57 protein-coding genes (1 of these 57 only partly in view) are annotated in these 55189 nt (G+C 64.5%); 24 read left to right on the top strand and 33 right to left on the bottom strand.

What is annotated here, in order from left to right:
- Window positions 1-82 precede the first annotated feature (82 nt).
- The gene (gene uvrA, locus AC04PH_RS10595) at window positions 83-2956 is read left to right on the top strand and encodes an excinuclease ABC subunit UvrA (RefSeq protein WP_483065710.1); all 2874 of its coding nucleotides are present in this window, start codon (window positions 83-85) and stop codon (window positions 2954-2956) included.
- A gap of 4 nt (window positions 2957-2960) precedes the next feature.
- Window positions 2961-3578: a GIN domain-containing protein gene (locus tag AC04PH_RS10590; RefSeq protein ID WP_483065709.1), complete on the top strand. Its 618-nt coding sequence runs from the start codon at window positions 2961-2963 to the stop codon at window positions 3576-3578.
- 56 nt (window positions 3579-3634) lie between these two features.
- Here AC04PH_RS10590 and AC04PH_RS10585 read toward each other — a convergent pair whose 3' ends face one another.
- From AC04PH_RS10585 to AC04PH_RS10555, 7 genes are all read right to left on the bottom strand, one after another.
- Window positions 3635-4024, bottom strand: coding sequence for a hypothetical protein (locus AC04PH_RS10585; RefSeq protein ID WP_483065708.1), 390 nt, complete (start codon window positions 4022-4024; stop codon window positions 3635-3637).
- A complete protein-coding gene (gene mmsB, locus AC04PH_RS10580; protein ID WP_483066184.1) occupies window positions 4021-4890 on the bottom strand; it encodes a 3-hydroxyisobutyrate dehydrogenase in 870 nt (289 codons plus the stop codon). The genes AC04PH_RS10585 and mmsB overlap by 4 nt, the downstream gene beginning before the upstream one ends.
- A gap of 2 nt (window positions 4891-4892) precedes the next feature.
- On the bottom strand, window positions 4893-5930 hold the full coding sequence (locus AC04PH_RS10575; RefSeq protein WP_483065707.1) for an enoyl-CoA hydratase/isomerase family protein: 1038 nt from the start codon (window positions 5928-5930) through the stop codon (window positions 4893-4895).
- Window positions 5927-7066, bottom strand: a complete 1140-nt coding sequence (locus tag AC04PH_RS10570; protein ID WP_483065706.1) for an acyl-CoA dehydrogenase family protein — start codon at window positions 7064-7066, stop codon at window positions 5927-5929. Before AC04PH_RS10570 ends, AC04PH_RS10575 begins: the two co-directional genes overlap by 4 nt.
- A gap of 113 nt (window positions 7067-7179) precedes the next feature.
- Window positions 7180-7527, bottom strand: a complete 348-nt coding sequence (locus AC04PH_RS10565; protein WP_483065705.1) for a cupredoxin domain-containing protein — start codon at window positions 7525-7527, stop codon at window positions 7180-7182.
- Between the two features lie 85 nt (window positions 7528-7612).
- A complete protein-coding gene (locus AC04PH_RS10560; RefSeq protein WP_483065704.1) occupies window positions 7613-8029 on the bottom strand; it encodes a hypothetical protein in 417 nt (138 codons plus the stop codon).
- Between the two features lie 71 nt (window positions 8030-8100).
- Window positions 8101-9600: a CoA-acylating methylmalonate-semialdehyde dehydrogenase gene (locus AC04PH_RS10555; protein WP_483065703.1), complete on the bottom strand. Its 1500-nt coding sequence runs from the start codon at window positions 9598-9600 to the stop codon at window positions 8101-8103.
- Between the two features lie 162 nt (window positions 9601-9762).
- On the opposite strand from AC04PH_RS10555, the gene AC04PH_RS10550 reads away from it, so the two are divergent.
- The gene (locus tag AC04PH_RS10550) at window positions 9763-10197 is read left to right on the top strand and encodes a CBS domain-containing protein (protein ID WP_483065702.1); all 435 of its coding nucleotides are present in this window, start codon (window positions 9763-9765) and stop codon (window positions 10195-10197) included.
- Window positions 10198-10272: 75 nt separating this feature from the next.
- The gene (coaD, locus tag AC04PH_RS10545; protein ID WP_483065701.1) at window positions 10273-10767 is read left to right on the top strand and encodes a pantetheine-phosphate adenylyltransferase; all 495 of its coding nucleotides are present in this window, start codon (window positions 10273-10275) and stop codon (window positions 10765-10767) included.
- Window positions 10768-10824: 57 nt separating this feature from the next.
- On the opposite strand, the gene AC04PH_RS10540 is transcribed toward coaD, so the two are convergent.
- The 4 genes from AC04PH_RS10540 to AC04PH_RS10525 all read right to left on the bottom strand — a co-directional run bounded on the left by AC04PH_RS10540 (window position 10825) and on the right by AC04PH_RS10525 (window position 12614).
- Entirely contained in the window at window positions 10825-10983 is a 159-nt protein-coding gene (locus AC04PH_RS10540) for a hypothetical protein (RefSeq protein ID WP_483065700.1), read from the bottom strand.
- A 43-nt stretch (window positions 10984-11026) separates the two neighbouring features.
- On the bottom strand, window positions 11027-11185 hold the full coding sequence (locus AC04PH_RS10535) for a hypothetical protein (RefSeq protein ID WP_483065699.1): 159 nt from the start codon (window positions 11183-11185) through the stop codon (window positions 11027-11029).
- Window positions 11186-11371: 186 nt separating this feature from the next.
- Window positions 11372-12373: a type I glyceraldehyde-3-phosphate dehydrogenase gene (gene gap / locus AC04PH_RS10530; RefSeq protein ID WP_483065698.1), complete on the bottom strand. Its 1002-nt coding sequence runs from the start codon at window positions 12371-12373 to the stop codon at window positions 11372-11374.
- A 97-nt stretch (window positions 12374-12470) separates the two neighbouring features.
- Window positions 12471-12614: a hypothetical protein gene (locus tag AC04PH_RS10525; protein ID WP_483065697.1), complete on the bottom strand. Its 144-nt coding sequence runs from the start codon at window positions 12612-12614 to the stop codon at window positions 12471-12473.
- 211 nt (window positions 12615-12825) lie between these two features.
- On the opposite strand from AC04PH_RS10525, the gene AC04PH_RS10520 reads away from it, so the two are divergent.
- Window positions 12826-13692, top strand: coding sequence for a HupA family protein (locus tag AC04PH_RS10520; protein ID WP_483065696.1), 867 nt, complete (start codon window positions 12826-12828; stop codon window positions 13690-13692).
- Between the two features lie 16 nt (window positions 13693-13708).
- On the opposite strand, the gene gap (AC04PH_RS10515) is transcribed toward AC04PH_RS10520, so the two are convergent.
- Window positions 13709-14710 carry a type I glyceraldehyde-3-phosphate dehydrogenase gene (gap, locus tag AC04PH_RS10515; protein ID WP_483065695.1) on the bottom strand — a complete coding sequence of 334 codons (1002 nt, stop codon included), beginning with the start codon at window positions 14708-14710 and terminating at the stop codon, window positions 13709-13711.
- A 200-nt stretch (window positions 14711-14910) separates the two neighbouring features.
- Here gap (AC04PH_RS10515) and AC04PH_RS10510 point away from each other — a divergent pair, with 200 nt between their 5' ends.
- Entirely contained in the window at window positions 14911-15273 is a 363-nt protein-coding gene (locus AC04PH_RS10510) for a DoxX family protein (protein ID WP_483065694.1), read from the top strand.
- A gap of 167 nt (window positions 15274-15440) precedes the next feature.
- On the opposite strand, the gene AC04PH_RS10505 is transcribed toward AC04PH_RS10510, so the two are convergent.
- Together AC04PH_RS10505 and tkt are read right to left on the bottom strand one after the other, a co-directional pair.
- A complete protein-coding gene (locus tag AC04PH_RS10505; RefSeq protein ID WP_483065693.1) occupies window positions 15441-16145 on the bottom strand; it encodes a DUF4329 domain-containing protein in 705 nt (234 codons plus the stop codon).
- A 26-nt stretch (window positions 16146-16171) separates the two neighbouring features.
- A complete protein-coding gene (gene tkt, locus AC04PH_RS10500) occupies window positions 16172-18190 on the bottom strand; it encodes a transketolase (protein WP_483065692.1) in 2019 nt (672 codons plus the stop codon).
- 272 nt (window positions 18191-18462) lie between these two features.
- Here tkt and AC04PH_RS10495 point away from each other — a divergent pair, with 272 nt between their 5' ends.
- Together AC04PH_RS10495 and AC04PH_RS10490 are read left to right on the top strand one after the other, a co-directional pair.
- On the top strand, window positions 18463-18930 hold the full coding sequence (locus AC04PH_RS10495; RefSeq protein ID WP_483065691.1) for a hypothetical protein: 468 nt from the start codon (window positions 18463-18465) through the stop codon (window positions 18928-18930).
- Window positions 18931-18933: 3 nt separating this feature from the next.
- Window positions 18934-19326 (top strand): cell division protein ZapA, encoded by a 393-nt coding sequence (locus AC04PH_RS10490; protein ID WP_483065690.1) that lies wholly within the window; start codon window positions 18934-18936, stop codon window positions 19324-19326.
- Between the two features lie 13 nt (window positions 19327-19339).
- On the opposite strand, the gene AC04PH_RS10485 is transcribed toward AC04PH_RS10490, so the two are convergent.
- The 4 genes from AC04PH_RS10485 to purL all read right to left on the bottom strand — a co-directional run bounded on the left by AC04PH_RS10485 (window position 19340) and on the right by purL (window position 23005).
- The gene (locus AC04PH_RS10485; RefSeq protein WP_483065689.1) at window positions 19340-20026 is read right to left on the bottom strand and encodes a hypothetical protein; all 687 of its coding nucleotides are present in this window, start codon (window positions 20024-20026) and stop codon (window positions 19340-19342) included.
- An 80-nt stretch (window positions 20027-20106) separates the two neighbouring features.
- Complete coding sequence (grxD, locus tag AC04PH_RS10480) at window positions 20107-20466, bottom strand: Grx4 family monothiol glutaredoxin (protein WP_483065688.1); 360 nt, start codon at window positions 20464-20466, stop codon at window positions 20107-20109.
- Window positions 20467-20542: 76 nt separating this feature from the next.
- Window positions 20543-20779 (bottom strand): BolA family protein, encoded by a 237-nt coding sequence (locus AC04PH_RS10475; RefSeq protein ID WP_483065687.1) that lies wholly within the window; start codon window positions 20777-20779, stop codon window positions 20543-20545.
- A 72-nt stretch (window positions 20780-20851) separates the two neighbouring features.
- Window positions 20852-23005 (bottom strand): phosphoribosylformylglycinamidine synthase subunit PurL, encoded by a 2154-nt coding sequence (purL, locus tag AC04PH_RS10470; RefSeq protein ID WP_483065686.1) that lies wholly within the window; start codon window positions 23003-23005, stop codon window positions 20852-20854.
- Window positions 23006-23177: 172 nt separating this feature from the next.
- On the opposite strand from purL, the gene AC04PH_RS10465 reads away from it, so the two are divergent.
- Window positions 23178-23831, top strand: a complete 654-nt coding sequence (locus tag AC04PH_RS10465; protein ID WP_483065685.1) for a pyridoxamine 5'-phosphate oxidase family protein — start codon at window positions 23178-23180, stop codon at window positions 23829-23831.
- Between the two features lie 222 nt (window positions 23832-24053).
- Here the strand turns inward: AC04PH_RS10465 and AC04PH_RS10460 are convergent, their stop codons facing one another.
- The gene (locus AC04PH_RS10460) at window positions 24054-24962 is read right to left on the bottom strand and encodes a LysR family transcriptional regulator (protein ID WP_483065684.1); all 909 of its coding nucleotides are present in this window, start codon (window positions 24960-24962) and stop codon (window positions 24054-24056) included.
- A 151-nt stretch (window positions 24963-25113) separates the two neighbouring features.
- Between AC04PH_RS10460 and AC04PH_RS10455 the strand changes: the two genes are divergently transcribed.
- From AC04PH_RS10455 to AC04PH_RS10400, 12 genes are all read left to right on the top strand, one after another.
- Window positions 25114-28533: an indolepyruvate ferredoxin oxidoreductase family protein gene (locus tag AC04PH_RS10455; protein WP_483066183.1), complete on the top strand. Its 3420-nt coding sequence runs from the start codon at window positions 25114-25116 to the stop codon at window positions 28531-28533.
- Between the two features lie 86 nt (window positions 28534-28619).
- Window positions 28620-29432, top strand: coding sequence for a glutamate racemase (murI, locus tag AC04PH_RS10450; RefSeq protein WP_483065683.1), 813 nt, complete (start codon window positions 28620-28622; stop codon window positions 29430-29432).
- A 110-nt stretch (window positions 29433-29542) separates the two neighbouring features.
- Window positions 29543-30112 (top strand): hypothetical protein, encoded by a 570-nt coding sequence (locus tag AC04PH_RS10445; protein ID WP_483065682.1) that lies wholly within the window; start codon window positions 29543-29545, stop codon window positions 30110-30112.
- A gap of 71 nt (window positions 30113-30183) precedes the next feature.
- Complete coding sequence (gene argC / locus AC04PH_RS10440) at window positions 30184-31212, top strand: N-acetyl-gamma-glutamyl-phosphate reductase (protein WP_483065681.1); 1029 nt, start codon at window positions 30184-30186, stop codon at window positions 31210-31212.
- Window positions 31209-31676: a cytochrome c maturation protein CcmE gene (gene ccmE, locus AC04PH_RS10435; protein WP_483065680.1), complete on the top strand. Its 468-nt coding sequence runs from the start codon at window positions 31209-31211 to the stop codon at window positions 31674-31676. Before argC ends, ccmE begins: the two co-directional genes overlap by 4 nt.
- A 46-nt stretch (window positions 31677-31722) precedes the next feature.
- The gene (locus AC04PH_RS10430) at window positions 31723-32337 is read left to right on the top strand and encodes a holin-associated N-acetylmuramidase (RefSeq protein WP_483065679.1); all 615 of its coding nucleotides are present in this window, start codon (window positions 31723-31725) and stop codon (window positions 32335-32337) included.
- A complete protein-coding gene (locus AC04PH_RS10425) occupies window positions 32325-32885 on the top strand; it encodes a holin family protein (RefSeq protein WP_483065678.1) in 561 nt (186 codons plus the stop codon). Before AC04PH_RS10430 ends, AC04PH_RS10425 begins: the two co-directional genes overlap by 13 nt.
- Window positions 32875-33093, top strand: coding sequence for a pseudouridine synthase (locus AC04PH_RS10420; protein ID WP_483065677.1), 219 nt, complete (start codon window positions 32875-32877; stop codon window positions 33091-33093). The genes AC04PH_RS10425 and AC04PH_RS10420 overlap by 11 nt, the downstream gene beginning before the upstream one ends.
- Window positions 33094-33167: 74 nt before the next feature.
- A complete protein-coding gene (locus AC04PH_RS10415) occupies window positions 33168-35141 on the top strand; it encodes a heme lyase CcmF/NrfE family subunit (protein WP_483065676.1) in 1974 nt (657 codons plus the stop codon).
- Window positions 35138-35581 carry a cytochrome c-type biogenesis protein gene (locus AC04PH_RS10410; protein WP_483065675.1) on the top strand — a complete coding sequence of 148 codons (444 nt, stop codon included), beginning with the start codon at window positions 35138-35140 and terminating at the stop codon, window positions 35579-35581. Before AC04PH_RS10415 ends, AC04PH_RS10410 begins: the two co-directional genes overlap by 4 nt.
- A gap of 72 nt (window positions 35582-35653) precedes the next feature.
- Window positions 35654-36430 (top strand): enoyl-CoA hydratase-related protein, encoded by a 777-nt coding sequence (locus tag AC04PH_RS10405; protein ID WP_483065674.1) that lies wholly within the window; start codon window positions 35654-35656, stop codon window positions 36428-36430.
- Window positions 36431-36495: 65 nt separating this feature from the next.
- Window positions 36496-36858 carry a DUF1428 domain-containing protein gene (locus AC04PH_RS10400; RefSeq protein WP_483065673.1) on the top strand — a complete coding sequence of 121 codons (363 nt, stop codon included), beginning with the start codon at window positions 36496-36498 and terminating at the stop codon, window positions 36856-36858.
- Here AC04PH_RS10400 and AC04PH_RS10395 read toward each other — a convergent pair.
- The 3 genes from AC04PH_RS10395 to gltX form a co-directional block, all read right to left on the bottom strand.
- A complete protein-coding gene (locus tag AC04PH_RS10395) occupies window positions 36849-37409 on the bottom strand; it encodes a GNAT family N-acetyltransferase (RefSeq protein WP_483065672.1) in 561 nt (186 codons plus the stop codon). The genes AC04PH_RS10400 and AC04PH_RS10395 overlap by 10 nt on opposite strands.
- The gene (locus AC04PH_RS10390; protein ID WP_483065671.1) at window positions 37387-38682 is read right to left on the bottom strand and encodes a citrate synthase; all 1296 of its coding nucleotides are present in this window, start codon (window positions 38680-38682) and stop codon (window positions 37387-37389) included. Before AC04PH_RS10390 ends, AC04PH_RS10395 begins: the two co-directional genes overlap by 23 nt.
- Window positions 38683-38781: 99 nt before the next feature.
- Window positions 38782-40197, bottom strand: coding sequence for a glutamate--tRNA ligase (gene gltX, locus AC04PH_RS10385; protein WP_483065670.1), 1416 nt, complete (start codon window positions 40195-40197; stop codon window positions 38782-38784).
- An 82-nt stretch (window positions 40198-40279) separates the two neighbouring features.
- Here gltX and AC04PH_RS10380 point away from each other — a divergent pair, with 82 nt between their 5' ends.
- Window positions 40280-42421, top strand: a complete 2142-nt coding sequence (locus AC04PH_RS10380; RefSeq protein ID WP_483065669.1) for a ComEC/Rec2 family competence protein — start codon at window positions 40280-40282, stop codon at window positions 42419-42421.
- A 7-nt stretch (window positions 42422-42428) separates the two neighbouring features.
- Here AC04PH_RS10380 and lexA read toward each other — a convergent pair whose 3' ends face one another.
- The 8 genes from lexA to AC04PH_RS10340 form a co-directional block, all read right to left on the bottom strand.
- On the bottom strand, window positions 42429-43121 hold the full coding sequence (gene lexA, locus AC04PH_RS10375; protein ID WP_483065668.1) for a transcriptional repressor LexA: 693 nt from the start codon (window positions 43119-43121) through the stop codon (window positions 42429-42431).
- A gap of 100 nt (window positions 43122-43221) precedes the next feature.
- Window positions 43222-44394 (bottom strand): molybdopterin molybdotransferase MoeA, encoded by a 1173-nt coding sequence (locus AC04PH_RS10370; RefSeq protein WP_483065667.1) that lies wholly within the window; start codon window positions 44392-44394, stop codon window positions 43222-43224.
- Window positions 44391-44867: a cyclic pyranopterin monophosphate synthase MoaC gene (gene moaC, locus AC04PH_RS10365; RefSeq protein ID WP_483065666.1), complete on the bottom strand. Its 477-nt coding sequence runs from the start codon at window positions 44865-44867 to the stop codon at window positions 44391-44393. Before moaC ends, AC04PH_RS10370 begins: the two co-directional genes overlap by 4 nt.
- Complete coding sequence (trpC, locus tag AC04PH_RS10360; RefSeq protein WP_483065665.1) at window positions 44868-45680, bottom strand: indole-3-glycerol phosphate synthase TrpC; 813 nt, start codon at window positions 45678-45680, stop codon at window positions 44868-44870.
- Entirely contained in the window at window positions 45677-46321 is a 645-nt protein-coding gene (locus AC04PH_RS10355) for a uracil-DNA glycosylase (protein ID WP_483065664.1), read from the bottom strand. Before AC04PH_RS10355 ends, trpC begins: the two co-directional genes overlap by 4 nt.
- A complete protein-coding gene (trpD, locus tag AC04PH_RS10350; protein ID WP_483065663.1) occupies window positions 46321-47337 on the bottom strand; it encodes an anthranilate phosphoribosyltransferase in 1017 nt (338 codons plus the stop codon). Before trpD ends, AC04PH_RS10355 begins: the two co-directional genes overlap by 1 nt.
- On the bottom strand, window positions 47334-47756 hold the full coding sequence (locus tag AC04PH_RS10345; protein ID WP_483065662.1) for a hypothetical protein: 423 nt from the start codon (window positions 47754-47756) through the stop codon (window positions 47334-47336). The genes trpD and AC04PH_RS10345 overlap by 4 nt, the downstream gene beginning before the upstream one ends.
- A complete protein-coding gene (locus AC04PH_RS10340; protein ID WP_483065661.1) occupies window positions 47753-48334 on the bottom strand; it encodes an aminodeoxychorismate/anthranilate synthase component II in 582 nt (193 codons plus the stop codon). The genes AC04PH_RS10345 and AC04PH_RS10340 overlap by 4 nt, the downstream gene beginning before the upstream one ends.
- A gap of 155 nt (window positions 48335-48489) precedes the next feature.
- On the opposite strand from AC04PH_RS10340, the gene AC04PH_RS10335 reads away from it, so the two are divergent.
- Both AC04PH_RS10335 and AC04PH_RS10330 read left to right on the top strand, forming a co-directional pair.
- The gene (locus tag AC04PH_RS10335; protein ID WP_483065660.1) at window positions 48490-50166 is read left to right on the top strand and encodes a divergent polysaccharide deacetylase family protein; all 1677 of its coding nucleotides are present in this window, start codon (window positions 48490-48492) and stop codon (window positions 50164-50166) included.
- Between the two features lie 99 nt (window positions 50167-50265).
- Complete coding sequence (locus AC04PH_RS10330) at window positions 50266-51129, top strand: hypothetical protein (RefSeq protein WP_483065659.1); 864 nt, start codon at window positions 50266-50268, stop codon at window positions 51127-51129.
- Between the two features lie 15 nt (window positions 51130-51144).
- Here AC04PH_RS10330 and trpE read toward each other — a convergent pair whose 3' ends face one another.
- The 3 genes from trpE to AC04PH_RS10315 all read right to left on the bottom strand — a co-directional run.
- Window positions 51145-52656, bottom strand: coding sequence for an anthranilate synthase component I (gene trpE / locus AC04PH_RS10325; RefSeq protein WP_483065658.1), 1512 nt, complete (start codon window positions 52654-52656; stop codon window positions 51145-51147).
- Window positions 52657-52667: 11 nt separating this feature from the next.
- Window positions 52668-54521, bottom strand: coding sequence for a peptidylprolyl isomerase (locus AC04PH_RS10320; protein ID WP_483065657.1), 1854 nt, complete (start codon window positions 54519-54521; stop codon window positions 52668-52670).
- A gap of 109 nt (window positions 54522-54630) precedes the next feature.
- Window positions 54631-55189: the 3' end of an aminotransferase gene (locus AC04PH_RS10315; protein WP_483065656.1), read on the bottom strand. It continues 623 nt past the right edge of the window; 559 of the gene's 1182 nt are visible here — the last part of the coding sequence; the start codon falls outside the window, past its right edge; its stop codon occupies window positions 54631-54633.

Raw genomic sequence — 55189 nt, 5'->3', positions numbered from 1 at the left:
GTTCATTAAATGTTCTATATCCGGGCTGGCGAAATCTGCCAATGTGACTATGTGGTAGGCTTGTCGATGCTTGGGGGCGAAGATGGCGGAACTGAAACACATCGAGGTGCGCGGCGCGCGCGAGCACAACCTCAAGAACATCGACGTGGATATCCCGCGTGATCAGCTTGTGGTCATCACCGGGCTGTCGGGGTCGGGCAAGTCGTCGCTGGCGTTCGACACGATTTATGCCGAGGGGCAGCGGCGCTATGTGGAAAGCCTGTCGGCCTACGCGCGGCAGTTTCTGGATATGATGGAAAAGCCGGATGTGGATCACATCTCCGGCCTGTCGCCCGCGATTTCGATCGAGCAGAAGACCACGTCGAAGAACCCCCGGTCGACGGTCGGCACGATCACCGAAATCTACGACTATTTGCGGCTGCTCTTTGCCCGCGTCGGTACGCCGTATTCGCCCGCCACCGGTATGCCCATCGAGGCGCAGCAGGTGCAGGACATGGTCGACCGCGCCATGACGCTGGAGGAGGGAACGCGCGGCTATCTGCTGGCCCCGATCATCCGCGACCGCAAGGGCGAATACCGCAAGGAATTTCTGGAACTGCGTAAACAGGGCTTCCAACGGGTGAAGGTGGACGGCGAGTTTTATGATCTCGATGAGCCGCCGACGCTGGACAAGAAATTCCGCCACGATATCGACGTGGTCGTGGACCGGATCGTGGTGCGCGAGGGGCTGGAGACGCGGCTGGCGGATTCGTTCCGCACGGCGCTCGACCTGGCGGACGGTATCGCGATACTGGAGACGGCACCGCAAGAGGGCGACCCGGAGCGGCTGACGTTTTCGGAGAACTTCGCCTGTCCGGTGTCGGGATTTACCATCCCCGAGATCGAACCGCGCCTGTTTTCCTTCAACGCGCCCTTCGGGGCCTGCCCGAAGTGCGACGGGCTGGGGGTGGAGTTGTTCTTCGACGAAGGGCTGGTTGTTCCCGATGTGACGCTGAAAATCGCCGACGGCGCGCTGGCCCCGTGGCGCAAGGGCAAAAGCCCGTATTTCCTGCAAACCATCGAGGCGATTGCCAAGCACTATGGTTTCAACAAGAATTCGCGATGGAAAGACCTCGACCCGAAGGTGCAGGAGGTGTTCCTGCGCGGGTCCGGCAAGGAAGAGATCAAATTCCGTTATGACGAGGGCGGGCGGGTCTATCAGGTGAGCCGCCCGTTCGAGGGCGTGATCCCGAATATGGAACGCCGCTACCGCGAGACTGACAGCAACTGGATTCGCGAAGAATTCGAGCAATATCAGAACAACCGTCCCTGCGGCACATGCGGGGGCTTCCGCCTGCGGGAAGAGGCGCTGGCGGTGAAGATCGGATCGAAGGGCGACAAGCTGCTGCATGTGGGCCATGTGGTGCAGATGTCGATCAAGGAAGCGTTCGACTGGTGCAAGACCGTGCCGGAGGACCTGACCAAGCAGAAGAACGAAATCGCCGCGGCGATCCTGAAGGAAATCCGCGAACGGCTGGGGTTCCTGAACAACGTGGGCCTTGATTACCTGACGCTGTCGCGCAATTCCGGCACGCTGTCGGGCGGGGAAAGCCAGCGTATTCGTTTGGCCAGCCAGATCGGCTCTGGCCTGCAGGGGGTGCTCTATGTGCTGGACGAGCCGTCCATCGGCCTGCACCAGCGCGACAACGACCGGCTGCTGACCACGTTGAAAAACCTGCGCGATCAGGGCAATACGGTGATCGTGGTGGAACACGACGAGGAAGCGATCCGCGAGGCGGATTACGTGTTCGACATAGGCCCGGGTGCGGGTGTGCATGGCGGGCAGGTCGTGGCTAAGGGCACGCCGCAGGAGATCATGGCGAACGAGGCGTCGATCACCGGGCAATACCTTGTCGGCACCCGCGAAATCGCCGTGCCGGCCAAGCGCCGCAAGGGCAAGGGCAAGAAGCTGACCGTGGTGAAGGCCACCGGCAACAACCTGCAAAACGTGACCGCCGATTTCCCGCTGGGGCAGTTTGTCTGTGTCACGGGCGTGTCGGGCGGGGGCAAATCTACGCTGACCATCGAGACGCTGTTCAAGAACGCCTCGCAAAAGCTGAACGGCTCGCGGCAGGTGCCGGGGCCGTGTGAGACGATCAAGGGGTTCGAACACCTCGACAAGGTGATCGACATCGACCAGCGGCCCATCGGGCGCACGCCGCGTTCCAACCCCGCGACCTATACCGGCGCCTTCACGCCGATCCGCGACTGGTTCGCCGGGCTGCCGGAAAGCAAGGCGCGCGGTTACAAACCGGGGCGGTTTTCCTTCAACGTCAAGGGCGGGCGCTGCGAGGCCTGTCAGGGCGACGGTGTCATCAAGATCGAGATGCACTTCCTGCCGGATGTCTATGTCACCTGCGAAACCTGCAAGGGCGCGCGGTACAATCGCGAGACGCTTGAGATCAAGTTCAAGGGCAAGAGCATCGCCGATGTGCTTGATATGACGGTGGAAGATGCGCAGACGTTCTTTACCGCCGTCCCGTCGATCCGGGCCAAGATGGACGCATTGGTGCGCGTGGGGCTGGGTTATATCAAGGTCGGCCAGCAGGCGACAACCCTGTCGGGCGGTGAGGCGCAGCGCGTGAAACTGTCCAAGGAACTGGCGCGGGCGAGTACGGGACGCACGCTCTATATCCTCGACGAGCCCACGACCGGCCTGCATTTCGAGGACGTGCGTAAACTCCTCGAAGTGCTGCACGAACTGGTGGACCAGGGCAATTCCGTCATCGTGATCGAACACAACCTTGATGTCGTCAAAACGGCCGATCATATCATCGACATCGGCCCGGAGGGGGGCGACGGCGGTGGCCGGATCGTGGCGACGGGCACGCCCGAGGAGGTGGCCAAGATCGCCGAAAGCCACACCGGCCGTTATCTCGCGCCGATGCTGGGTATGGACAAGGTCGCGGCGGAGTAGGGTGATGAAAAAACTGGTAGTGGCGGCGATCTGTGCCGCTTCGGTCGCGCAGGCCGAGGATCTGGTGATCGATCAGTCCGATTTCACGGCGGTGCATGTGAACGAGGATGTGACCGTCAATATCGAGATCGGGCCGGAATATTCCGTGACCGCCCGCGCGCTGGACGGCGCGGACCTGAGCAAGCTGGAAGTGAACCGCTATGCGGGCTGGCTGGTCTTCAACCGTGACACCCGCTGGTTCATCTTTCCCAACGGGCGCGAGGACCGGTTCGCGGTGACGATCACGACGCCGGTTCTGAACGAGGTGAAAGCCTTCGACGGGTCCGTGGTAACCGTGTCGGGCGACTGGTCCGACCCGATCCGGGCCGAAGCGGACGACGGTACGCTGGTCCTGAGCGACATGGCGCTGGGTGATGCGACGCTGGTGGTCAATGCGGGCGGAACGCTGACCGCATCGGGCACATGCGGAAACCTGACGCTGGCCGGCGACAGCGGCGAGATCGACGCAAGCGCGCTTGATTGCAGCGCCGCTGTCGTCGACACAGGCGCGGACGTGACATCGGCGCTGCCGTCGGGCACGCCGCTGATCGACGCGCATCCGAACGAGCCTGTCACGCAATAGCCAATGTCTACGCACGATGTCGGGCGTGGCCTAAAGGGCCGCGGCGTGATGAGACGTCAATCGAGCAGCAGGGCGGCCAGCACCGCCGCCGCGAAGACGAGCCAGAACAGTTTGCGAAACCGTGCCAGCCCTGCGGGATACGGCGCCTGCGTGACGGGATAGGGCAAGTGTACGCTGGGGTCGGTGCCGGGATTGGGGTTGATCTGCACGGTCCGGTCCGGCGTCGCGATCTCCAGCACCCGCGCCTTGATGCCGCCGGGCGTGCTGTAAAGCGTGGCCTGCGTGACATCTGCGTGAGGCAGAACCCAATCGCCGATTTCGGTGCGGTCGGCGTAGATGCGCATCTGCGTGCGACGCGCCATGCCCCAAGCGAGCGCCGGCCGCGGCGGGCCGCTGATCCTGTCCTGTGCCTTGACGAAAGCCGTGAACGACGGCGTGTCGGTCATGTGCGCCCGCGCTTGGCGAAGCGCGGCAGCATGGCGGAGAAATCGCGGCCCTTGCCGTCTTCGTCTTCCACGAATTGCGCATAGAGTTCTGTTGCCCGCGCGCCCATGGGAGTGTCTGCATCCACCGCCTCGGCCGCCATCTGCGACAGGCGCAGGTCTTTCAGCATAAGGTCGGCGGCGAAGCCCGGCTGGTAGTCGTTGTCGGCGGGCGATTGCGGGCCGACGCCGGGGGCGGGGCAGTAGGCGTTCATCGACCAGCTGTAGCCCGATGAGGTGCTGACCACGTCGAACATCGCTTGCCGGTCGAGACCCAGTTTATCGGCCAGCACGAAGGCCTCGCAGGTGGCTATCATCGTGGCACCCAGGATCATGTTGTTGCAGATTTTCGCGGCCTGCCCGTTGCCCGCATCGCCGCAATGCACGGCTTTCTGACCCATGATGTCGAACAGCGGTTTGACAGTGTCGAAGGCCTCCTGCGGGCCGCCCGCCATAAAGGTGAGGGTGCCGTTCGTCGCGCCCCCGATACCGCCGGATACGGGCGCATCGACCGCCGCCAGACCCGCCGCATGAGCTTGATCGGCCACCGCGCGGGCGCTGTCCACATCGACTGTGGAACAATCCAGATGCACGGCCCCGGTTTTCATCGCCGGGTGGATTTCGGAGGCCACGGCGCGCAGGATTTCGCCGTTGGGCAGCATCGTGATGACGACATCGACCCCGGCGGCGGCCTCTGCCGCGCTGTCGGCCATGGTCAACCCATCGGGTGCCACGGCGGTGTCGTAGCCGGTGACGGTGTGGCCCGCTTTCGAAAGGTTCGCGGCCATGGGCGCGCCCATGTTGCCCAGCCCAATAAATCCGATCTTCATGGTCATGTCTCCCATTGCAAAGCGTTCTTTCCCAAAGGGGCCGTCATGCGGGCGATATCCTCCGCCGTCACATCCTCCCAACCGGCGTGCTGCCAGTTGGGTTGTCTGTCGCGGTCGATGATCGCGGCGCGGATGCCTTCGATGAAATCGCCGTGTTCCATCGCGCGGTAGGTGAAACGGTATTCATGGTCGAGTGCTGTTTCGATGGTGGGGTCGGCGCGGACGGCATCGATGATGTCGATTGTGACGGCCATGGAGAGCGGCGCGTTTTGGGCCATGCGCTTGCGCGCCTCGGCGGTGAAATCGGTGTCTTCGGTTGCGAGACTGTCCATGATCGCGGCCAAGGTATCGCCGCTGAAGTGGCGGGCGATGTCGTCGCGCATGCCCATCAGCGGGGCGTCTGGCGGGACGATGGCGGCCTTTTGCGCGTGGGTCGCGTCGCCGGTGTCGCAAAGCTTGGCTTTCAAGGCATCCCACTGCGCTTCCGGCACGAAATGATCGGCAAACCCAGCCAGGATCGCGCCTTCTGCGTGCATGCGTGTGGCGGTGAGGCCCAGGAATTCGCCCAGATGGCCGGGGGCCTGCGCCAACAGCAGGGACCCGCCCACATCGGGGATCAACCCGATGGAACATTCGGGCATGGCGATGCGGCTGCTTTCCCCTACGATGCGGTGGCTGGCGTGGCAGCCGACACCGACACCGCCGCCCATGGTGAACCCGTGCAGGAAGCTGACGACGGGTTTGGGGGAGTGGTGCAGTTTCGCGTTCAGGCGGTATTCGTCGCGCCAGAAGCGGCGGCCATAATCAAAGTCGCCGCGCTGGCCGCTGGCGTACATCTCCGCGATGTCTCCGCCGGAGCAGAACGCTTTTTCGCCCGCACCGTCGATCAGGATGAGGTCGATCGCATCGTCGTCGCGCCAGCGGTCCAGCGCATCCTCGATGGCCGTCAGCATGTCCCAGGTCAGCGCGTTCAGCGCCTTGGGGCGGTTCAGGGTGATCCGGCCCGCGCGGCCCTCTGTGCGGATGAGGATATCGGTCATTTTGCCAGCATGTGGCGCGCGGTGATCACGCGCATGATCTCGTTCGTGCCTTCGAGGATCTGATGCACGCGCAGGTCGCGCACGATTTTCTCGATGCCGTAGTCAGCGAGGTAGCCGTAGCCGCCGTGCAGTTGCAGGCACTGGTCGGCGACCTGGCTGCCTGTTTCGGTGCAGAGCTTTTTGGCCATGGCGCAAAAGGCCGTGGCATCGGGGGCACCTGTGTCCAGTTTCCACGCGGCATGGCGCAGGAATGTGCGAGCCGATTGTAGGGCGATTTCCGCGTCGGCGAGGCGGAATTGCAACCCCTGAAACTGGTCGATGGTTTTGCCGAACGCCTTGCGTTCGCCCATGTAGGCGACGGTCTGGTCGAGTGCCGACTGCGCGGCCCCGATGGAACAGGCGGCGATGTTCAGACGCCCGCCGTCGAGCCCCTTCATCGCATATGTGAAACCGCGGCCCTCTTCGCCCAGCAGATTCGCGGCGGGAATGTTGCAATTGTCCAGCTGCACCTGCCGGGTGGGCTGCGACCGCCAGCCCATCTTGTCCTCCAGCCCGCCGAAGGACACGCCGTCGGTGCCGTCCTCGACCAAAAAGGCGCTGACGCCCTTGGGGCCGTCGTCGCCGGTGCGGGCCATGACGACATAGGCGTCCGAATAGCCGCCGCCGGAGATGAACGCCTTGGTGCCGGTGAGGCTGTAGCCCTCGTTCGTGCGTTCGGCCTTCGTCTTGAGGGCCGCCGCGTCCGACCCGCTGCCGGGTTCGGTGAGGCAGTAGGAGAGGACGGTTTCCATCGTCAGCGCGCGGGGCAGGACATCCGATTTCATCTGATCGGAGCCGAAGGTGTCGATCATCTTGGCACACATATTGTGGATCGACAGGAACGCCGCGACGGAGGCGCAGGACATCGAAAGCGCCTCGAACACCAGCGTCGCGTCGAGGCGCGAGAGGCCGGAACCGCCGCTGTCCTCGGACACGTAAAGGCCGCCGAAGCCAAGGGCGGCGAGGTCGGGCCAGAGGCTCTTGGGGATGTCGCCATCCGCTTCCCACTTGCGCGCGTGGGGGGCGATGTTGTCCGCGCCGAAATCGCGCGCCATGTCGAAAATGGCGGTCTGTTCCTCGGTCAGGGCGAAATCCATGGCGGCACCTTGGCTGAAGTGAACGGGTGTTCAATTCTTGCGCGCAGGGCCGGGATTGTCAAAAAGAAAAAGGGCCCGCCGTGGCGGACCCTTTGGGCGTGTGCCGGAGTGGATTAGCTGATCGTGATCGTGCCGCGCATGTTGGCGTGCGGGCGGCAGCGGTAGTTGATCGTGCCGGGGCCGCCGAACGTCAGGCTGGCGGACTGGCCGGGCTGCAGCAGGCCAGTGTCGAAGGCGTTGCCGCGCGATTCCCACGCGCTGTGCGCGGTGGTGTCGTTGTTGACCCAGGTGATCGTGTCACCCACCTTGATCTCGATATTGGCGGGGTTGAACGCGAAATTCTGGATCGTGACGGTATGGTTCGTGGCGTGGCCATCGGCGCGTACGGCGGTAGCGGCCAGCGGCAGGGCGGCGGAAGCGGCGGCCAGACGCAGGGCGGCGCGGCGTGTCAGTTTGGTCATGAAATTTCTCCTTGTTGTCGTGTGATACTAGCAATCACGGCGCAATCGACCAAAGAGTTTCTTACACTGAAACAATCGGGGGTTTTCAGGCGTCTGCCAGCATTGCGTCGATGCTGGTTTCCGGCTGGCCGAGCAGTTCCATCGCCTGCGCCTCTGTTTCGGCAAGAACGGGGATCACGCTGGCCACGCCCTCCCACGACCGGCGGATGGTGTCGGCCATGCGGCGCGCGGTGGTGTGCGGGGCGTAAAGCACCAGCAGCGTTTCGAACCCGCTGGGCTGGATAATATCGGCGACCTTGGCCTGCAGGTTCAGCGTGGCGACATATTCCGGCTCGAACCCGGTGACGCCGGACAGATCGACCAGATGCTTTTGCCCAGGTGCGGCATCCGGGTGGGCGTGGTAGGCGTCGAGCGTTTCCTCGCCCTGCTTGACGGTGAAAAACCCGTCGTATCGCAAGAGCAGGATGCCGCGATCCTTGAGAATCCTGAGTGAGCCGGCCATGACGCTTTCCCGGTGCAGGTTATCGGCGGAATTTCGCCGTTCGGGAAACCTGCACCGGTTTGCGTTTCAAATCAATCCATTGGCTTGAAGTTGAATTCGCCGCCTTCCTTGATGCCGGACGGCCAGCGCGACGTGACGGTCTTGGTCCGGGTGTAGAATTTGAAGGCGTCGGGGCCGTGCTGGTTGAGGTCACCGAAGACGGATTTCTTCCAGCCGCCGAAGGTGTGGTAGGCCAGCGGCACGGGGATCGGCACGTTGATGCCCACCATGCCGATGTTGATCCGGTTGGCGAAATCGCGGGCGGTGTCGCCGTCGCGGGTGAAGATTGCGGTGCCGTTGCCGTATTCGTGGTCCATCGCCATGCCGATGGCCTCTTCATAGGTTTGCGCGCGCACACAGGACAGCACGGGGCCGAAGATTTCCTTTTTGTAGATGTCCATGTCGGTCGTGACGCGATCGAAGAGGTGCGGACCGACGAAAAAGCCGTCCTCGTAGCCTTGCAGGTTGAAATCGCGCCCGTCGACGACCAATTCGGCGCCCTGATCCACGCCGGATTCGATCAGCTTGAGGATGTTGGCCTTGGCGGCGGCGGTGACGACGGGGCCGTAATCCACATCGTCGCCAGCGGTGTAGGGGCCGACTTTCAGCTTTTCGATGCGCGGCACCAGCTTTTCGACCAGCCGGTCGGCGGTTTCGTCACCCACGGGGACGGCGACGGAAATCGCCATGCAGCGTTCACCGGCGGCCCCGTAGCCCGCGCCGATCAGCGCATCAGCGGCCTGATCCATGTCGGCATCAGGCATGACGATCATGTGGTTCTTGGCGCCGCCGAAACACTGCACCCGCTTGCCGTTGGAGCAGCCGCGGCCATAAATGTATTCCGCGATGGGGGTGGAGCCGACAAAGCCGATGGACTGGATCACATCGTTGTCGAGGATCGCATCCACCGCTTCCTTGTCGCCGTTCACGACCTGGATGATGCCCTTGGGCAGGCCTGCCTCTTCCAGCAGTTCGGCGAGCATCAGCGGGACGGAGGGGTCACGCTCGGACGGTTTGAGGATGAAGGCGTTGCCGCAGACGATCGCGGGGGCGAACATCCACATCGGGATCATGGCGGGGAAGTTGAAGGGTGTGATTCCGGCACAGACTCCCAGCGGTTGCTTCATCGAATACATATCGATGCCGGGGCCGGCGCTGTCGGTATAGTCGCCCTTGAGCATCTCGGGCGCGCCGATGCAGTACTCCACGACCTCCAGCCCGCGCTGCACGTCGCCCTTGGCATCGGGAATGGTCTTGCCGTGCTCGCGGGACAGCGCCTCTGCCAGTTTGTCCATGTCGCGGTTCAAAAGGCCGACGAAGGCCATCATCACACGGGCGCGGCGCTGCGGGTTGGTCGCGGCCCATGCGGGCTGTGCGGATTGCGCGACCTGCACGGCCTGCGCCAGTTCCTCGGCGTTTGCCAGCGGCAGCTTGGCCTGCACTTCGCCCGTCGCGGGGTTGAAGACGTCGGCGAAGCGACCGGATGTGCCTTTGACGTGTGCGCCGCCGATGTAATGGGTCAGTTCCTGCATGGGGTCCTCCGTTTGCGTGTTGGCCGCACACTAGGGGCAACGCACCGCGACGAAAAGCGGCAATAGCATCCGCGGGTGCGCGGAGCCCGACCCCGTGCTTGACAGATGCCCCTTTGATTTGAGACGCTTGACCCCGTGGCGTTCATATAAAGGACCACCCCCATGATCGTATCGAAAATCCTGCAATCCAAGGACGACACCGGCGTCATCAGCGTGAAGCCGGAGGATAAGGTCAGTGCCGCGGTCAAGCTCCTGTCCGAGAAGCGCATCGGCACGGTGGTGGTGTCGAAGGACGGCGCATCGCTCGACGGGATTTTGTCGGAGCGCGATATCGTGCGCGAGATGGGCAAGCGTGGGGTGTCCTGTCTGGACGACGCGGTCAGTGCGCTGATGACGTCGAAGCTGATCACCTGCACGCCGAACGATCAGGCCGATGCGGTGCTGGAACAGATGACGGCGGGGCGTTTTCGCCACATGCCGGTGATGGACGGTGGCAAGATGATCGGGCTGATCTCCATCGGTGACGTGGTCAAGGCGCGGCTGGCCGAACTGTCGATGGAAAAAGACGCGCTGCAGGGCATGATCATGGGGCACTAAGCCCCGGCGACCCTTGCCAACCGGCGCATGATCCGCTTGCCTGCGTCCAACGTCATTCAGCACGCGAGGTCCCCGATGCGTATCGGCCTTTACCCCGGCACTTTCGACCCGCTGCACCACGGGCATATCGACATCATTCGGCGCGGCTGCACGCTGGTCGACCGGCTGGTCATCGGGGTCGCGATCAACCGCGACAAGAAGCCGTTGTTTTCGCTGGAAGAACGGGTCGCGATGGTGAAGGCGCAATGCGAACCCATCGGTGCCGAGACCGGCACGGAAATCATCGTGCATCCGTTCGAGAACCTGTTGATCAACTGCGCACGCGACGTGGGCGCGGGCGTGATCGTGCGCGGGCTGCGGGCGGTCGCGGATTTCGAATACGAATACCAGATGGTCGGCATGAACCGGTCGCTGGATGCGACGATCGAAACGGTGTTCCTGATGGCGGACGCCAAGAATCAGGCGATCGCGTCCAAGCTGGTCAAGGAAATCGCCCGGCTGGAGGGCGACGTGACGAAATTCGTGAGCCCCGCGGTCAAGGCCGCACTGCACGCCAAGCTGGGGCTTTAGACAGCAAAAAGCCGCCCCCGATGGGGCGGCTGGGTGTTTTCGCCGGGTGTGGCGGTATCAGCCGTAAACGGCGTTGTAGGCGATCTTGCCCGCGTCTTCGCGGAACAGGCCAAGGTCGAGTGCCACGTCGAGCGGCATCGCTTCGATTTCACGCTTGGTCCGCAGGTAGCTTTGGCGTTTGGCTGCGGCGATGCGCATGGTGTTCAATACAGACATATTTGCATCCTTTGCTTGAGTTGGGTCTGTGGGTTTGGTCGGCTTAGCCGTAGACGGCCTGCCGGGCGATCGTGTCGGCATCTTCGCGGAAGAAACCGCAATCCCATGCCGTTTCGCGGCGCAGGTTGAGGATTTCGCGCTTGATGCGACGGTAGTTGGCGTAGTTGGTCGCGGCGGTGCGGATGTTGGTCAGTGTGGACATTTTCATGCGTCCTTTCGGGTTGGTGTTTTGTCTCGTCTCACCACGCTATCTAGCCATCCCCCGGCGCGGCACAACGTGTGGAATTGTTGAACCCGCCATGCGAAAACTGCATGGCCCGCGTCATACTTACGCCACAAAAAAAGGCACCCCGCAGGGTGCCTTTTGCGATGTCAATGTCGGGTTGCGCTAGATCAGCTTGCCCATTGCGACGGCGGTGTCGCTCATCCGGTTGGAGAAGCCCCATTCGTTGTCGTACCAGCTCAGGATACGGACCATGTTGCCGTCCAGCACCTTGGTCTGGTCGAGGTGGAAGATCGACGAATGCGGATCGTGGTTAAAGTCAGAGCTGACCATCGGCAGGTCGGTGTAGCCCAGGATGCCCTTCATCGGGCCATCGGCGGCGGCGATGATCGCGTTATTCACCTCTTCCACCGTGGTGGATTTGCTGGCCTCAAACGTCAGGTCGACGACGGAGACGTTGGGCGTGGGCACGCGGATCGCCACGCCGTCCAGCTTGCCGTCAAGTTCCGGCAGCACGAGGCCCACAGCCTTGGCGGCCCCGGTGGAGGTCGGGATCATCGACAGGGCGGCGGCGCGGGCGCGGTAGAGATCCTTGTGCATCGTGTCCAGCGTCGGCTGGTCGCCGGTATAGCTGTGGATCGTGGTCATGAAGCCCTTGGTGATGCCCACGGCGTCGTTGAGGACCTTGGCCACGGGCGACAGGCAATTCGTCGTGCAGGAGGCGTTGGAGACAACGATGTCATCGCTGGTGAGTGTGTCGTCGTTCACGCCGTAAACGATGGTCTTGTCGGCGTTCTTGCCGGGGGCGGAGATCAGCACGCGGCTTGACCCGTTGTCCAGATGCGCCTGGCAGGCGTCCTTGCTGGTGAAGATGCCGGTGCATTCCAGCACGACATCGACCTCCGACCAGGGCAGGTCGGCGGGGTTCTTGATCGCCGTGACCTTCATCGCGCCGCGGCCCACGTCGATGCTGTCCTCGGTGGTGGTGACGGTCGCGGGGAAGCGGCCATGCACACTGTCGAAGCGCAGCAGGTGCGCGTTGGTTTCCACCGGCCCCAGATCGTTGATCGCCACGACCTCGATATCCGTGCGGCCGCTTTCGATGATGGCGCGCAGGACGTTGCGTCCGATGCGGCCGAATCCGTTGATTGCTACCTTGACTGCCATGACGTGTTCTCCAATCCGATTGGTGACGGGGCGCGCCCCGATGTTGGCGCTAACATTGCGATTTCTGGCCAAAGGTCAACCGCAGATCAAGGGATCGTCAGCGCCAGAAGGCGAGGATGTCGATGACGGCGATCAGCTTGCGCATCAGGAACGTGAGTGCGTCGAGATGCAAGACGTAGTGATCGAGCGCGAAAAAGCCGATCACGACGAGGGCGAGGAAGATGGCGACACCGTTGGTCATGCGCGGGGTGTATCGCGCGGAGGCCTATGCGCCTAGACTTGTGCTGTGCCAGACGGTCGAACGCGGCGGGGGGATGCAAAAAGCGCACGTTTCACGCGCCACGGCGGATATTTTGCGGACCGCACAGGGAATGAATTGCAGGGGTGCCGCAGCATTGATAAGGACAAGTCTGCGCTGGCGCTGTGCCACCGCTGTTCTCGGGATTTCTTCAATGAACAAGGGTTACTATTTCGCGGCGTCCCTGGTGGCCTTGTCGGCCTGTGGCGGGTCTTCGACAGGCGGGTCCGACATGCAGATGGGTGGCACGCCACCGCCCGCGCCGACGTATGTGCCGCTGGCGACGACGACCGCCGTGACCAGCGACGTGGCAGGCGTCGGATTCATCGAACGCAGTGAGCGGGTCGGCACGACGAACGTGTTCGATACCGTTTCCTCGACCTATGCGCGGGTGACCGGCACCTACGATCACAGCACCGGCACGGTGACCGCCACGGACGGCACGACCGCGGTGATGGACGGGCGCGACGATACGGCGTTTTCGGGCCGCAGCACCGCCGGTTACCGGTATTCCGGCGTCGCGTCGGATTTCCTTGCCACATTGCCGGGGGAGACCCGCGACAGCAATGATCGCGCATCCTACCGGGTGATCTTCGGCGTGCCGACGATGCAGGCGGATATGCCGGTCACCGGGACGACGCAATTCACCGGCGACGGGCTGATCGGCTATGACGGGCCGGATCTGGCTGTATCCTACCGGTCCGACGCGATCGTCGACGTCAACTTTGCCACCGGCCGTGTCGATCTTGTCATGACACCCGAGGGCGGCGTGGAGCCGGGCGATCCGTTCGACCGGTTCGAGCGGCAGAATATGTCGATCACCGGCACCGGCTTTCGCGGCGGGTTCTCGCGGTTCTCGCTTGACGGGGCTGCGGTGAACCCGACCGGGACCACACAGTCGAGTTTCGCGCAGGGCCAGTTCTTTGGCCCGGTGGCAAGCGGCGCACCGGCGGAACTGGGCGGGATGGTCCGGGTGACCGGCGATACCGCAGAGGTGACGGCAGAGTTTCTGGCCCGCTAGGTCAGTGCAGGGGCGGCTAGTGCAGCCGCCCCATCGTCGCGGCCACATCGGCCATGCGCGCCGAAAAGCCCCATTCGTTGTCGTACCAGGCCAGCACGCGCACCGTCTTGCCGCCCACGACCTTGGTTTGGTCGGGCGCGAATATGCAGCTTTGCGTGGTGTGGTTGAAGTCGATGCTCACCTTCGCCTCGTCGTCGTAGGCCATGACCATGCCCATGTAGCCGCCCGCGGCCTCGGCCACGATGGCGTTGATGTCGGCGACGCTGACGGTTTTGCCCGCCTCGAAGGTCAGATCGACGGCGGAGACGTTGGGCGTGGGGACGCGCATGGCCGTGCCGTCGAGTTTGCCCGCCAGTTCCGGCAGCACCTCGCCCAGGGCCTTGGCCGCACCGGTGGAGGTCGGGATCATCGCCATGGCGGCGGCGCGCGCACGGTAGAGGTCGTCATGCCGCCGGTCCAGCGTCGGCTGGTCGCCGGTGTAGCTGTGGATCGTCGTCATGATGCCGCGCTCGATCCCCACCGCGTCGTTCAGCACTTTGGCCAGCGGGGCAAGGCAGTTGGTGGTGCAGGATCCGTTCGAGATCAGCTTCTCAGCGGCCATCATGTCGCGGTGGTTGACGCCGTAGACCACGGTGCGGTCGACGTTCTTGGCGGGTGCGGAGATCAGCACCTTGCCCGCGCCGCGTGACAGGTGCACGCTTGCTTTATGGCCGTCGTTGAATTTGCCGGTGCATTCCAGAACGACATCGACGCCGTCCCAATCGAGCGTTTCGGGATCGTAGGTCGACATCACGTCGATGGGGCCGCGCCCAAGGTCGAGCGTGTTGTCCTTCACGGTGATCGGCGTGCCGAAGCGGCCATGCACGGAATCGTATTTCAGCAGATGGGCGTTGGTGGCGATCGGGCCGGTCGCGTTGATCTTGACCACCTGCACGTCGTTGCGCGCGGCCTCGGTGATATGGGCCAAGGTGCAGCGCCCGATGCGGCCAAAGCCGTTGATGCCGATGGTGACTGTCATGGTACTGCCCTTTCCGCTCGTGCCTGTGAGCCGGTTATAGGAAGCGCGTCTTGCCCGCACCAAGTGAAATCATATGATTTTCAATATGTTAACGATAACATGGGTTGGTGATCTTGCCGGTGGCGCTAACTGTTTGCGCCAACGGCGACATTCGCGCATCACCGGTGGGCGGATGGGCCGCACCAAAAGGGAATCAGCACATGACCAATCCGGCGCTGTTTCTGTCACGCCTGCTGATCGCGGCGCTGTTTCTGGGCGGGGCGGTGCAGAAGGCAGCGGCTCCCGCCGGGGCGATGGGATTGCTCACGGCGCTGGGGTTGCCCGAATGGCTGATCTGGCCCGCACTGGCGTTCAACGCCGTGGCGGGGCTGGCGCTTGTGGCGGGCGTTGCGGTGCCACTGACGGCCACGCTGCTGGCAGGCTATTGCGCAGTCACCAGCGTGTTTCATTACATCCCGGACGATCCGTGGCAGATGACGATCTTCGTCAAAAACTGGGCGATCGCGGGCGGTTGTCTGGCGCTTGCGGTGGCGGGGTCGGGGGCGTGGCGGGTGCGGGTTTGAAGGATTCGCGAGCAAATCCGCAACGTCCGCGTCTTGCGCGACGGGCGGTGCCGAACCGCGGGGTGGCGCTATAAGCGCCGCCCCGGGGGGGGGCGGTTCGGCGCTGCCCGGCGTTGCCGCCGGGCGGGAGCTTGCCATAGGCGTGGCGCAGGGGGCAGGCAGCTTCTCTAGCTGCCCCGCCGTGCCAGATCGGCGAGGGTATACTGCGGCAGAATAAACGCTTCGCCCTCCGGCACAAATCCGGGGTCGACGGCGACGCAGCCTTGCCCGCAGACCTGGATCGCAGCGCGGATGTCATTCTCCACCCGCCAGATCCGCCCGCCGGGGGTGGAGACGTAACCGTCGATCCCGAATTCGAAATCGCTGAGCAGGTCGGTGGAGGAGGGGACCTCGTTATCATATTGCGGGCCGTAGGCGCCGTGGGTGTGGTAGCTGGCGAAAATCCCCTGACCGGGCTGCGGGGCCAGCTGTTCGCAACTGGCGAAGGTGCCGGGAATGGGTGGTGTGGCGGTGATCTGACCGTTGGGCAGCTGCACGAAATAGCCGCACAACTCGCGCCGTTCGCGGAACGACCGCGCCTGAATCGAATTCAGGAAACTGCGGGCAAAGGCATCGGCCTGTGCGGCGGACGGTGGATTGGGCGGCGCGACGGTGAACCCGCCCCGGCGGCCCTGCGTGATCGGCGCGATGACCTGCTGCCCGCCGGAGACGCGCACCGGGTCGGAGACGATCAACCCGCCACTGGGGCGCAGCACGACCTCTCCCTTCGGCGATGCGGGCAGGCCGCCGCTGACGAACACCCGCTGATTGCCGCCTTCGGAACAGGCCGCAAGGCCCAGTGCCACAAGGGCTGCAAACGCAAGTGTCTTCATCGGGTCTCTCCGTATCGGCGGGCGGGTCAGCCCAGCAGTGCCTTGACCTTATCCGCAACGGCCTGTGCCGTAATCCCGAATTTGTCGAAAAGCACCTCTGCCGGCGCGGATGCGCCAAAGCTGTCCATGCCGACGAAATCCGCCTTCTTGGCGTTGCCGCGCTCGCCCATCAGAATCGTATCCCAGCCCTGACGCACGCCGGCCTCCACCGCGACGCGCACGGGGCCTGCGGGCAGCACCTTGCGGCGGTATTTCTCGTCCTGTTCGGCAAAGACCTCCAGACAGGGGGCGGAGACGACACGGGTGCCGATGCCTTCCTTTTGCAGCAGGTCACGCGCGGCCAGTGCCACTTCGACCTCTGACCCCGTTGCGATCAGGATCGCGCGGCGCTTGCCCTCGGCATCCGCCAGAACATAGGCACCCTGTGCCGACAGGTTTTTCGCCTTGTGCTCGGTCCGCACGGTGGGCAGGTTCTGGCGCGACAGGGCCAGCACATGCGGGGTTTTCTGCGAAGACAGCGCGATTTCCCAGGCTTCCGCCGTTTCCACCGTATCTGCGGGGCGGAAGACGTGCAGGTTCGGCGTGGCGCGCAGCATCGCCAGATGTTCGACCGGCTGGTGCGTCGGGCCGTCCTCGCCCAGACCGATGCTGTCGTGGGTCATGACGTAGGTGACCGGCACGCCCATCAGTGCTGACAGGCGCATGGCACCACGCGCGTAGTCGGTAAAACACATGAAAGTGCCGCCGTAGGGTCGCGCGCCGCCGTGCAGCGCCATGCCGTTCATCGCGGCGGCCATGCCGTGTTCACGGACACCGTAGTAGATATAGCGCCCGTCGCGGCTGTCGGGGTGGAACACACCCAGATCGCCGGTCTTGGTGTTGTTGGAGCCGGTCAGGTCGGCGGAGCCGCCGATGGTTTCGGGCATGATCTTGTTGATCACTTCCAGCGTCTTTTCCGAGGACTTGCGGGTGGCGACCTTCGGCTGGCCTTCGGTGATCTGTTTTTTCAGCGCGCGGATCACGGCTGGCAGCTTTTTCGGTGGCTCCATGGCGTAGGTGCGGTTGAACTCGGCCTGTTTGGCGTCCGACAGCTTCGCGAAACGGTCTTCCCACGCCTTGCGAGTATCCGCGCCGCGCGCGCCGATTTTGGCCCAGCCGTCCAGCACATCCTGCGGCACCTCGAAGGGGCCAAAGTTCCAGCCGTAGGTTTCCTTGGCGGCCTTCAGCTGCTCGGGGTCGGTCAGCGCGCCGTGGCCCTTGGAGGTGTCCTGTGCGGCGTGCCCCAGCGCGATATGCGTCTTGCAGGCGATCATCGACGGGCGCGGGTCGGATTTGGCGGCGGTGATGGCCGCGTCGATAGCCTCGGGGTCGTGGCCGTCGATTTCCTGCACATGCCAGCCGGAGGCGGCGAAGCGCATCGGCTGGTTCGTCTTGTCGGCGATATCGACGGTGCCGTCGATCGTGATGTTGTTGTTGTCCCAGAAGACGACGAGGTGCCCCAGTTCCTGCATGCCGGCGAGCGACAGTGCCTCCTGGCTCACGCCTTCCATCAGGCAGCCGTCACCTGCGATAACGTAGGTGTAGTGATCGACGATCTTCTTGCCCCAGCGGGCGCGCTGGATTTCCTCGGCAATGGCGAAGCCGACGGAATTGGCGATCCCCTGACCCAGCGGACCGGTGGTGGTCTCGATCCCGCGGGCGTGGCCGTATTCGGGGTGGCCAGCGGTGCGCGACCCCCATTGCCGGAAATCCTTGATCTGCTGCAGGTCGATGTCTTCATACCCCGTCAGATACATCAGCGAATAGAGCAGCATCGACCCGTGACCGGCGGACAGGATGAAACGGTCGCGGTCGGGCCAGTCGGGGGCCTTTGGGTCGAAGTTCAGGTGCTTTTCGTAAAGCACGGTCGCGACGTCTGCCATGCCCATCGGCATCCCGGAATGGCCGGAATTGGCGGCGGCCACGGCATCCAGTGTCAGGGCGCGGATGGCTGTCGCTTTCATCCAGTGATCCGGGTGCGCGGCGCGCAAGGCAGAAATATTCAAGGGGTGTCCTGTCAGGTTGTGATGATCCGATGCTTTGAAGGGTCATATCAGGGCAGGGGCCAAGATCAAGCGCGGTCGCTAAGTCACTGGCAAGCCAATGGTTGAGGGCATTTGCGGGGCCGGTGATCATCGCTTAGGCTGAGCCGCAACGCGCGCGATTCGACGCATCACCCGTCAGGTGGGCACCGGGGCAGCGCGCCGGGTCGGGCGACCGACCGACAGGCAACCCTTGACGGGCCCCGCAAAGAAGGCCCCCGCGAAAGGACAGGCATATGAGTGACATCGCCGAACTGCAAAGCCGGATCACGGCCGCGCTCGACCGGATCAGGACCGGTGTGGAGGAGGTCACCGCCAAGGCTACCCCCGCCGTCGATGTGACCGCCTTGCAGACCGAACTCGACGAGGAGCGGATGGCCAACGCGCAGTTGCAGGAGCGGGTACGCCGGGTCAAGGAAGGGCAGGAGGCCGCGCTGGCCGCGCTGGAAAACAAGCTGGCCGCACAGCAGGCGCAGATGGCGTCCGTGGATGCCGAACTGCAGCGGCTGCGCCAGTCCAACGCCGACATGCGCGACATCAACGGCCAGCTGCGCGAGGCCGCGTCAGAGGGCGTGGTTGAGCCGGAACTGATCAACCGCGCGATGATGGCGGAGATCGACGCGCTGAAATCGCAGCGCGCGTCCGAAGCCGTGGAAGTGGACGCGATCATCAGCGAGCTGAAACCGCTCTTGAAGGAGGGTTGAGCCATGCCCCATGTCGAAATCATGATCGGTGGCCGCAATTTCGAGGTGGCCTGTCAGGAGGGCGAGGAACACTACCTGCATTCTGCCGCCGCGATGCTGAACGCCGAGGCGGCGCACCTGTCCGAACAGATCGGCCGGATGCCGGAGGCGCGGATGCTGCTGATGGCCGGGCTGATGCTGGCCGACAAGACGGCCGGGCTGGAGGAAAAGGTGCGCAATTCCGAAGCGCGGCTGGCAGAGCTGCAATCGCGGATCGACGGCATTGAAAGCCGCCCGGCGCCTGCGCCCGAACGGGTCGAGGTGCCGGTCGTGCCGGCAGAGGTGACCGATACGCTGGCCGAACTGGCCGCGCGGGCAGAGGCGCTGGCCGACAGTCTGGACAGCAAGGCGGAGTAGGGCGCGTGCTGTCCTAGGTGCCGCTGTCTTTCAGCGCCGCGCGCAGGGCAAGGCCGGTTTCCACGAAATCGCGCAGGCGGTTCGTGGGGGTCAGCGCACCGCGCACCCGCAGTGTCAGTCCGGTGGTATCGCGGATCACGATAGGTTGCAGCATTTCGTTGCGCCCCTGTCGGCTTTCGAGCAGTGCGGGATGGTCGCGGATAGCGTCGAGCGCCGTGCGCGTGTTGTCGGTCGCCAACAGAACGCCGCCCGGATCGCCCGCCGTTTCCTCCTGCACCGTCAGATCACCGGGTAGATCGCCCAGCCCGTCGACGTATTGAAACATCAGGGATTTCAGTGTTTTCGCCACAATATCCGGCAGCGGCCCGTTCATCATCTGGACGGTGCGTTTGGGCAGCGGCGGCCCCAGCACGGCGGCCCCCTGCGGCAGGGCGCAATCGGGGGTGTGCCAGAGCACGAGGCGCGACACGGACCCCTGCCGCGGCGCGCTGACGCGGATCGTGAGGGTCCAGTCGTCGGCGGGATCGTGCAGGACCGTCTCGCCATGTGCGGCCTGCCTGTCGGTCAGCTGCCAGCCCTGTGCGGCGGCAAAATCGGTCAGATCGACGATCCGGCGCTTTCCGCGCAGGAGCGCCAGAAAGATCAGGCCCGTTCCGGCGAAGCTGGCGACGACCAGCACCGCGATGACTGCAATTTCCATATCCGTCCCCCGCTTTCGTCGGTCAGTGACCAGCAAACGACGGGGCAGGATGCGGGGCAACCCCCATGGATGGGTGGGTGTCAGGCGTTGGCTTCACGGATCTTGTCGGCGGCATCCTTGTCGAAACTCACGCCGCTCTCGGCGAAGAGCGTGTCGAGTTCACCGGACAGCGTCATCTCGGTGACGATGTCGCAGCCGCCGACGAATTCTCCCTTGACGTAAAGCTGCGGGATGGTGGGCCAGTCGGAATAGTCCTTGATGCCTTGGCGCAGTTCCTCGTCGGCCAGCACGTTGATGTCGGCGAAGTCGACACCCATGAAATTCAGCACACCGGCGACGCGGGACGAGAACCCGCACTGCGGCATGGATTTCGTGCCTTTCATGAAAAGCACGACGTCGTTGTTGGCGACGGTTTCCTTGATCTGTGTTTCTGCGGTCATGTCGGTTGTCCTTTGCGATGCAAATTTTCGCGAAAATTTGGGGTTTGCGATTTTTCGCAAAAAATCGGGAATGGGGTCAATCGGGCGCTTTCGTCGTCAGTGCCAGCGCATGCAGGTCGCCGTTGCTGCCGTCCATTTTGCCTTTCAGCGCGGCATAGACGGCGCGTTGTTGTTGCACCCGGTTCTTGCCGGCGAAGCTCGCGTCGATGACCTCCGCGGCGAAATGCGCGCCGTCGTCGCCCTGCACGGTGATCTGCGCGTCGGGAAACGCCTCGCGCAGCAGGGTTTCGATTTCGGCGGCTGTGATGGGCATGACAGGGTCCTTTGCGGCGATGCCGTCAACCTAGGCACCGGTGGTATGGGCTGCAAGGGCGGGCGTGCCGGTTCAGGCGATGGCCCGGGCGAAAGCGCCGCGATAAAGCGTCGCGAGTTCCGCCAGCGGTGCGCTGTCGTCGCCGAAGGTCACCTGTTGCCCGCCGATCCTGCCGACCTGTTGCAAGGACAGGTGGGCCGCGGCGCGTGTCAGTGCGTCGGCATCCCCCGGCGCGCAGGCGATCAGGTAGCGGCCCTGATCCTCGCCGAAAAGCCGGGCGATCTCCATCGCGTCAAGCGTCACGCCGAAGCCCGCCGCCTCGGCCATTTCGAATGCGGCAAGGGCAAGCCCGCCGTCCGACAGGTCGGTGCAGGCGCGGATCAGGCTGGCGTGCGCGCGGATGAAATCACCGTGCAGCCGTTCCTGCGCCAGATCGACGGGCGGGGCGTCGCCCTCGGCGCGGTCGAAGGCCTCGGTCAGCAGGGCGGACTGCCCCAAGTGGCCGCGGGTTTCGCCCAGCAGCAACAGCAGATCGCCGTTGCGGGCGGGGTCGCCGATGACATGGTCGGGCGTCTGGATCAGGCCGATGGCGCCGATTGTGGGCGTGGGCAGGATGCCCTTGCCGTCGGTTTCGTTGTAAAGCGACACGTTACCGGACACGATGGGCATGTTCAGCGCCTTGACCGCCTCGCCGATGCCTTTGATCGCACCCACGAATTGCCCCATGATGCGCGGCTTTTCGGGGTTGCCGAAGTTCATGTTGTCGGTGGTGGCCAGCGGCGTGGCCCCCACTGCGGTCAGGTTGCGGTAGGCCTCGGCCACCGCCTGTTTGCCGCCCTCGACCGGATTCGCCGCGACATAGCGCGGGGTCACGTCGCTGGTGAAGGCCACGGATTTGGGTGTGCCGTGGATACGCACGATGCCTGCACCCATCCCCGGCGTGCGGACCGTGTCGCCCATGACCTGGGTGTCGTATTGTTCGTACACCCACTGCTTGCCCGCGTAATTTGGGCTGCCGATCAGGGCGCGCAGACCTGCGATGGGCGCGATGTCCAGCGTGTCAGTAAAGGGCGCGGGCGCCGGCGTTTCCTCCCACGCACGATCGTATTCGGGGGCGGAACCGGACAGCGTCGCCAGCGGCAGGTCGGCCTTCACCGCGCCGTTATGCAGGATCAGAAAGCGGTCCTCGGCAATCGTCTCCCCGACGATGGCGAAATCGAGATCCCATTTTTCGAAAACCGCGCGGGCCTCGGCCTCAAGCTCGGGCTTGAGGACCATCAACATGCGTTCCTGGCTCTCGGACAGCATCATCTCGTAGGCGGTCATGTTATCTTCGCGTTGCGGCACGTTTTCCAGATCGAGCCGGATACCCAGACCGCCCTTGTCGCCCATCTCCACTGCAGAGCAGGTGAGGCCGGCTGCCCCCATGTCCTGAATGGAAATTACGGCACCGGTGGCCATCAGTTCCAGCGTCGCCTCCATCAGGCGTTTTTCGGTGAATGGGTCGCCCACCTGCACGGTGGGGCGCTTGTCCTCGATGCTGTCGTCAAATTCCGCCGATGCCATGGTGGCCCCGCCCACGCCGTCGCGGCCCGTCTTCGCGCCCAGGTAGACGACGGGCATGCCGACACCCGAGGCGGCGGAGTAGAAAATCTTGTCGGTATCGGCCAGGCCGGCGGCAAAGGCGTTGACCAGACAGTTGCCGTTGTAGGAGGCGTCGAACCGCACCTCGCCCCCCACGGTCGGCACGCCGAAGCAGTTGCCATAGCCGCCGACACCGGCCACCACGCCGCTGACAAGCTGGCGGGTCTTGGGATGCGACGGCAGGCCGAAGGACAGCGAGTTCATTGCGGCGATGGGTCGCGCGCCCATGGTGAACACGTCGCGGAGGATGCCGCCCACGCCGGTGGCCGCCCCCTGATAGGGCTCGATGTATGAGGGGTGGTTGTGGCTTTCCATTTTGAAGACGATGCACTGCCCGTCGCCGATATCGACGATGCCCGCGTTCTCGCCCGGCCCGCAGATCACCTGTGGCCCTTCGGTGGGCAGCGTGCGCAGCCATTTCTTGGAAGATTTGTAGGAACAGTGTTCGTTCCACATGGCCGAAAAGATGCCCAGTTCGGTGAACGTCGGCTCCCGCCCGATGATGTCGAGGATGCGGGCGTATTCATCGGATGAAAGCCCGTGTGCGGCGATCAGGTCAGATGTGATGGCAGGTTCGGTCATAGTGCATCCCCGATTGTTGCGCATGGCTTTAGGCGATCGGCGCGGCGGACAAAAGACGGATCGGGGAAAAAAGCGCATGGCGACGCGGATCGTGGTGACTTCGTGCCATGGTGCGGCCACACTGCTGCTGTTCCCGCGCCGGTCGATCGGCCAGAATTGAAGGATGCCCGCCATGCCAAAGGACGCCGCCCTGAACCCGGATTTCCTGATCACGGAGGAATCGGACCTGCGCGATCTTTACGCGCCGACCCACGAGATCGCCGTCGCCAAGTGTCAGGACCATCTCGACCGGCACGCGCGGGCGTTCATCGCCAGAGCGCCTTTCCTGTGTATCGGCACGCAATCGCCCGACGGGCGCGCCGATGTCAGCCCGCGCGGCGATCCTTGCGGGTTCGTGCAGGTCCACGACGACCGAACGCTGCTGATCCCCGACCGCCCCGGCAACAACCGGCTGGATACGCAATCCAACATTCTGGGCAATCCGGCGGTCGGTCTTATTTTCATGGTGCCGGGGTTTGACGATACGCTGCGGATCAACGGCACGGCGCAGATCACCTGCGATCCGGCGATTCTATCGGCCATGGCGGTCAACGGCCGCACGCCGGCGACCGCCATCGTCGTCACCGTGACGGAGGTGTTCCTGCATTGCGCCAAGGCGTTTCGCCGGTCACGGTTGTGGGACCCGGACAGTCTGCAGGACCGGACAGAGATGCCGTCGTTGTCGAAGATGGTTCTGGAGCAGACCACGGGTGCACCCGACGACCCGCAGCGCATGGCGCAAATCGACGCCGATCTTGAAGAAGAGTACAAGGCGACGATGTACTGACCTGTCGAGGACCTCGGGAAAAAAAATTGCCGGGCACAAGGCCCGGCAAAGTCCAACAGGGAGGTTGAAGATGATGAGCGTTACAGCATCACCGCCTTCAATGACCAGATAGGGGTCATCTTTTGACCGTTCAAGAAAAACCAGACTGCCCCATGCGCAAAGCCGCTATGCGTGTGGCGCATGGGTCATTGGGCGAGGCTCGCCGTGGTTCTGTCGCGGCGTTCAGGAGGCGGCAGGCGCTTCGCGCAGTTTCTTGCGATGGGCGAAGATTTCTTCCTGCACGAAATCGCGAAACGCGCTGATGCGTTTGGATTGGCGCAGTTCTTCGGGGTAGGCGAGGAACACTGGCACCTCGCCCGATTCAAGATCGGGCAGCACGCGCACCAGTTCGGGGAAATCCTCGACCAGGTAGTCGGGCAACACGCCGATGCCCAGATCGTGAAGCACCGCCTGCAGCACGCCGAAATAGTTGTTGATCGTGAACAGATGCGGGACGTCATGCGACAGCAGATGCTGCACCAGCGTCGCCCCGGCGGACACCTGCGCAGAGGCGGGCGACTGGCAGATCAGGCGATGATTGCCGATTTCCTCGATGTCGGTGATGTTGCCGTTTTGCGCAAGGTAGGACGGGCTGGCGTAGAGCCGCATCCGCACCGACATCAGCCGCTTGCGGATCAGGTCGGCCTGTGACGGTTCCTTCATGCGGATCGCCACGTCGGCCTCTCGCATCGGCAGGTCGAGCACGCGCTCTTCCAGCATCAGGTCGATCTTCAGGTCGGGGTATTTTTCGTAGAGCTTCGGCAGGCGCGGGGCGAGCCAGAGCGTGCCGAACCCGATGGTCGTGGTGACCTTCAACTCGCCGAAGACTTCTTCTTCGCTGTCGCGGATGCGGGCGGCGGCGGCCTCCAGCCTGCGGTTCATCGATCGCGTCGCATCGAACAGCAATTCGCCCTGTTCGGTGAGAATCAGCCCGCGTGCGTGGCGGTGAAACAGCGTGGCGTTCAGCGATTCCTCAAGCGCGCGCACTTGCCGCGAGACCGCCGATTGCGACAGATGCAGCGTGTCACCGGCGTGGGTCAGGCTGCCCGCGTCGGCGACGGCGTGAAATATTCTTAGCTTGTCCCAATCCATGACTGCCCTTTACCATCATTGTTACCGCTCGCATTGCAGGTTCCTTACGCGATACCTTGTGAACGTTGCAATTGTATGTCGCGGGGAAAAATCCGCTTTGTAGGTCAGAAATTATGACCTATTATGAAGGCATCACGCAGGGAGGCGCATGATGGGTTTACAGGATATCAGCTTAAACGACCGGTTCGATCTGACAAAGTCGCCGGTGCTGTTGAACGGCACACAGGCGCTTGTCCGCCTGATGCTGATGCAGCAGGCGCGCGACAAGGCGGCGGGGCTGAATACGGCGGGCTACGTGACCGGCTATCGCGGGTCACCGCTGGGGGCGGTCGATCAGCAGATGCAGCGCGCCAAGGATATCCTGACCGATGCGAACGTCACCTTTCAGCTGGGCCTGAACGAAGACCTTGCCGCGACCGCCCTTTGGGGCAGCCAGCAGGCGGAATTGCGGGGTGAGGGGAAATACGACGGCGTCTTCGGCCTTTGGTACGGCAAGGGGCCGGGCGTGGACCGCTCCGGCGACGTGATGCGCCACGCCAACATGGCCGGCACCTCGCCGCACGGCGGTGTCGTGATGGCGATGGGCGATGACCACACCGGCGAAAGCTCCACCACGCTGCACCAGTCGGATTGGGCGATGGTCGATGCCTACATGCCTATCGTATCGCCTGCGGGGGTGCAGGAAATCCTCGATTACGGGCTCTACGCCTGGGCGCTGTCACGTTACGCCGGGGTCTGGGTGGGCCTGAAGACGATGAAGGACACCATCGAGGTCACATCGGTGGTCGATGCGGACCCGTTCAAGCGCGATTTCGTCACTCCCGACATGGAGTTGCCTGAAGGCGGGTTGAACATCCGGCTGGTCGACACGCCGCAACTGCAGGAAGCGCGGATGATCGACCACAAGCGGTTCGCGGCAGAGGCGTTCAGCCGTGCCAACAAGATGGATAACCGGGTCTGGGGCAGGCGGGGCGCCAAGATCGGTTTCGTCGCGGCGGGCAAGAACTGGCTCGACCTGCAGCACGCGCTGTCCCTGCTTGGGATAGATCAGACCACGGCCGAGGAGATGGGGATCACCACCTACAAGGTCGGGCAGGTCTGGCCGCTCGACATGGCGTCTTTCCACGACTGGGGCGAGGGTCTCGATCTGGTCGTCGTGGTCGAGGAGAAGCGCAAGCTGATCGAGGTGCAGGTGAAAGAGGCGCTGTTCGACGACACCAACACCCGCGTCTATGGCTGGCACAAGGGCGACGAACATTCCGAAGGCCGCCGCGAAGAGGTATTCCCGACGCGCGCAGCACTCGATCCGATCTGGATCGCGGAAAAGATCGGCGGGATTCTGGTAGAGGAAGGCTGCGGCAACGCGGGCGTGACCGCCGGGCTGGCGCAACTGGCCGAGGCGCGCAAGGCCGACAACCAGCCCGAAATCGCGGCGCGCTTGCCCTATTTCTGCTCGGGCTGTCCGCATAATTCATCGACGAAAGTGCCGGAAGGCAGCCGCGCCTATGCCGGTATCGGCTGTCACTACATGGTGCAGTGGATGGACCGCGACACCGTGGGCTTCACCCAGATGGGCGGCGAGGGTGCGAACTGGGTTGGCGAGGCGCCGTTTTCCACCCGGGATCACGTGTTCCAGAATCTGGGCGACGGTACCTACAACCATTCCGGCGTGCAGGCGATCCGTTTCGCGCTGATGGCGGGCACCAACATCACCTACAAGATTCTTTATAACGATGCGGTCGCCATGACCGGCGGGCAGGGCAATGACGGCGGTCTGACCGCCGATCAGATCTGCCGCGAGTTGCAGGCGATGGGCGTGCGCAACATCGCGCTGGTCTATGACGAAAAGGAAGATGTTGACCTCGCGCAATTCCCCAAGGGGCTGGACGTGCACGAACGCGAGGCGATGCCTGCCGTGCAAGAGAAGTTCAGCAAATACAAAGGTGTGTCGGCCATCGTTTACGTGCAGACCTGTGCTGCCGAAAAGCGCCGCCGCCGCAAGCGCGGGCGATACCCCGACCCCGACAAGCGCGTGTTCATCAACACCGACGTTTGCGAGGGCTGCGGCGATTGCGGCGTGCAGTCGAACTGCGTGTCGATCGTGCCGGAAGAAACCGAACTGGGCCGCAAGCGCGCGATCGACCAATCGTCGTGCAACAAAGATTTCTCCTGCCTCAAGGGGTTCTGCCCGTCTTTCGTGACCGTGGAAGGTGCCAAGCTGAAGAAGACCGCGACCACCTCCGTGGACATTCCCGACCTGCCCGACCCGGACCTGCCCGCGATCAAGGGCACGCATAACGTGGTGATCACGGGCGTCGGCGGCACAGGGGTCGTGACCATCGGCGCGGTCATGGCCATGGCAGCACACCTGGACGGCAAGGGTGCGGGCATGATGGAGATGGCGGGCCTCGCGCAAAAAGGCGGTGCGGTGCATATCCACTGCCGGATTTCCGAAAAGCCGGGCGATATCAGTGCGATCCGCGTCGCCACGGCGGAATGCGACACGCTGATCGGCGGCGATCTGGTGGTCAGCGCCGGGGCAAAGACGCTGGGCCTGATGAAGACCGGGCGCACCAAGGGGATCGTCAATAGCCACGAGATCATCACCGGCGATTTCACCCGCGACACCGGGTTCAAGCTGCCCGCCGACCGGTTGCGGATGTCGCTGGAGGCGCGGTTGCAGGACAACCTCGCGCTGTTCGATGCGTCGGAACTGGCCCGCGCGCTGATGGGCGACAGCATCTATTCCAACATGATGATCTTTGGGGCGGCCTGGCAGCAGGGTGCGGTGCCGATTTCGCTGGCCGCGATCATGCGCGCGCTGGAATTGAACGGCACAGCGGTCGAACGCAACAAGCAGGCATTCGAGATCGGCCGCTGGGCCTATCTGCACCCCGATCAGGCGGCGCGGGTGATCACGCCTACAGTGGTCGACAAGCCATTGACGGTGGATCAGAAAATCGACTTCCGCGCCGATCATCTGACGACCTATCAGGGCAAGCGGCTGGCGAAGCGTTATCGCAAGATGCTCGACGGTGTCGATGACCGTGATCTGCGTCTGGCGATGGCCGAAGGATACCACAAGCTGTTGTCCTACAAGGACGAATATGAGGTCGCGCGCCTGTTGAAAGACAGCGCCGACAAGGCGCGTGCGGAGTTCGACGGCGATCTGAAGCTGACCTATCATCTGGCCCCGCCACTGCTGAGCAAGACAGGGTCGGACGGGCGGCCGCAAAAACGGGAGTTCGGCGCGTTGACCGCAAAGATGTTCCCGCTGCTGGCGCGGATGAAAGTCCTGCGTGGCACGTGGTTCGATCCATTCGCCCGGACCGCGGAACGCAAGATGGAACGCGCGCTGATCCGGGAGTATGAGGGCGACATGAAAGCGGTGCTGCCGAAGCTGACGCCGGAGACGAAGGATGCCATCGTCGCACTTGCACGGCTGCCGCTCGATATTCGCGGTTTTGGCACGGTGAAGGAAGCCAACGCGCGCAAGGCCGCGAAACGGCGCGAGGAACTGCTGGCGGTGATCCGGCAGGGCGGCGAAGTGACGGCGCAGGCGGCCCAGTAGGGAAGAGTGCAAAGAACGGCGATGGATTTCCCCGACCGCGCGGCCTAGAGTTGCTGCAAACAAGAGCAGCATAAAGGTCACATAAGATGGCGGTTGGTATATTCGATAGCGGTTTGGGCGGGCTGACGGTTCTGGACGCGGTGCAAAAGCGCCTGCCGGACGTGCCTTTCGTCTATTTCGGCGATCATGCGCACGCGCCCTACGGGGTGCGCACGGACGACGATATCTACAACCTGACGACGGCCGCGGTCGAGCGGCTGTGGGAGGAAGGCTGCGATTTGGTGATCCTGGCCTGCAATACCGCGTCGGCCGCAGCACTGCGGCGGATGCAGGAAAGCTGGGTGCCGACGGACAAGCGGGTGCTGGGCGTTTTCGTGCCGCTGATCGAGGCGCTGACAGAACGTAACTGGGGTGACAATTCGCCCCCGCGCGAGGTGGGCACCAAGCATGTGGCGCTCTTCGCGACTCCCGCCACCGTGCGCAGCCGCGCGTTCCAGCGCGAGTTGGCGTTCCGCGCGATCGGCGTGGACGTCGAGGCGCAGGCCTGCGGCGGTGTCGTCGACGCGATCGAGGAGGGCGACCTCATTCTGGCAGAGGCGCTGGTGCGCAGCCATGTCGACGCGCTGACCCGCAAGATGCCGCAACCCGATGCCGCGGTGCTGGGCTGCACGCATTACCCGCTGATGGCGGATGTGTTTCAGGATGCGCTGGGGCCGCAGGTCAAGGTATTCAGCCAGGCCAATCTGGTCGCCGAAAGCCTTGCCGACTACCTCACGCGGCATCCCGGGATGCAGGGAGCCGGCACCGAAGCCGGGTTTCTGACGACGGGCGATCCCAAGCGGGTGTCGTCCAACGCCACGCAGTTTTTGCGCCGTCAGATCACCTTTACGGCGGCCTGACGCGGGCGGGCGACGGCACGCCGCGCCGTTCAATGACCGGGGTTTCGCCATTTTGCCGACACCTTGTGCGGGCACGATCATGGTGAATGAAACCGGATTGGGTGACACCCATGTTGAAACATCTTGTACTTGCCGCAACTCTTGCGGCGGGATCGCCCGCCGTCGCGGCGACGATCACCGAAAACAGTGGCGGTGTCGGATCCTTCTCATCCGACGTGAACGCACCGACCGTGATCGGGCCGGGCGTGACGGCGATCAACGGGACCGGGGCCGCCGGTGACTTCGACCTGTTTCGCATCGACGGTCTGGCTGCGGGGCCGCAGGTCCTGAGTTTCAATTTCTTTTCTCCCGATACGGGCTCGTTTTCATATTCGGCCGGTGGCGTTTTGCGGTTCAACACAGCACCTTTTTCGCCGAACGCCTGGTCGGGCGGGTCCGATTTCGGGTATCCGAACGTGAACTTCGTGCAACCCACCGATACCGCCACGCTGAACCTCGGGGCCGGTTTCAGTGGACCGCTTTATCTTGCGATGAACTTTACCTACGGCAGCAACCTTGGTTACAGTATTTCATTGCCTGCCGCGGTGCCGCTGCCGGCTGCCGGCGTTCTGCTGCTGTCGGTTCTGGCCGGGCTTGGGCTTTGGCGCCGGATGGCCGCGCGGGGCAGGGCCACCGCCTGATCCCCTTGCATCGGCGCGGCTGACGGGGGAAAAGACGGCAACTGTCCCCCGCGACGAAAGGTGCCGTGCACATGCCCCACAACATCGCCATTCTTGGCGCATCCGGTTACACCGGGGCGGAACTTGTCCGCCTGATCGCCACGCATCCGTCGTTTCGAATCGTCGCGCTGGCCGCCGAACGCAAGGCCGGGATGACCATGGCCGAGGTGTTCCCGCATCTGCGGCATCTCGACCTGCCGACCCTTTGCAAGATCGAGGATATTGATTTCGACAACGTCGATCTGGTCTTTGCCGCCCTGCCGCACGGGCTGTCGCAGGCGATGGTCCGCGATCTGCCGGAGACGGTGAAGGTGGTCGACCTTGGCGCGGATTTCCGGCTCCGCGATCCGGCGACCTATGAGAAATGGTATGGCGTGCCGCATGTCGCGCCTGAGTTGCAGAAGACCGCCGTTTACGGGCTGACGGAGTTCTACCGCGACGACATTCGCAATGCGCGGCTGGTCGCCGGGACCGGGTGTAATGCGGCTTCCGTGCAATTCGCGCTGCGCCCGCTGATTTCGGGTGGGCTGATCGACCTGGACGAGATCATCTGCGACCTGAAGAACGGCGCCTCGGGGGCCGGACGGGCGTTGAAGGAGCACATGCTGTTCACCGAACGCGCGACAGACTCGATGGGCTATTCGCAGGGCGGCAAGCACCGGCACCTGGGGGAATTCGATCAGGAATTCAGCGCGCTGGCCGGGCGGAAGGTCGAAATCCAGTTCACGCCGCATCTGGTGCCGATGAGCCGGGGTATTCTGGCGTCCTGCTATCTGCGCGGCGACGCGCAGGCCTGCCATGCGGCGCTTACAGACGCTTACGCGGACGAACCGTTCATCGTGGTGCTGCCATTCGGCCAGCAGCCCGGCACCGGGCATGTCGCCGCGTCGAACTTCTGTCACATCGGCGTGACGGCAGACCGGATATCGGGCCGGGTGCTTGTGACGGCCGCACTCGACAATCTATGTAAGGGATCGTCGGGGCAGGCCGTGCAGAACGCCAACCTGATGCTGGGCGAGGATGAAACGGCGGGATTGATGCTGGCACCGGTCTTTCCATGAGCGGGTTGAAGAACCTCAAGAAGCGCCGCCGCGTGCAGGTGATCGCGCTGTCGGGCGCTTGCGTCGTGGCGGTGCTGGCGATCCTGTGGTTCCTGCCGGACGATTCCTTCCAGTTCTTCCGCTCGCCGAGCGAGGTCGCCGCGGCGCCGCCGCCACCCGAAGAGCTGTTCCGCATAGGTGGGCTTGTCGCTGACGGGTCCATCGAACGCGGCACGGGCGAGGAAGTCCGGTTTGCCGTGACCGATGGCGGGGCCATGATCCCCGTCACCTACATCGGAATCCTGCCGGATCTTTTCGCCGAGGGGCAGGGCATGGTCGGGCAGGGGCGCTACATTAACGGCACCTTTGAAGCGGTTGAAATCCTTGCCAAACATGACGAGACCTATATGCCGAAAGAGGTCATCGACGCGCTCAAGGAGCAGGGCACCTACGTGGCACCGGACGGTGGTGTAGCGACGAATTAACCAATCAGACACAGCCTGACGCCGGTTTTGCCAAGAGGACCGCGCCATGCAGACTGTGCACCAGATCGCCACTGAAATCGTTCGCCGGGAGGGCGGCTATGTGAACGACCCGGACGATCCGGGCGGGGCCACGAACCATGGTGTCACGATTCACACCATGCGCCGGCTCGGCCTCGATCTGGACGGTGACGGCGACGTGGACGCGGGCGATGTGCGCAGGCTCGACGCGGCGCAGGCGGTGGAGATTTTCGTGCGCCACTATTTCGAGGCACCGCGCATCGACCGGTTGCCGCAGGTGCTTCAGACCAGCGTGTTCGATATGTATGTGAATGCCGGGGCCAATGCGGTGAAGATTTTGCAGCGGCTGCTGGGTGACATGCGCCTGCCAGTCGTGGTGGACGGTGTGATCGGGCCGCAGACCATCGGTGCCAGCGAAAAGGCGGCGGCGGCGGCACCCGACCACATCGCCGACGCCTATGCTATCGCGCGGCGCAATTACTACTACAGCCTCGCCGACCGCCGCGCCGCCAGCCGCAAATACGCGCGCAGGCGGGACGGCGGCAAGGGCGGCTGGATCAGGCGGGCTGAGGCTTTCATGGCCGCGAAATATCATCTGACGGATGCGGCACATGCAGAAAGGACGGCATCATGGGATTCTTGAGCGGATTGATGGGGTTTTTGTTCGGCGGCGAGCGCAACGTGATCGCGGAAACGGCGGAGGTGTTCCGCGAGAATAGCGAGAACGCAAGCGTGCGCGGGGCCGCGATCCAGACGGAGGTGTTGCGCCAGTTCGCGGCGGAGTTCGGCGGGCCGCGACCATCCCTGTTCGACCGGCTGGTCGACGGTGTGAACCGCCTGCCGCGCCCGATGATGGCGCTCGGCACGCTGGGGCTGATCGCGGCGGCGATGTACGACCCGCTGTGGTTCGCAGCAAGGATGCAGGGGCTGGCGCTGGTGCCGGAGCCGCTCTGGTGGCTGATGGGTGCGATCGTCAGCTTCTACTTCGGCGCGCGTCATCAGGCGAAGGGACAGGAGTTCCAGCAATCCATCGCCGCGACCCTGTCGCGCGCTGGTGAGGTGCAGCGCAATATCGCCGCACTGTCCCCCGCCGCACCGGACAAGGACGTCGCGACGTTCGTGCGTTCGGCACCGGCGATCAGGACGGATAACGCGGCGTTGCGCGACTGGCAGGCCAGCCGTGGACAGTGAATGGATTGCCCGGGTCGAGGCGCGGCTGGCCGAGGTCGAGACCCGGGGTGCTGTCGAGGCGGTGCACCGCGACAACGTGGCCAGGCGGCTGCTTTACATCGAGGACCTGCTGAAGTGGATGATGCGCCTGATCATCGGCGCGCTGGTCATGGCGGTGATCGCGTTTATCCTGCGCGGCGGTCTGGCGATGCCCCCGCTATTGTCATGAGACCCGCGCAAACGTGACAGCCTGTCGCGTGGTTCCCGCTGTCCGATCCGCCGCGCCTTGGGTAAGGTGCGGCCATGATAACGGAGCTTGGTCATTTCGCGCTGATTCTGGCGTTCTGCGTGGCGATTGTGCAGATGGTCGTGCCGCTGGTGGGCGCGCAGCGCGGGTGGCGTGGCTGGATGGCGGTGGCGGAACCTGCGGCGACGGCGCAATTCGCGCTGACCGCGCTGTCTTTCGCCGCGCTGACCTGGGCGTTCGTCAGCTCTGATTTCTCGCTGCAACTGGTGTTCCAGAATTCGCACAGCGCCAAGCCGATGATCTACAAGATCAGCGGTGTCTGGGGCAACCACGAGGGGTCGATGCTGCTGTGGTTGCTGATCCTGACGCTGTTCGGGGGGTGTGCGGCCTGGTTCGGGCAGGGCCTGCCGGAGACGCTGCGCGCGCGGGTGCTGGGCGTGCAGGCGGCCATCGGCGTGGCATTCTTTGCGTTCCTGATCTTCACCTCCAACCCGTTTTTGCGGCTGGCCGTGCCGCCCCTGGACGGGCGCGATCTGAACCCGCTGTTGCAGGATCCCGGCCTCGCGTTTCATCCACCGTTTCTCTATCTCGGCTATGTCGGCCTCAGCATGACGTTCAGCTTTGCCGTGGCGGCGCTGCTGGAAGGCCGGGTCGATGCGGCCTGGGGGCGCTGGGTGCGGCCCTGGACGCTGGCGGCGTGGATGTTCCTGACCGTGGGTATCGCGCTGGGGTCCTGGTGGGCCTATTACGAGTTGGGCTGGGGCGGTTTCTGGTTCTGGGACCCGGTGGAAAATGCGTCGTTCATGCCCTGGCTGATCGCGGCGGCCCTGCTGCATTCGGCCATCGTGGTGGAAAAGCGCGAAGCGCTGAAAAGCTGGACGATCCTGCTGGCTATTCTGGCGTTCGGATTTTCGCTATTGGGCACATTTATCGTGCGCTCGGGCGTGCTGACATCCGTGCACGCCTTTGCCAATGACCCGGAGCGGGGCGTGTGGATTTTGGCGATCCTCGGCGTGTTTCTGGGCGGCGCACTGACGCTTTATGCGGCCCGCGCCAACGTGCTGGAGGCCAAGGGTGTGTTCGGCACGGTGAGCCGCGAAAGCGCGCTGGTGCTCAACAATATCCTGCTGGCGGTCAGCGCCTTCGTCGTGTTCATCGGGACGATCTGGCCGCTGGTCGCGGAGTTGGCCTTCGGGCGCACGCTGTCTGTCGGGCCGCCGTTCTTTGATGCCGCATTCTCGCCCTTCATGGTGGGCATCGCAATTGCGCTGCCGCTGGGATCGTTGCTGGCGTGGAAGCGGGGCACATTGACGCGGGCGGCGAAACCGCTGTGGGGCTGGGCGTTCCTTGCCATCGCATTGGCCGGGCTGGCCTATGCGCTGCAAAGCAACCGGTCGGCACTGGGGCCGTTCGGCGTGGCGCTGGGTGTCTGGGTCGTGGGCGGTGCGCTGGTCGATCTGTGGCTGCGCGGCGGCAAGGCGGCCTGGCGCACGCGGGCGCGCCGCATCCGGGGGCTGCCACGGGCCGACTGGGGCAAGGCGGTGGCGCATATCGGCGTGGGTGTCACGACATTCGGCGTGGCCGCCGTGCTGGCCTGGGAGGTCGAGGATATCCGCGTGGCGGATGTGGGCGAAAGCTGGGACGTCGAGGCCTATACCTTTACGCTCGATGCCGTGCGGCAGGATCAGGGGCCAAATTACGTGACCACACTGGCCGATATCGCGATTGCCCGCGACGGGCGCGATGTGGCCGTGTTGTCGCCGGAGAAGCGGTTCTACCCCGTCGCCAACATGCCCACGACAGAGGCCGCGATCCGCAACGGGATCCTGCGTGATCTTTATGTCGTGATCGGCGATGCGCAGGACAACGGCGGTTATGCCGTGCGGATTTATATCAAGCCGTTCGCCAACTGGATCTGGGGCGGCTGTATGCTGATGGCGCTGGGGGGCTGCCTGTCGCTGAGCGACAGGCGTCTGCGGATCGGTGCGGCTGCGGCGAAGCGGAAACAGACGGCGGTGCCTGCGGAATGAAACGGCTGTTGCTGATCCTGTTGCTGGCGGCAAGTCCGCTCTGGGCCGTGGAGCCGGGCGAGATGCTGGACGATCCGGTGCTGGAAGAGCGTGCGCGCGCCATTTCCGCCGGGCTGCGCTGCCCGGTGTGCCGGAACGAAAGCATCGACGAATCCAATGCCAGCCTCGCCAAGGAGTTGCGTATCGTGGTGCGTGAACGTCTGGTGGCGGGGGATACGGATGCCGAGATCATGGACTACATGGTCGCCCGCTACGGCGAATTCGTGCGGCTGCAACCGGATGCCAGCGGGGCGAACCTGATCCTGTGGCTGGCCGCACCGGCGATGCTGCTGGCGGGGTTTGCGGTGGCCTTCGTCACGATCCGGCGGCGTGGTCAGGGCGCGCCGGACCCGCTCACGCGGGACGAGCAGGACGAGTTGGACAAGATTTTGCGGTCCTGACGTGCCGTTTCGTTTTGAAGATCGGGCGGGTGCGGTATCAACGCCGTAACGCTGCAGAAAAGGACCCGCACCATGGACTATCAGACCATCACCTATGTGATCCGCAACGACGTGGCCGTCATCACGCTGAACCGGCCCGACGTGATGAACGCGCTCAACTCGCAGATGCGGGCTGAGATCATCCATGCGGTGCGTGCGGCGGAAGGCGAGGCGCGGGTCGTGGTGATGACGGGTGCCGGGCGGTCGTTCTGTTCCGGGCAGGATCTGGGCGATGGCGGTAACGCGGCCTCGCTCGATCTGGAACGCACGCTGCGTGACGAATATGTGCCGATGCTGCGCGCGATCTTCGACTGCAAGATCCCGACCATCGCCGCCGTGAACGGCCCGGCGGCGGGGGCGGGGGCGAACCTTGCACTGGCCTTCGACGTGGTGCTGGCCAGCTATGACGCCTATTTCGTGCAGGCCTTCACGCGCATCGGGCTGATCCCTGACGCGGGCGGCACCTACTGGTTGCCCCGGCAGGTGGGATCGGCACGCGCGATGGGAGCGGCGCTGTTCGCCGACAAGATCACCGCGACGCAGGCCGCCGACTGGGGCATGATCTACGAGGCGATCCCGGATACCGAATTCACCGCCCGCTGGCAGGCGCGGGCGGCCCAACTGGCCGCAGGGCCGACGGCGGCCTACGGCCACCTGAAAACCGCCCTGCGTGCGGCGCCCGACAACACGCTGGAAGAACAGCTTGCGGTCGAGGCGAAACTGCAGGGCAAATGCGGCCAGACCCGCGACTTCAAGGAAGGCGTCGTGGCGTTTCTGGAAAAGCGCCCCGCGCGTTACGAGGGGCGTTGACGTGCCACTCTTGATGCGCTGATGCCAGCGCAATACCCTTTGGTTGTAAGATCGGGAGGGTGCCCATGTATGTCGTCGGTTTCGTCATTCCGGTGCCGGAGGATCGGCAGGACGCCTATCGAGAATGGGCCACACGTGCCGCCGCGCTGTTGCTCGAATTCGGCTGTCTCGAAATCACCGAGTGCTGGGAGGACAACGTGCCTGACGGCACGCGAACCGATTTTCGGCGGGCCGTAGCGGCACAGCCGGGCGAGAAAATCGTGTTTTCGTGGCAGAAATGGCCGGACAAGGCGCATGTCGACGTGGTGGAAAAGGCGATGGCCGCGGACCCGCGGTTTGACCCGCCCAATGAGATACCATTTGACCAGAGACGGCTCATTTTGGGTGGTTTCACACCTGTCGTGTCGTTGAGCGCCGGTCAGGACTGACTTGGCGCTGGCCGGTCCAGGCGAAAATAGACGCTGTCCGACCAGACACCGTCGATGCAGAACGTGTCCTTGGCGCGGTGTGTTTCATGAAAGCCGAGCGCCAAAAGAAGCCCGCATGACCCGGTGTTGCGCGGATCGACGTCGGCGAAAAGGTGATCATGGTCGGTGACCGCCCAAATGTATGGAATGATCGCCTGCATCGCCTCTGACACGAGACCTTGCCGCCAATGGTCCGGTTGCAGGATATAGCCGATTTCGTTGCCGCCGGGGCTGCCGCCCATGCCGATGACGCGACCGTCTTTTTCGAACACCAGATAGGTGATCGGCGGTTCCCGTTGCAGCATACGGCCAAGCCGGTCCTGCGTGACGGATATGTCGGCATGCGGCGGCGTCGACCAATAGGCCATCGCGCGCGGGTCGCTCATGAAACCGTAGATGTCATCCAGATCGCCCTGCCGCACCGGGCGGAGCAGCAGGCGTTTGGTGCGGATCGGCAAGCGGGTCGCATCGTTGCTGCCCGCCGAGACCTCAACGCTTTTCGATGTCGACATAGTCGCGCTGCAACGCACCCTGATACAACTGCCGGGGCCTGCCGATTTTCAGCTGTGGATCGGCAAGCTGTTCTTTCCACTGCGAAATCCAGCCCACTGTCCGCGCGAGCGCGAAGATCGGCGTGAACATCGAGGTGGAGAAGCCCATCGCCTCCAGGATGATGCCGGAGTAGAAATCGACGTTGGGGAACAGCTTCTTTTCGGCGAAATACGGATCGGCGAGGGCCTGTTTTTCAAGCTCCATCGCGACCTGCAGCAGCGGGTTGTCCTCGACGCCCAGCAGTTCCAGCACCTCGTCGGCGGATTGCTTCATCACGGTCGCGCGGGGATCGAAGTTCTTGTAGACGCGGTGGCCGAAGCCCATCAGGCGGTAGCTGTCGTTCTTGTCCTTGGCACGGGCGATGAATTCGGGAATGCGGTCGACGGTGCCGATTTCCTTGAGCATTTCGAGACAGGCTTGGTTCGCCCCGCCATGGGCCGGACCCCAAAGACAGGCGATGCCCGCCGCGATACAGGCGAAAGGGTTCGCACCCGAAGACGACGCCAGACGCACTGTCGAGGTCGAGGCGTTCTGTTCGTGATCGGCGTGCAGTGTGAAAATCCGGTCCATCGCGCGGGCGAGGACCGGGTCGACCTCGTATTGCTCGGACGGGACGGAGAAACACATATGCAGGAAGTTGGCCGCGTAGTCCAGATCGTTGCGCGGATAGACGAAGGGCTGGCCGATCGAATACTTGTAAGCCATCGCCGCGATCGTCGGCATCTTGGCGATCAGGCGGATCGAGGCGACCTCGCGCTGGTGTTCGTCGTTGATGTCGGTGCTGTCGTGATAAAAGGCCGACATCGCGCCGACCACACCGACCATCGTGGCCATGGGATGCGCGTCGCGGCGAAACCCGCGGAAAAAGTTGTGCATCTGCTCGTGGATCATCGTGTGGCGTGTCACGAGGTTCTCGAATTTTTCCAGTTCGGCGGCACTGGGCAGATCGCCGTAAAGCAGCAGGTAGCAGACTTCGAGGAAGTGCGATTCAGAGGCGAGCTGGTCGATGGGATATCCGCGGTGCAGCAGCACGCCTTCCTCGCCGTCGATAAAGGTGATGGTGCTGTCGCAGGCCGCCGTCGACGTAAAGCCGGGATCGTAGGTGAAGACATCGGCCTGACCGTAGAGCTTGCGGATGTCGATTACATCCGGGCCGGCAGTGGGCGAATGGATAGGCAACTCGTAGGATTTGCCGTCAATCGTGAGGGTCGCGTGTTTCTTGGAGTCGGCCATTTATGTCATTCCCCTGTCTGCCGGACCTGTTTGGCGGTGCGGCGTTTATGTCTTTTGGTTGCTGTAACCATTGGTGCGACCAGCCGCCCGCGGCGGGCTTCAGTCAGTGACGTCACCGAGCCGGGCAAGTGTTTCGTTTTGTCCCAGCACCAGCATCATGTCAAAAACACTAGGGGAAACGGCGCGCCCGGCAAGGGCCGCGCGCAGCGGTCCGGCCAGTTTGCCCAGTTTTGTGCCCTGGGCCTCGGCCACGGACGCGACGACCCCCTCGAGCGTCTCTTTGTCCCAGCTAGCATTTTGCAGCTGCGGCGTCAATTCTGCGAGCCATCCGCGCGCTGTTTCGTCGAGTTGTCCGGCCGCTTTCTCATCGGCCACGATGGGACGCGAGGTTAAAATAAAGTGACCCTTTTCAATCAGTTCCGGCAGGGACTTCGCGCGTTCTTTGAGGCAGTACATCGCCCGTTGCAGGCCGGATCGCTGCGTATCGGTCAAGGCCGCGGCACCGGTGACCGACAGGTAGGCCTCCAGTTCTTGCAGCAGTGCAGCATCGTCGGCGGCGGCGATATGCTGGCCGCAGATATTGTCGAGTTTCTTGAAATCGAACCGCGCCGGCGATTTGCCGATCCCGTCAAGATCGAACCACGCTTTCGCCTGCGCGTCGGTGAAGAATTCGTCGTCGCCGTGGCTCCACCCCAGCCGGGCGAGGTAGTTGCGCATGCCCGCCGCCGGATAGCCCATCGCCTGGTATTCGGCGGCCCCGGTGGCACCATGGCGTTTCGACAGTTTCTTGCCGTCCGGGCCAAAGATCAGCGGGATATGGGTAAGCACCGGTTTGTCCCAGCCCATCGCCTCGTAGATCATGTTCTGGCGGAAGGCGTTGGCCAGATGGTCGTCGCCCCGGATCACATGGGTCACACCCATGTCGTGATCGTCGACCACCACGGCCAGCATGTAAACCGGAGAGCCGTCGGAGCGCAGGATCACCATGTCATCCAGTTGATCGTTGGACCATGTGACATCGCCCTGCACGGCATCATGCAGCGTGGTCGTGCCCTCGCGCGGGGCCTTCACGCGGATCACGTAGGGCAGGTCGGGGTGGTCGGTCTCGGGCACGTCGCGCCAGGGCGAGCGGTAGAGGGTGGAGGATTTCGTCTCGCGCGCCTTTTCGCGGAACGCCTCGATCTCTTCCTGCGTGGCGAAACACTTGAAGGCGGTGCCGTCGGTCAGCATCTGCCGCGCCACTTCGGCGTGACGGTCGGCGCGGGCGTGCTGGCTGATCGGGTCGCCGTCCCAGTCCAGCCCAAGCCAGGTCAGCCCGTCCAGAATGGCCTGCGTGTTCTCGTCGGTGGAGCGGGCGCGGTCTGTATCCTCGATCCGCAGCAGGAACATGCCGCCGTTGCCGCGGGCGTAAAGCCAGTTGAACAGCGCGGTGCGCGCGCCGCCGATGTGCAGCGCGCCGGTGGGTGAGGGAGCGAAACGGGTGACGACAGGTCGGTCGGGGCGGTCTGCGGGCATGGGCGGATTAACCTTTCATTCACCAAGTTCCCCCAGTCTGGAGGGTTCCGCAGGAAATACGCAGCTAGGGGGCAAAGAACAAGTGCGCGCACCGGAGATCCTGACCGACGCGCTGCTGGCGCAGCGGGGCCATCTGATCGGCTGGGTGCCGGTGTTTCTGGCCTGCGGGATCGGCGGCTATTTTGCGCTGCCCGTCGAACCGGCCGACCCGGTCTTTGCCGGTGTGGCGCTTGCGGCGCTGGCGGGTTTCGTGGTGGCGCGCCTCGTGCCGGTCTGGGCGGCGCCGGTGCTGGTGGCGGTGTCGCTGATGCTGGTGGGCGTGACGGTGGCCAAATTGCGCACAACGCAGATGGAGGCCCCGGTGCTGGGTTTCCGCTACTACGGACCCATCGAGGGGCGGGTGATCGCGATCGACCGTTCGGCAAGCGACGCGCCACGCCTGACGCTGGACCGGGTGGTCCTCGCGCGGATGGCCCCGGACCGGACGCCCGGGCGGGTGCGCGTGTCGGTGCACAGCGATCAGTCGCTGGTGGATTTTGCGCCGGGGGATCATCTGATCCTGACGGGCCATCTGTCCCCCCCCAGCGGTGCGGCGGAACCCGGCGGCTTCGATTTCCAGCGCCATGCGTGGTTCGCGGGGCTTGGGGCTGTCGGCTATACCCGCACGCCGGTGCTGCGCCTGATGCCGCCGGACCGGTTCGGCTGGCAGATGCAGATTTTCGCGCTTCGGATGCAGATCTCCCGCGGGGTGCAGGCAGCGCTGCCGGGCGAGACCGGGGCCTTTGCCGCGGCGATCATGACTGGCGACCGCGCGGCGATGGGGCAGGGCACGCTGACCGACCTGAGGGCGTCGAACCTGGCGCATCTGCTGGCGATTTCGGGGCTGCACATGGGGCTGCTGACAGCCTTCGTGTTCGGCGGTATCCGTGCGTTTCTGGTGCTGATCCCCGGTGTCGGGCTGCGCTGGCCAGTCAAAAAGATCGCGGCATTCTGCGCCATCGTCGTCGGCGCGGGCTATCTGGCGCTGTCGGGCGGCAATGTGGCGACGGAGCGGGCGTTCATCATGGTGACGGTGATGTTCGTCGCGGTGTTGCTGGGCCGCCGCGCGCTGACCCTACGGGCGGTGGCGATGGCCGCCACGCTGGTGTTGCTGCTTCAACCCGAAAGCCTGACCGGGCCGGGTTTTCAGATGTCCTTCGCCGCGACCACGGCGCTGGTCGCGGCCTTCGCGGCCCTGCGCCGGATGGATATGCGGCGTATTCCGAAATGGGCGCGACCGGTGCTGTCGGTCTTCGTGTCGTCCTTCGTCGCGGGGCTGGCGACGGCACCATTTGCCGCCGCACATTTCAACCAGATCGCGCATTACGGGTTGATCGCCAACCTGCTGAGCGTGCCGCTCATGGGCGTGTTGGTGATGCCGGCAGCCGTGCTCGCCATGTGTCTCTGGCCGCTTGGGCTGTCGCAGATCGGGCTGACGCTGATGGGCTGGGGGCTGGCGTGGATCCTCGGTGTCGCGCGCTGGGTCGCGGGGCAGGAGGGGGCGTTGGGCCATGTGGTGGCTCCGACAGCGGCGGTCCTGCCGCTGATGGCGCTTGGGCTACTCGTCATGCTGATTTGGCAAGGGCGCGCGCGCATGGCTGGGGCGGTGCCGGTGATCGCAGCCTTTGCGATCTGGGCGACCGTGGAGCGCCCCGTGCTGCTGGTCGCGGACAGCGGCGGACTGATAGGGCGGTTGACGGCGCAGGGGCGTGCCTTGTCGAAACCACGGGGCGACGGGTTTGTCGCGGGGATATGGCTGGAGAACGATGGCCAGCCTGTGGCGCAGGACGTCGCGGCGGCACGAAACGGGCTGATCCGCGTGGGCCGTGTGACGACAGCGCGCGTGGGCGAATGGGGGATTATGCAGGTGTCGGGGAAGACCGCGCTTGCGGCATTGGATGGCTGCGGCGGGGCGGATGTTCTGATCAGCAATCAGGAGGATGTCGTGCAGCGCCCCTGCCATGTATTCGATCTGATCCGCCTGCGCCACACCGGTGCGCTGGCGTTCTGGCTGGCGGAGGCCGGCGATCTGCGCATCGTCACCGCACGGCAGCGTAGCGGGGATCGTCCATGGTCAGGACAAGGTCGTGGCGATCAGCGCAGACCGACGCCTGACATTCTACCGCTTCCGATCAGATCGTCCGACGCGCCCGCGATCTCGCAGGCGCGCGCTATAAACCGATAGGTGCCGGTCAATAGGTGCGGATCAGGCCCACGAGCCGGCCCTGCACCTTGACCTGATCGTCGCGCAGCATCCGGGTTTCATAGGCGGGGTTCGCGGATTCCAGCGCGATCATGCCGTTCTTGCGGCGAAAGCGTTTCAGCGTCGCCTCGCTGTCCTCGACCAGGGCCACGACGATATCGCCGTTGTCGGCAGAAGAGGTTTCGCGGATCACCACCACATCGCCGTCGTTGATACCCGCCTCGATCATCGAATCGCCGCGCACTTCCAGCGCGTAATGTTCGCCCTGACCCAGCATCGCCTGCGGCACGGCCACGTTGTGCGAGACCTCCTGAATGGCGGAGATCGGCACACCGGCGGCGATCCGGCCCATCACGGGTAATTCGATGGCGCTCGCAGCCTCGACCGGCATCGCGCGGGCGGGTGTGTTGGCGGGGCGGTCGCCGTCGATCACGCGCGGGGTGAAGCCGGGGGCCTTGGCGGCCATCGCATCGGGGAGTTTCACGATTTCCAGCGCGCGCGCCTTGTGCGCCAGCCGCCGGATGAAACCGCGTTCCTCCAGCGCGGTGATCAGGCGGTGGATGCCGGACTTGGAGCGCAGATCGAGCGCTTCTTTCATCTCGTCGAACGAGGGCGGCACACCGTCGCGCTGCACACGCTTGTGGATGAATTCCAGCAGGTCGAGTTGTTTCTTCGTCAGCATCGGCTGCTCCTGTTCCGGACCACGCCCCGCAATCGCAGGCGCACTTTCAGAATGTTCTACCTATGTTCGCTGTTTGTGTCAATTGTTTCCCGCTTCGTTCCTAAAGCGGGATGAAATCCACCGGTGCACCGGCCGGTTGCGCCGGGTCACCGGGCGGGCGCACGACCAGCCCGTCGGCGGCGGCAAGACCGCTCAGCAGCACGCTGTCCTGCGCGGCAAAGACCGTCACGCCATCGGGACCAGATGCCGCGCGCATATAGTGTTCGCGCGGGCCGTTGGCGGGGACGGGCGCGGCGAGGCGGACGCTCTGCCGCGGTGTCGGTGCCGCGGGCAGGCCCTGCATCGCGCGCAGCACCGGCAGCACGAAAACCGTGCCGCAGACCATGGCCGAGACCGGGTTGCCGGGCAGGCCGATCAGCACCGCGTCGCCCATCCGGCCCGCCATCAGCGGTTTGCCGGGGCGCATCGCGATCTTGTAGAACGCGCGGTCGAGGCCGTGGTCGGCGGCGGCCTGTGCCACAAGGTCATGGTCGCCCACCGACGCGCCGCCGATGGTCAGCACCAGATCGGCACCGCTTGCAAGTTTCAGCACCGTGGCCAGCGCAGGCAGGGTATCGCGGGCGATGGGCAGCATCCGCACCTCTGCGCCGGCCTGTTCCAGCATCGCGGCCAGCCCGTAGCTGTTGGATGCGATGATCTGGTCGGGGCCGGGGGCCTCCCCCGGTTGCACGAGTTCGTCGCCGGTGGCGATGATCGCCACCACCGGGCGGCGGGCGACGGGCACCAGCGGAATATTCATCGCGGCCATCAGGGCCACGTCGCGGGGCGTGATCAGGCGCGGGGCGGTGATCGTATCACCAGTCGCGAAATCCTTGCCTTGCGCGCGCACGTAGGGTTGTTCGTCCAGGTCGGTGTTCAGCGTGATCGTGTCGCCGTCGCGCGTGACGTCCTCCTGAATGACCACGCGGTCGGTGCCATCCGGCATCGGCGCGCCGGTGAAGATGCGGACGGCCTCCCCTCTGGCGACCGTTCCGGTGAAGCGGTGGCCCGCCGCCGCCTCGCCGATCAAGTTGAATGCGGCACCCGGTGATGCTTCCTCGCCCCGGACGGCGTAGCCATCCATGGAGGCGGCGGCGAACGGCGGCTGGTCGCGTGTCGCCGCCACATCGCGGGCCAGCACACGGCCCGCGGCGGCGCGCAGTGGCACGTCCTCGGCGGGGAGCGGGGTGACGAGGGCAAACAGCGCGTCGAGCGCCTCCGCCACCGAAATCATGCGGTGAAGCGGCCCGATTTGCCGCCATCCTTCAGCGTCACGCGCAAACCGCCGATGACCATATCCTTCTGCGCCGCCTTGACCATGTCATAGACGGTGAGGGCGGCGGTCGATGCGGCGGTCAGCGCCTCCATCTCGACCCCTGTCTGGCCGGATGTCTTGACCGTGGCGGCGATCCGGATGCCGGGCAGATCGGTGTCGGGTGTCAGGTCCACCGCGACCTTGGTGATCGGCAGCGGGTGGCAGAGCGGGATCAGATCGGCGGTTTTCTTGGATGCCATGATGCCCGCCAGCCGTGCGATGCCCAGCACGTCGCCCTTGCCCGCGCGACCCTCCATGATCAGCGCCAAGGTGGCGGGCGTCATCGTGATATGCGCCTCTGCCGAGGCGATCCGGTCGGTGACCAGCTTGTCCGAGACATCGACCATATGCGCCTGTCCGTCAGCGTCGAAATGGCTGAGCTTTCCGGCCATCTAGAGGCCCCCGGCGGTCAGCGGATTGGCCAGCAGGTCGCGGGTGGCGGCGGCAACGTCGTCCTGCCGCATCAGGCTTTCGCCGATCAGGAAGGTGCGCGCGCCGTAGCGGGCCATATCGGCGAGGTCATCGGGTGTCGACAGCCCGCTTTCGGCCACGATCAGCCGGTCGGCGGGCACGAGTTTCGACAGCGTGCGGGTGGTGTCGAGAGAGGTTTCGAAGGTCTTGAGATTGCGGTTGTTGATGCCCAACAGCGGGGATTTCAGGTGCGTGGCGCGTTCCAGTTCGTCGGCGTCATGCACCTCGATCAGCACGTCCATGCCGTAATCCGTCGCCGCGTCCTCCAACTCCTGCGCCTGATCGTCGCTGACAGAGGCCATGATGATCAGGATGCAATCTGCCCCCAGCGCCCGCGCCTCGGCCACCTGATAGGTGTCGTACATGAAATCCTTGCGCAGCGCGGGCAGATCGACGACGGCGCGGGCGGCGGTCAGGTAGCTGTCGTCGCCCTGAAAGGACGGCCCGTCCGTCAGAACTGACAGGCAGGTGGCCCCGCCTTCGGCATAGGCCTGCGCCAGTGCGGGCGGATCGAAATCGGCACGGATCAGGCCCTTCGACGGGCTCGCTTTCTTGATCTCGGCAATCAGGCCATAGCCCTCGCGGGCGGCGGCATAAAGCGCCTTGGCAAAGCCGCGGGTGGGGCCAGCCTCCTGCGCGCGCGCCTCGACCTCGGCCAGTGGCACCTGCGTCTTGCGCGCGGCGACCTCTTCCAGCTTGTAGGCCTTGATCTTGTCGAGGATCGTATCGGTCATGCAGGGTCCGCCCAGTTGATCGGTTGTTCACCCCGATCCATAAGCCACCGGTTCACGGTTGAAAACGGTCTGGACCCGAAAAAGCCACCGTGCGCCGACAGCGGCGACGGATGGGCGCTGCGGAGGATCAGGTGATCGCCGTGAATATGGCGGGCGAACCCCTGCGCCGGGCCACCCCAGAGCAGGAATGCGCGCGGGCGGTCCGAGAGCCGGTGCAGCACCTGCGCGACAAGGATGTCCCACCCCAGTTTCGCGTGCGCCTTCGGCTGGCCCGGCGGGACCGTCAGCGCAGTGTTCAGCAACAGCACGCCCTGTTGTGCCCAGTCTGTGAGATCGGTGCGGGTTCTTTTTACATCAAGATCGCTGCGCAATTCCTTGAAGATATTACCAAGACTATCGAGCCGTCCGCCGAAATCATCGGGGATGGAAAACGCCAGCCCGTCTGCCTTTCCGGGTGTGTGATACGGGTCTTGACCGAGGATCACGACGCGGGTTTGATCCGGCTGGCACAGTTCCAGCGCGCGAAACGTGGCGTGGGGCGGCGGCAGGACGGGGCCGTTGATTTGCTCGGCGATGTCGGGCAGGTCTTGCGCGAAGAATTGCAGATTAGCCCAGTCGCCAAGGCGCGACGTGTCGAACATCAGGCGGCAGATGTCACGCGGGCGAGTGCTTCGACCGCTTTCAGCGCTGCCTTGCTGTCGATGGACTGCGCGGCCAGTGCGGCGCCCTCCTTCAGATCGGCCACCTTGCCCGCGACGACCAGCGCCGCCGCCGCGTTCAGCAGCACCGCGTCGCGGTAGGCGCTGTGCTGCCCGCCCAGCAGGGCACGGAAGGCATTGGCGTTGTCTTCGGGCGAGCCGCCGACGATATCGGTGAACGGGTGCACGGGCAGGCCGGCGTCCTCCGGCGTGACCTCGAACTCGTGCACAGCCCCGTCGCGCACGGCAGCGACCCAGCTTGTGCCGGTGATCGTCAACTCGTCGGTGCCGTCAGACCCGTGCACCAGCCAGGCGGATGTCGTGCCCAGTTGCAGCAGCGTGTCGGCCATCGGGCGGATCAGATCGCGGGAAAACGCGCCGGTCAGCTGCATCGTGACCCCAGCCGGATTTGTGAGCGGCCCCAGTATGTTGAAGATCGTTCTTGTTCCAAGTTCGGCACGCGTCGGCATCACGTGCTTGATCGCCGGATGGTGCATCGGTGCCATCATGAACCCGATGCCCGCCTCTGCAAGGCCACGCTCCACCACCTCCGGGCCGACCATGACGTTGATGCCCATCTGCCCCTGCACATCCGCGGTGCCGGACTTCGACGACAGGTTGCGGTTGCCGTGTTTGGCGACCGCCACTCCCGCGCCTGCGACGACAAAGGCCGTGGCGGTCGAGATGTTCAGCGTGTGCTTGCCGTCGCCCCCGGTGCCGACGATATCCATGGCCCCGGCGGGGGCTTTCACCGGCAGGCATTTGGCGCGCATCACGGCGGCGGCAGCAGCGTATTCATCGACCGTTTCACCACGCGTGCGCAGCGCCATCAGGAACCCGCCGATCTGGCTTGGGGTGGCGTCGCCCTCGAACAGGATTTCAAAGGCGGCCTCGGCCTGCGCGCGGGTCAGCGGGCCGTTGGCGGCGGCGTCGATCAGGGGCTTGAGGGTATCGCTCATTTATCTGCCTCCAGAACCGCTATGAGATGCTTGCTGTAGCGAAGACGACTCGCCGCGAACCAACGTGCGATTTCAGGCCAATGGCTGCGTTGGTTGTAGGCGGACTTGATGGTTCTGCGAAAATATCGGCCTTGGTCAACATCGCCGTCCGCTTCATAGCGGGCACCAAGCAATCGAAACAACGACTCTCTGTGTTGTCCCAAAATTGCCGGTATCGGATCGCGATCGGTGTAGAGGGGGCGGCGCAAGAATACCGACGAACTGTCCCAGCCAATACTGAACACCATGATAATTTCGCCATCTTCAGTAACGTCGACAGCCGCGTTGCTGTCGCGATAAACATGGACACCCTGCAAACCGTCGGAGTCCAATATTTCTGCCCAAAAAGCCCGCCGTTGATGTTCGTCGTCGTCACTCATGCCGCCACCTTCATCGTGTCGAGGAAGTTCTGCAGCAGCTTGTGGCCATGTTCGGACTTGATGCTTTCGGGGTGGAACTGCACGCCGTGGATCGGCAACTCGCGATGTTGCAGGCCCATGATCGTGCCGTCTTCCAGATCGGCGATGATCTCTAGGCAATCGGGCAGGCTGTCGCGATCAACGGTCAAGGAATGATAGCGCGTCGCGGCGAAGGGCGAGGGCAGCCCCGCGAAGACGCCTTTACCAGTGTGGCGCATCTGACCCATTTTGCCGTGCACGATCTCGTGGCAGCGGACGACGGTGCCGCCGAAGGCCTGACCGATGGTCTGGTGGCCCAAGCATACGCCCATCAGCGGCGTGCGGGTTTCGGCGGCGGCTTGTGTCAACGCCAGACAAATGCCCGCCTGTGCCGGATCGCAGGGGCCGGGGGACAGCAGGATCGCCTCCGGCCGCAGGGCCATGGCCTGCTGCACATCCAGCGCGTCGTTGCGTTTGACGACGACATCGGCCCCCAGTTCCCCCAGATAATGGACCAGATTATAGGTGAAACTGTCGTAGTTATCGATCATCAGCAGCATTGCGGGCCACATCCTGGAATTTGGGGCTACCGTCGCAATGCGCGGTCGCGGTATAGTCGCCGCCATACATGGGCCGGTCCGGGCAGGGGCGTCAAGGCCCGGAGGGTGGCAGCCGCCGCCTGGACACGAAAAGCAGGCGAAAAGGTACGGAGTTCATGAAGGGATTGTTTGCAGGGGCCTCCTGGGGCGTGGTGGTCGGCGGGCTGGCGATCGGCACCGCATCGCTGGTGAGCGAACAGCCTGCGGGCAACACGCCACCGGCCGCACCACAGGTGCGTGCGCCACAATCCGCCGATCAGGACACAGTCGAAAGCACGCCGCCCGCGCAGGTGGCCGTGACGGACGATGAGACCGAGATCGCGGCGCTGCCGCGGGTGACGGCCCCCGCCGACGCGCCCGACGTGCCCGCCGCCGATACCGCACCGGCTGCCCAGCCCGCGACCGGGGCCGTCACCGACACACCCGCCGCACCGCAGGAGGGCGCAGAGACCGCCGCACTGCCCGACGTAACGCCAGAGGACCCGGTGCTGCCGAACCCGCAATCCGTGGCCCCGCAGGTGCCGCTGCCCGAGGCCGATGTGGTGGTCGCGACCGATCCCGCCGCCCCGCCGCCCGCTGTCCTGGTGGTGGAGGATGTGCCCCGGGTGCAGCCCGCGGCACCCGATGCCGACACGGTGCCCGATACGTCGCTTGCTCTGGCCGATCCGGCTGTGACGCCGGACACCCCGTCGCAAGAGCCGGTGCAGCCGGATGCGCCTAGCGACGTGCTGGCACTTGCCGATACGGCATCCCCCGACGCACCGGTGCTGGTGATCGACCCCGCATTGCCGCAAGGACCCGAGACGGACATCGCCGACGGTCCCGTGACGACGCAGCCCGATACCGCCCCGGTCACGGGGGCATCCCCGACGGAGCCTGCGACGCCCACCGGCGACAGCACGCCGGAGATCGACCTGAGCGTGCCGGACGCACCTGTGGCGGAAGACGTTGAAGACCCCGATGAGGCCCCGGCGGTCGTGACCATCATCGCCGAGCCGACACCGTCGCTGCCCACGGGTGACAGTGGCGTGCGCGTGAACCGTCCGGCAGCGGATGAGACGGCCACAGCCGCGCCTGCGGATGCCAAAACCGCCCCCGAAGTCGACCCCGATCTGCCCGCGCTGCAACGCTATGCCATCGGGGCGGAGAACCCGGACGGCAAACCGCTCTTGTCCATCGTGCTGATCGACGACGGGCGCTTCGCCGGGGCGGTGCCCGCGCTGGCCGGAGTGCCGTTCCCGGTGTCGGTCATGCTGAACCCTTCCGACCCGGAGGCCGCCGCCAAGATGACCGCCTATCGCGCCGCTGGGATCGAGGTCGGCGTGCTGGCCAGTTTGCCCGAGGGCGCGCAGCCGTCGGATGTCGAGGTGTTCTTCGAGGCCGCCTTTGCCGGCCTGCCGGAGACTGTCGCGGTGCTGGACGCCGGGCAGGCCGGGTTGCAGGGCGGCGATGCGGATGTTGTGGCCCAGACCATCGCCGCCATCGCCGACGACGGGCGCGGGCTGATCACGGTGTCGCAGGGGCTGAATTCCGCCGTGCGTGCCGCCGACCGGGCCGGTGTCCCCAATGGCGTGATCTACCGCGATCTGGACGGCGAGGGGCAGGATGCCCGCGTCATTCGCCGCTTCATGGATCAGGCGGCGTTCCGGGCACGACAGGACAGCGGTGTGATCCTGCTGGCGCGGGTGCGGGCCGATACGATTTCGGCGCTAATCCTGTGGGGCACGGCGAACCGGGCCGGGCAGGTGGCGCTGGTGCCAGTGTCGGATGTGCTGCTCGCGACTGAGGAATAGATCATAGCGTTACTTTCGGGGCGTCACCCATCTGGGTTATGACAGCGTCTTTCCATCGGCCTAGCGTCGCTCTGTCTGCTATTTGATGGAGGGATTGCGATGAAGAGAGTTTTGTTTTGTACGGTGACTGCCGCTATGGTCGCGGGGTGCAGCGGCGGCGGTGGGTCGTCACAGGATATGATGGACGGCAGCGACCGTGGCCCGCGCCCGCAGATCATCGACGTCGATCTGGAGCGTCTGGCAGCTGCGAACGGGCTGACGGTAGAGCAGTTGCGGGCCATCCCGAACGTCGCAGAGCTGGAGCAGGGCGTTTACGGCGTGACGGTCGCGAATATCGCCAACCGCTTTGCCACCGACATCACCGCGGGCAATTTCACGGCTGGCGCTGATCTGCCCACGACGGCGACCACGCGCTATCAGGGTGCGATGCTGTTGCAGCAGGCAGGCACCAGCCGCGAGGCACAGCTGGACGACCTTGTCGAAAACAGCCTTGGCACGGGCCGCCCGTTCGGCACGTCCGGCGATGAGCCTTTGTTGGCTGTTCTGATCGGACAGGTCGGACTTGTGGCTGACTTTGCCGCGACCGAAGATCAGATCGACGGCGTGATCGCCGATATTCGTATTCAGGGAGGTGATGGGCTGCGCGGTATCCTCGATATGTCGGGCGATATCGACGCTGCGACCGGCGCGGTCGACCTTGGTATTTCGGGTGTCGTGGCCAGCACCACCGCGGGCGATGTGACATTCAGTGGCGGCGTCGACGGGAATTTCATCGACGGTGCAAGCACGCTATATGCAACCGGCGATGTCGCGGCCCGTGCGGGATCGGGCGGACAGGATTACGCCGCCACAATGCTGGCGGTCGACGATCTGTCGCAGTTTCCACCGTTTGAAGTCGCTCTTGACGGCGGTGGCACGCTTGTGATCGACGCCAGCGATTTTGCACTGGTGGACGCGCCCTGAGGCGGTCGCTGATACCTAGCCGTTGCCGGTGCCGGTGAACATCGCGGCGTCGGCGGCGGCCTTGCGGATCGCGTTCGATTTGTGGACGGTTTCCTGATACTCGGCTTCCGGATCGCTGTCATAGACGACGCCGCCACCGGCCTGGATATAGAGTTTTTCATCCTTCACGACCGCCGTGCGCAGGGCGATGCACATATCCATGTCGCCGTTGGCGGAAAAATACCCGCAACCGCCGCCGTAGACGCCGCGTTTCTCCGGTTCCAACTCGTCGATGATCTCCATCGCGCGGACCTTGGGCGCGCCGGAGACCGTGCCTGCGGGCATACCTGCGAAAAAGGCGGACAGCGCGTCCTGATCGTCGGCCAGTTCGCCCACCACGTTGCTGACGATATGCATGACGTGGCTATAGCGTTCGACGATGAATTGTTCCGTCGGGCGCACGGTGCCGATCTTGCTGACCTTACCAGTATCGTTGCGGCCCAGATCGAGCAGCATCAGGTGTTCGGCCAGTTCCTTTTCGTCGGCCATCAGATCGGCCTCGTTGGCGTCATCCTCTGCCGGGGTGGCACCGCGCGGGCGGGTGCCCGCGATGGGGCGGATCGTGACCTCCTTGCCGAACACGCGGACGAGGATTTCGGGGGATGCGCCGATCACCTGAAAACCGCCGAAGTTGAAAAAGAACATGAAGGGCGAGGGGTTCGTGCGCCGCAGGGAGCGGTAGAGCGCGAAGGGCGGTTCACGGAAATCCTGCACCCAGCGTTGTGACGGGACGACCTGAAAGATGTCGCCCGCGCGGATGTAGTCCTTCGCCTTCTCTACGGCATCGAGGTAGCCCTGGTGCGTGAAATTGCTGACAGGCTCTGCCGTGGCGCGGCTGTCGGACAGGCTGCGGCTTTCCAATGCCGCGGGGCGATCAAGCGCGCGCTGCGCGTCCATCACGCGTTCGGCGGCCTGCGCATAGGCGGCGCGCGCCGACAGGCCGGAGTTGGCCCAAGCGGGGGCGACGAGGATCACATCGCCCTTCACCCCGTCGAGCACGGCCACGACCGATGGGCGCATCATCACCGCGTCGGGCAGGCCCAGCGGATCGGGGTTCACGTCGGGCAGGTGTTCGACCAGCCGGATGGTATCATATCCCAGATAGCCGAACAGCCCGGCGGAGGCGGCGGGCAGGTCGGCGGGCAGGGCGATGCGCGATTCCGCCAGTAGCCCGCGCAGGGCGGTCAGGGGGTCGTCGGCGCACGCCTCGAAAGCGTCGGCGTCGAACCGGGCGGTGCGGTTCACGCGGGACGTGGCCCCGTGGCACTGCCAGATCAGATCGGGGTTCATACCGACGATGGAATAGCGCCCGCGGACCTCTCCGCCCGTCACGCTTTCCAGCATGAAGGCATCCTTGCCGGCACCCGCGAGTTTGAGCATCAGCGACACGGGCGTATCGAGATCGGCGGCCAGACGGGCATAGACGATCTGGTTTTCGCCCGCGTCATAGCCGCGCGCGAAATCGTCATAGGCGGGCAGAAGTGCCATGGCGGACCCCGTTACTGAAGGTAGGCGTGCACGGCGTTGATCGCCGCCTGATCCAGCGTGACTTCCGTGCGTTGCTGGACGGCGTTGGAGAACACGGTGAAGATGTCCTGCGCGATTCCGGCGGCGGCGGTATTGCCGACCTGTTCGAGGTTGGCGCTGGTTTCGGCCTCGTCCTGTGCGGCGGACATGCCGTTGAGGCGCACGATAATCGCGTTGTCACCAGACGGCAGGACCTGAATATCGCCCGGTTCCATGTCGAACACCGCCTGCGTGAAGGTCGGCGGCGTGCCTTCGACGAAACTGCGGCGCGACAGGGCCGGTTCATCCTGCTGATCCAGCCCAAGGCTGTCGAAGCCGGTCAGCGGGCGGATGCCGTCGGCGATCTCGCGGGCGCGGGCCAGAATGGCGGTGCGGGTCTGTTCCGCTTCCCATGCGGCGGCCACGTCGTCGGCGACCTCGTCTTGCGGGCGCAGGGTGGGGGGTGTGATATCGTCGAGGCGCAGCGCGAAGATACCGCCGTCCGCCAGTTCCTCGATCGCCGGAAAGGCACCGGGTTCGACGTTTGCGGCGGCGGCGCGGAATTCCTCGTAGGCGGCGATGTCATCGGTGCTGTCCGGCGTCCAGGCGATGGTGCCGAGTTCCAGGTCGGTGCGTTCGGCCAGATCCTCGAGTGCGGCACCGCCCGCGATCAGGTCGGTCATGCCGTCGCGCACATCCTCGATCACGCGGCGGGCGCGGGCGGTTGCGAGTTCGGCACGCAGATCGGCTGTCGCCTCTTCCAGCGAGACCTCTTCGGCAGCGAGCACGGCATTCATGCGAAAGATCGCGGGCCCCAGCGATGTGCTGAACGGCCCGACCACCTCGCCGGGTGCGGCGGCGAAGACGGCCTCGCCAGCGGCACCCAGTTCGTCCTGTCCCACATCGCCCATGTCGGCGTCGGAAAGGTCGAGGCCACGGTCGGCCACCAGCGTTTCAAAATCGGTCTCGCCCGCGGAAATCGCTTCGACCGCGGCTTCGGCCTGCGCCTGGTCGCCGAAGACCAGACGTTCGACCAGACGGCGCTCGGGGCGCTGAAAGTCGGCGATGCGGTCGTTATAGAGTTCTTCCACCGCCGCCTCGTCGATCTGCAGATCGTCGGCGATCATGTCGGGGGTCAGCCAGACATAGGTGATGTTGCGCACTTCTGGCGCGGTAAAGAGATCGGGGTTGGCGTCGTAGAAGGTGGTCAGGTCGTCCTCGGTCGGGCCGGGGAGCGGTTCCGTCAGCGCGGTCTCGTCCACCGTGGCCCATGTGATGTCGCGCCGTTCGGTGATGTAGCCCACCAGCGTTTCGGCATAGGCGTCAGGTGCGGGCACGCCGCCCACGACGGCACCCTGCAGCAGGGTGCGGGCGATTTCCTCGCGGATGCTGTTTTCGAATTCGGTTTCCGACATGCCGGTCTGTTGCAGGCTGAAGCGATAGGCCTCGCGGTCGAAAGACCCGTCCAGCCCCTGGAAACCGGGGATGCGCAGCACCTCGTCGCGGACCCTTTCGTCGCCCACGGAAATACCAAGCTGTGCCGCCTCGTTATCCAGCGCGCGAGCGCGGACGACCTCGCTCAGCACCGCCTGATCGACGCCGATGGCCTGTGCCTGCTGAAACGTCAGCGGCGTGCCGATCTGCGCCTCGAACTCGCGGATCTGGTCGGTCAGCGCGCGCTGGTAGGTCACCACGTTGATCGGCTTGTCGCCGACCTGCCCGATGTGGCGGATGTTGCCGCCCAGACCGCCTGTGCCGAAGCCCAGAAGGCCCACGAAAAGCAGGATCATGATGATCCAGACGCCGTAGCGGGGGCTTTTCTTGCTGTCGCTTTTCGCTTTGGCCATGGTGATCGGGCGCCTGTGCTGGGGGCTGGCGGGCCAGCCGGTCTGTCGGTCGGGAATGTGTAAGGCGCGTGTCGCGGGCGTGCAAGGCCGCGTGCCGTTCATTTATGCGCTAGAGGTCGAGGGCGGCGAGCCTTTCAAACAGCGTGGCGATGCCAGCCCGGTCGATATTGGCGAAGGCCAGCCGCAGGTGGCGCTGCCCCTCCGTTTGGTCCGCGGGCATGAACATCGTGCCGGGCAGGGCGAGTACGCCGGCCTCTGCCACCAGCCGCTGCGCCAGTTGGTCGGAGGCGATGGCGAAGGGATGTGCGACATAGGCGAAATAGGCGCCGCATCCCAGCAGCTTCCAGCCCTTGTCGGCCAGTGTCGGGAAATGATCATGGATCGCCGCGCGCCGGTCGAGGATTTCCAGACGTTCGCCCGCGAGCCATGTGCCGAGGTTGCGCATCCCCCAAAGGGCCGCGCGCTGACCCAGCTGGTTGGGGCAGATCGCGACGGTGTCGAGGAATTTCTCCGCCTCCGCCAGCAGATCGTAGGACGCGACGATGGCGCCGACGCGGTGACCGGTCAGCCGGTAGGCCTTGGAAAAGGAATAGAGGTGGATGAAGGTCTCGTCCCAACCCGCGTCCTGAAACAGGTCGTGCGGCGCGCCGGTGCGGCTGTCGAAATCG

The sequence above is a fragment of the Yoonia sp. KMU-150 genome (assembly GCF_056858355.1).
This window is presented reverse-complemented; position numbering and strand designations above follow the sequence as displayed.

Bases quoted from the DNA above. Each gene is read 5' to 3' on its own strand.
- uvrA (WP_483065710.1), top strand. From the start codon at position 83: ATGGCGGAACTGAAACACATCGAGGTGCGCGGCGCGCGCGAGCACAAC.
- AC04PH_RS10590 (WP_483065709.1), top strand. From the start codon at position 2,961: ATGAAAAAACTGGTAGTGGCGGCGATCTGTGCCGCTTCGGTCGCGCAG.
- AC04PH_RS10585 (WP_483065708.1), bottom strand. From the start codon at position 4,024: ATGACCGACACGCCGTCGTTCACGGCTTTCGTCAAGGCACAGGACAGG.
- mmsB (WP_483066184.1), bottom strand. From the start codon at position 4,890: ATGAAGATCGGATTTATTGGGCTGGGCAACATGGGCGCGCCCATGGCC.
- AC04PH_RS10575 (WP_483065707.1), bottom strand. From the start codon at position 5,930: ATGACCGATATCCTCATCCGCACAGAGGGCCGCGCGGGCCGGATCACC.
- AC04PH_RS10570 (WP_483065706.1), bottom strand. From the start codon at position 7,066: ATGGATTTCGCCCTGACCGAGGAACAGACCGCCATTTTCGACATGGCG.
- AC04PH_RS10565 (WP_483065705.1), bottom strand. From the start codon at position 7,527: ATGACCAAACTGACACGCCGCGCCGCCCTGCGTCTGGCCGCCGCTTCC.
- AC04PH_RS10560 (WP_483065704.1), bottom strand. From the start codon at position 8,029: ATGGCCGGCTCACTCAGGATTCTCAAGGATCGCGGCATCCTGCTCTTG.
- AC04PH_RS10555 (WP_483065703.1), bottom strand. From the start codon at position 9,600: ATGCAGGAACTGACCCATTACATCGGCGGCGCACACGTCAAAGGCACA.
- AC04PH_RS10550 (WP_483065702.1), top strand. From the start codon at position 9,763: ATGATCGTATCGAAAATCCTGCAATCCAAGGACGACACCGGCGTCATC.
- coaD (WP_483065701.1), top strand. From the start codon at position 10,273: ATGCGTATCGGCCTTTACCCCGGCACTTTCGACCCGCTGCACCACGGG.
- AC04PH_RS10540 (WP_483065700.1), bottom strand. From the start codon at position 10,983: ATGTCTGTATTGAACACCATGCGCATCGCCGCAGCCAAACGCCAAAGC.
- AC04PH_RS10535 (WP_483065699.1), bottom strand. From the start codon at position 11,185: ATGTCCACACTGACCAACATCCGCACCGCCGCGACCAACTACGCCAAC.
- gap (WP_483065698.1), bottom strand. From the start codon at position 12,373: ATGGCAGTCAAGGTAGCAATCAACGGATTCGGCCGCATCGGACGCAAC.
- AC04PH_RS10525 (WP_483065697.1), bottom strand. From the start codon at position 12,614: ATGACCAACGGTGTCGCCATCTTCCTCGCCCTCGTCGTGATCGGCTTT.
- AC04PH_RS10520 (WP_483065696.1), top strand. From the start codon at position 12,826: ATGAACAAGGGTTACTATTTCGCGGCGTCCCTGGTGGCCTTGTCGGCC.
- gap (WP_483065695.1), bottom strand. From the start codon at position 14,710: ATGACAGTCACCATCGGCATCAACGGCTTTGGCCGCATCGGGCGCTGC.
- AC04PH_RS10510 (WP_483065694.1), top strand. From the start codon at position 14,911: ATGACCAATCCGGCGCTGTTTCTGTCACGCCTGCTGATCGCGGCGCTG.
- AC04PH_RS10505 (WP_483065693.1), bottom strand. From the start codon at position 16,145: ATGAAGACACTTGCGTTTGCAGCCCTTGTGGCACTGGGCCTTGCGGCC.
- AC04PH_RS10495 (WP_483065691.1), top strand. From the start codon at position 18,463: ATGAGTGACATCGCCGAACTGCAAAGCCGGATCACGGCCGCGCTCGAC.
- AC04PH_RS10490 (WP_483065690.1), top strand. From the start codon at position 18,934: ATGCCCCATGTCGAAATCATGATCGGTGGCCGCAATTTCGAGGTGGCC.
- AC04PH_RS10485 (WP_483065689.1), bottom strand. From the start codon at position 20,026: ATGGAAATTGCAGTCATCGCGGTGCTGGTCGTCGCCAGCTTCGCCGGA.
- grxD (WP_483065688.1), bottom strand. From the start codon at position 20,466: ATGACCGCAGAAACACAGATCAAGGAAACCGTCGCCAACAACGACGTC.
- AC04PH_RS10475 (WP_483065687.1), bottom strand. From the start codon at position 20,779: ATGCCCATCACAGCCGCCGAAATCGAAACCCTGCTGCGCGAGGCGTTT.
- purL (WP_483065686.1), bottom strand. From the start codon at position 23,005: ATGACCGAACCTGCCATCACATCTGACCTGATCGCCGCACACGGGCTT.
- AC04PH_RS10465 (WP_483065685.1), top strand. From the start codon at position 23,178: ATGCCAAAGGACGCCGCCCTGAACCCGGATTTCCTGATCACGGAGGAA.
- AC04PH_RS10460 (WP_483065684.1), bottom strand. From the start codon at position 24,962: ATGGATTGGGACAAGCTAAGAATATTTCACGCCGTCGCCGACGCGGGC.
- AC04PH_RS10455 (WP_483066183.1), top strand. From the start codon at position 25,114: ATGGGTTTACAGGATATCAGCTTAAACGACCGGTTCGATCTGACAAAG.
- murI (WP_483065683.1), top strand. From the start codon at position 28,620: ATGGCGGTTGGTATATTCGATAGCGGTTTGGGCGGGCTGACGGTTCTG.
- AC04PH_RS10445 (WP_483065682.1), top strand. From the start codon at position 29,543: ATGTTGAAACATCTTGTACTTGCCGCAACTCTTGCGGCGGGATCGCCC.
- argC (WP_483065681.1), top strand. From the start codon at position 30,184: ATGCCCCACAACATCGCCATTCTTGGCGCATCCGGTTACACCGGGGCG.
- ccmE (WP_483065680.1), top strand. From the start codon at position 31,209: ATGAGCGGGTTGAAGAACCTCAAGAAGCGCCGCCGCGTGCAGGTGATC.
- AC04PH_RS10430 (WP_483065679.1), top strand. From the start codon at position 31,723: ATGCAGACTGTGCACCAGATCGCCACTGAAATCGTTCGCCGGGAGGGC.
- AC04PH_RS10425 (WP_483065678.1), top strand. From the start codon at position 32,325: ATGGGATTCTTGAGCGGATTGATGGGGTTTTTGTTCGGCGGCGAGCGC.
- AC04PH_RS10415 (WP_483065676.1), top strand. From the start codon at position 33,168: ATGATAACGGAGCTTGGTCATTTCGCGCTGATTCTGGCGTTCTGCGTG.
- AC04PH_RS10410 (WP_483065675.1), top strand. From the start codon at position 35,138: ATGAAACGGCTGTTGCTGATCCTGTTGCTGGCGGCAAGTCCGCTCTGG.
- AC04PH_RS10405 (WP_483065674.1), top strand. From the start codon at position 35,654: ATGGACTATCAGACCATCACCTATGTGATCCGCAACGACGTGGCCGTC.
- AC04PH_RS10400 (WP_483065673.1), top strand. From the start codon at position 36,496: ATGTATGTCGTCGGTTTCGTCATTCCGGTGCCGGAGGATCGGCAGGAC.
- AC04PH_RS10395 (WP_483065672.1), bottom strand. From the start codon at position 37,409: ATGTCGACATCGAAAAGCGTTGAGGTCTCGGCGGGCAGCAACGATGCG.
- AC04PH_RS10390 (WP_483065671.1), bottom strand. From the start codon at position 38,682: ATGGCCGACTCCAAGAAACACGCGACCCTCACGATTGACGGCAAATCC.
- gltX (WP_483065670.1), bottom strand. From the start codon at position 40,197: ATGCCCGCAGACCGCCCCGACCGACCTGTCGTCACCCGTTTCGCTCCC.
- lexA (WP_483065668.1), bottom strand. From the start codon at position 43,121: ATGCTGACGAAGAAACAACTCGACCTGCTGGAATTCATCCACAAGCGT.
- AC04PH_RS10370 (WP_483065667.1), bottom strand. From the start codon at position 44,394: ATGATTTCGGTGGCGGAGGCGCTCGACGCGCTGTTTGCCCTCGTCACC.
- moaC (WP_483065666.1), bottom strand. From the start codon at position 44,867: ATGGCCGGAAAGCTCAGCCATTTCGACGCTGACGGACAGGCGCATATG.
- trpC (WP_483065665.1), bottom strand. From the start codon at position 45,680: ATGACCGATACGATCCTCGACAAGATCAAGGCCTACAAGCTGGAAGAG.
- AC04PH_RS10355 (WP_483065664.1), bottom strand. From the start codon at position 46,321: ATGTTCGACACGTCGCGCCTTGGCGACTGGGCTAATCTGCAATTCTTC.
- trpD (WP_483065663.1), bottom strand. From the start codon at position 47,337: ATGAGCGATACCCTCAAGCCCCTGATCGACGCCGCCGCCAACGGCCCG.
- AC04PH_RS10345 (WP_483065662.1), bottom strand. From the start codon at position 47,756: ATGAGTGACGACGACGAACATCAACGGCGGGCTTTTTGGGCAGAAATA.
- AC04PH_RS10340 (WP_483065661.1), bottom strand. From the start codon at position 48,334: ATGCTGCTGATGATCGATAACTACGACAGTTTCACCTATAATCTGGTC.
- AC04PH_RS10335 (WP_483065660.1), top strand. From the start codon at position 48,490: ATGAAGGGATTGTTTGCAGGGGCCTCCTGGGGCGTGGTGGTCGGCGGG.
- AC04PH_RS10330 (WP_483065659.1), top strand. From the start codon at position 50,266: ATGAAGAGAGTTTTGTTTTGTACGGTGACTGCCGCTATGGTCGCGGGG.
- trpE (WP_483065658.1), bottom strand. From the start codon at position 52,656: ATGGCACTTCTGCCCGCCTATGACGATTTCGCGCGCGGCTATGACGCG.
- AC04PH_RS10320 (WP_483065657.1), bottom strand. From the start codon at position 54,521: ATGGCCAAAGCGAAAAGCGACAGCAAGAAAAGCCCCCGCTACGGCGTC.